45 protein-coding genes and 13 pseudogenes (2 of these 58 cut by a window edge) are annotated in these 57,671 nt (G+C 61.4%); 49 read left to right on the top strand and 9 right to left on the bottom strand.

Annotation, left to right across the window (positions count from 1 at the left end; all coding sequences use genetic code 11):
- From OMP40_RS32035 to OMP40_RS31955, 17 genes and pseudogenes are all read left to right on the top strand, one after another.
- Window positions 1–675 carry the 3' portion of a GTP-binding protein gene (locus tag OMP40_RS32035; protein WP_277537311.1) on the top strand. 528 nt of this gene lie to the left of the window's left edge, so only the last 675 of its 1,203 coding nucleotides appear in the window; the start codon falls outside the window, past its left edge; it ends in the stop codon at window positions 673–675.
- Between the two features lie 125 nt (window positions 676–800).
- A pseudogene (locus OMP40_RS32030) lies at window positions 801–1,707 on the top strand (LysR family transcriptional regulator).
- A gap of 173 nt (window positions 1,708–1,880) precedes the next feature.
- A complete protein-coding gene (metE, locus tag OMP40_RS32025; RefSeq protein WP_277537308.1) occupies window positions 1,881–4,172 on the top strand; it encodes a 5-methyltetrahydropteroyltriglutamate--homocysteine S-methyltransferase in 2,292 nt (763 codons plus the stop codon).
- A 547-nt stretch (window positions 4,173–4,719) separates the two neighbouring features.
- On the top strand, window positions 4,720–5,127 hold the full coding sequence (gene crcB, locus OMP40_RS32020) for a fluoride efflux transporter CrcB (protein ID WP_277537306.1): 408 nt from the start codon (window positions 4,720–4,722) through the stop codon (window positions 5,125–5,127).
- Between the two features lie 63 nt (window positions 5,128–5,190).
- Entirely contained in the window at window positions 5,191–5,487 is a 297-nt protein-coding gene (locus tag OMP40_RS32015) for a fluoride efflux transporter FluC (protein ID WP_338131344.1), read from the top strand.
- Window positions 5,488–5,676: 189 nt separating this feature from the next.
- Entirely contained in the window at window positions 5,677–6,990 is a 1,314-nt protein-coding gene (locus OMP40_RS32010; protein ID WP_277537305.1) for an aspartate aminotransferase family protein, read from the top strand.
- 18 nt (window positions 6,991–7,008) lie between these two features.
- Window positions 7,009–7,800 carry an IclR family transcriptional regulator gene (locus OMP40_RS32005; RefSeq protein ID WP_277537302.1) on the top strand — a complete coding sequence of 264 codons (792 nt, stop codon included), beginning with the start codon at window positions 7,009–7,011 and terminating at the stop codon, window positions 7,798–7,800.
- 33 nt (window positions 7,801–7,833) lie between these two features.
- On the top strand, window positions 7,834–8,376 hold the full coding sequence (locus OMP40_RS32000; RefSeq protein WP_277537301.1) for a RidA family protein: 543 nt from the start codon (window positions 7,834–7,836) through the stop codon (window positions 8,374–8,376).
- A gap of 16 nt (window positions 8,377–8,392) precedes the next feature.
- Window positions 8,393–8,725 (top strand): M81 family metallopeptidase, encoded by a 333-nt coding sequence (locus OMP40_RS31995; protein ID WP_277537299.1) that lies wholly within the window; start codon window positions 8,393–8,395, stop codon window positions 8,723–8,725.
- On the top strand, window positions 8,607–9,761 hold the full coding sequence (locus OMP40_RS31990; protein WP_338131343.1) for a M81 family metallopeptidase: 1,155 nt from the start codon (window positions 8,607–8,609) through the stop codon (window positions 9,759–9,761). Before OMP40_RS31995 ends, OMP40_RS31990 begins: the two co-directional genes overlap by 119 nt.
- 17 nt (window positions 9,762–9,778) lie before the next feature.
- A complete protein-coding gene (locus tag OMP40_RS31985) occupies window positions 9,779–10,669 on the top strand; it encodes a fumarylacetoacetate hydrolase family protein (protein WP_277537298.1) in 891 nt (296 codons plus the stop codon).
- Window positions 10,669–10,974, top strand: a pseudogene (locus OMP40_RS42600) (Gfo/Idh/MocA family protein); the annotation flags it as partial. The gene OMP40_RS31985 and the pseudogene OMP40_RS42600, both read left to right, overlap by 1 nt.
- A gap of 163 nt (window positions 10,975–11,137) precedes the next feature.
- Complete coding sequence (locus OMP40_RS31975) at window positions 11,138–11,803, top strand: Gfo/Idh/MocA family oxidoreductase (protein WP_277537294.1); 666 nt, start codon at window positions 11,138–11,140, stop codon at window positions 11,801–11,803.
- A 403-nt stretch (window positions 11,804–12,206) separates the two neighbouring features.
- Window positions 12,207–13,541, top strand: a complete 1,335-nt coding sequence (locus OMP40_RS31970; RefSeq protein WP_277537292.1) for an ABC transporter substrate-binding protein — start codon at window positions 12,207–12,209, stop codon at window positions 13,539–13,541.
- An 82-nt stretch (window positions 13,542–13,623) separates the two neighbouring features.
- Complete coding sequence (locus tag OMP40_RS31965) at window positions 13,624–14,496, top strand: carbohydrate ABC transporter permease (protein ID WP_277537290.1); 873 nt, start codon at window positions 13,624–13,626, stop codon at window positions 14,494–14,496.
- A gap of 392 nt (window positions 14,497–14,888) precedes the next feature.
- Window positions 14,889–15,329: a carbohydrate ABC transporter permease gene (locus OMP40_RS31960; protein ID WP_277537288.1), complete on the top strand. Its 441-nt coding sequence runs from the start codon at window positions 14,889–14,891 to the stop codon at window positions 15,327–15,329.
- Between the two features lie 31 nt (window positions 15,330–15,360).
- A pseudogene (locus OMP40_RS31955) lies at window positions 15,361–16,086 on the top strand (SDR family NAD(P)-dependent oxidoreductase); the annotation flags it as partial.
- Here OMP40_RS31955 and OMP40_RS31950 read toward each other — a convergent pair.
- The gene (locus OMP40_RS31950; protein WP_277537286.1) at window positions 16,083–16,808 is read right to left on the bottom strand and encodes a FadR/GntR family transcriptional regulator; all 726 of its coding nucleotides are present in this window, start codon (window positions 16,806–16,808) and stop codon (window positions 16,083–16,085) included. The pseudogene OMP40_RS31955 and the gene OMP40_RS31950 overlap by 4 nt on opposite strands.
- A gap of 223 nt (window positions 16,809–17,031) precedes the next feature.
- Between OMP40_RS31950 and OMP40_RS31945 the strand changes: the two genes are divergently transcribed.
- The 13 genes and pseudogenes from OMP40_RS31945 to OMP40_RS31880 all read left to right on the top strand — a co-directional run bounded on the left by OMP40_RS31945 (window position 17,032) and on the right by OMP40_RS31880 (window position 27,310).
- A complete protein-coding gene (locus tag OMP40_RS31945) occupies window positions 17,032–17,709 on the top strand; it encodes a FadR/GntR family transcriptional regulator (protein ID WP_277537285.1) in 678 nt (225 codons plus the stop codon).
- 27 nt (window positions 17,710–17,736) lie between these two features.
- A pseudogene (locus tag OMP40_RS31940) lies at window positions 17,737–18,195 on the top strand (aldo/keto reductase); the annotation flags it as partial.
- A gap of 91 nt (window positions 18,196–18,286) precedes the next feature.
- Window positions 18,287–18,772, top strand: coding sequence for an aldo/keto reductase (locus OMP40_RS31935; RefSeq protein ID WP_277537284.1), 486 nt, complete (start codon window positions 18,287–18,289; stop codon window positions 18,770–18,772).
- Window positions 18,773–18,815: 43 nt separating this feature from the next.
- A complete protein-coding gene (locus OMP40_RS31930) occupies window positions 18,816–20,021 on the top strand; it encodes a pyridoxal-phosphate dependent enzyme (RefSeq protein ID WP_277537283.1) in 1,206 nt (401 codons plus the stop codon).
- Between the two features lie 25 nt (window positions 20,022–20,046).
- Window positions 20,047–21,063: a Gfo/Idh/MocA family protein gene (locus OMP40_RS31925; protein ID WP_277537282.1), complete on the top strand. Its 1,017-nt coding sequence runs from the start codon at window positions 20,047–20,049 to the stop codon at window positions 21,061–21,063.
- Window positions 21,060–21,800, top strand: coding sequence for an MBL fold metallo-hydrolase (locus tag OMP40_RS31920; RefSeq protein ID WP_277537280.1), 741 nt, complete (start codon window positions 21,060–21,062; stop codon window positions 21,798–21,800). The genes OMP40_RS31925 and OMP40_RS31920 overlap by 4 nt, the downstream gene beginning before the upstream one ends.
- Before the next feature lie 187 nt (window positions 21,801–21,987).
- Window positions 21,988–22,698, top strand: coding sequence for a M14 family metallopeptidase (locus OMP40_RS42595; RefSeq protein ID WP_420872064.1), 711 nt, complete (start codon window positions 21,988–21,990; stop codon window positions 22,696–22,698).
- Window positions 22,699–22,856: 158 nt separating this feature from the next.
- Window positions 22,857–23,144: pseudogene (locus OMP40_RS42590) on the top strand (dihydrodipicolinate synthase family protein); the annotation flags it as partial.
- Window positions 23,145–23,259: 115 nt separating this feature from the next.
- Window positions 23,260–23,784 (top strand): dihydrodipicolinate synthase family protein, encoded by a 525-nt coding sequence (locus OMP40_RS31900; protein ID WP_420872063.1) that lies wholly within the window; start codon window positions 23,260–23,262, stop codon window positions 23,782–23,784.
- A gap of 37 nt (window positions 23,785–23,821) precedes the next feature.
- A complete protein-coding gene (locus tag OMP40_RS31895; RefSeq protein ID WP_277537273.1) occupies window positions 23,822–25,510 on the top strand; it encodes a DUF2341 domain-containing protein in 1,689 nt (562 codons plus the stop codon).
- Window positions 25,425–25,985: pseudogene (locus OMP40_RS31890) on the top strand (sialidase family protein); the annotation flags it as partial. The gene OMP40_RS31895 and the pseudogene OMP40_RS31890, both read left to right, overlap by 86 nt.
- A gap of 91 nt (window positions 25,986–26,076) precedes the next feature.
- On the top strand, window positions 26,077–26,799 hold the full coding sequence (locus OMP40_RS31885) for a LamG-like jellyroll fold domain-containing protein (RefSeq protein WP_277537271.1): 723 nt from the start codon (window positions 26,077–26,079) through the stop codon (window positions 26,797–26,799).
- 34 nt (window positions 26,800–26,833) lie between these two features.
- A complete protein-coding gene (locus OMP40_RS31880; RefSeq protein WP_277537269.1) occupies window positions 26,834–27,310 on the top strand; it encodes a YhcH/YjgK/YiaL family protein in 477 nt (158 codons plus the stop codon).
- Between the two features lie 175 nt (window positions 27,311–27,485).
- On the opposite strand, the gene OMP40_RS31875 is transcribed toward OMP40_RS31880, so the two are convergent.
- Complete coding sequence (locus OMP40_RS31875) at window positions 27,486–28,661, bottom strand: oxalate decarboxylase family bicupin (protein ID WP_277537267.1); 1,176 nt, start codon at window positions 28,659–28,661, stop codon at window positions 27,486–27,488.
- 216 nt (window positions 28,662–28,877) lie between these two features.
- Here OMP40_RS31875 and OMP40_RS31870 point away from each other — a divergent pair, with 216 nt between their 5' ends.
- The 11 genes and pseudogenes from OMP40_RS31870 (at window position 28,878) to OMP40_RS31820 (ending at window position 39,400) form a co-directional block, all read left to right on the top strand.
- Window positions 28,878–29,096: a hypothetical protein gene (locus tag OMP40_RS31870; RefSeq protein ID WP_277537265.1), complete on the top strand. Its 219-nt coding sequence runs from the start codon at window positions 28,878–28,880 to the stop codon at window positions 29,094–29,096.
- A gap of 274 nt (window positions 29,097–29,370) precedes the next feature.
- A pseudogene (locus OMP40_RS40760) lies at window positions 29,371–31,167 on the top strand (carbohydrate binding domain-containing protein); the annotation flags it as partial.
- Between the two features lie 190 nt (window positions 31,168–31,357).
- Entirely contained in the window at window positions 31,358–32,233 is an 876-nt protein-coding gene (locus OMP40_RS31860; protein WP_277537263.1) for a galactose-binding domain-containing protein, read from the top strand.
- A gap of 1,498 nt (window positions 32,234–33,731) precedes the next feature.
- Window positions 33,732–34,749, top strand: a pseudogene (gene glpX / locus OMP40_RS31855) (class II fructose-bisphosphatase).
- 116 nt (window positions 34,750–34,865) lie between these two features.
- Window positions 34,866–35,516 carry a helix-turn-helix transcriptional regulator gene (locus OMP40_RS31850; RefSeq protein WP_277538165.1) on the top strand — a complete coding sequence of 217 codons (651 nt, stop codon included), beginning with the start codon at window positions 34,866–34,868 and terminating at the stop codon, window positions 35,514–35,516.
- Between the two features lie 24 nt (window positions 35,517–35,540).
- Entirely contained in the window at window positions 35,541–36,347 is an 807-nt protein-coding gene (locus tag OMP40_RS31845) for a pyruvate, water dikinase regulatory protein (protein WP_277537261.1), read from the top strand.
- Window positions 36,348–36,362: 15 nt separating this feature from the next.
- A complete protein-coding gene (locus tag OMP40_RS43235; protein ID WP_459076928.1) occupies window positions 36,363–36,827 on the top strand; it encodes a hypothetical protein in 465 nt (154 codons plus the stop codon).
- 55 nt (window positions 36,828–36,882) lie between these two features.
- Window positions 36,883–37,329 carry a MarR family winged helix-turn-helix transcriptional regulator gene (locus OMP40_RS31835; protein ID WP_277537257.1) on the top strand — a complete coding sequence of 149 codons (447 nt, stop codon included), beginning with the start codon at window positions 36,883–36,885 and terminating at the stop codon, window positions 37,327–37,329.
- Between the two features lie 103 nt (window positions 37,330–37,432).
- Window positions 37,433–38,400, top strand: a pseudogene (locus OMP40_RS31830) (ring-cleaving dioxygenase).
- 44 nt (window positions 38,401–38,444) lie between these two features.
- Entirely contained in the window at window positions 38,445–39,053 is a 609-nt protein-coding gene (locus tag OMP40_RS31825; protein WP_277538163.1) for an alpha/beta hydrolase, read from the top strand.
- Window positions 39,050–39,400 (top strand): VOC family protein, encoded by a 351-nt coding sequence (locus tag OMP40_RS31820; protein WP_277538161.1) that lies wholly within the window; start codon window positions 39,050–39,052, stop codon window positions 39,398–39,400. The genes OMP40_RS31825 and OMP40_RS31820 overlap by 4 nt, the downstream gene beginning before the upstream one ends.
- Window positions 39,401–39,677: 277 nt before the next feature.
- On the opposite strand, the gene OMP40_RS31815 is transcribed toward OMP40_RS31820, so the two are convergent.
- Together OMP40_RS31815 and OMP40_RS31810 are read right to left on the bottom strand one after the other, a co-directional pair.
- A complete protein-coding gene (locus OMP40_RS31815; protein WP_277537256.1) occupies window positions 39,678–39,920 on the bottom strand; it encodes a hypothetical protein in 243 nt (80 codons plus the stop codon).
- Between the two features lie 83 nt (window positions 39,921–40,003).
- A complete protein-coding gene (locus OMP40_RS31810) occupies window positions 40,004–40,576 on the bottom strand; it encodes a xanthine phosphoribosyltransferase (protein WP_277538160.1) in 573 nt (190 codons plus the stop codon).
- Window positions 40,577–40,724: 148 nt separating this feature from the next.
- Between OMP40_RS31810 and OMP40_RS31805 the strand changes: the two are divergent.
- Window positions 40,725–41,540 (top strand): annotated as a pseudogene (locus OMP40_RS31805) (divergent polysaccharide deacetylase family protein); the annotation flags it as partial.
- A 17-nt stretch (window positions 41,541–41,557) separates the two neighbouring features.
- Here the strand turns inward: OMP40_RS31805 and OMP40_RS42585 are convergent.
- Window positions 41,558–42,200: pseudogene (locus tag OMP40_RS42585) on the bottom strand (N-acetylmuramoyl-L-alanine amidase family protein).
- On the opposite strand from OMP40_RS42585, the gene OMP40_RS31795 reads away from it, so the two are divergent.
- The gene (locus tag OMP40_RS31795) at window positions 42,156–42,329 is read left to right on the top strand and encodes a hypothetical protein (RefSeq protein WP_277537254.1); all 174 of its coding nucleotides are present in this window, start codon (window positions 42,156–42,158) and stop codon (window positions 42,327–42,329) included. The pseudogene OMP40_RS42585 and the gene OMP40_RS31795 overlap by 45 nt on opposite strands.
- A 141-nt stretch (window positions 42,330–42,470) precedes the next feature.
- On the opposite strand, the gene OMP40_RS31790 is transcribed toward OMP40_RS31795, so the two are convergent.
- Window positions 42,471–43,700, bottom strand: a complete 1,230-nt coding sequence (locus OMP40_RS31790) for a nitrate/nitrite transporter (protein WP_277537251.1) — start codon at window positions 43,698–43,700, stop codon at window positions 42,471–42,473.
- A 442-nt stretch (window positions 43,701–44,142) separates the two neighbouring features.
- Here OMP40_RS31790 and OMP40_RS31785 point away from each other — a divergent pair, with 442 nt between their 5' ends.
- Together OMP40_RS31785 and nasC are read left to right on the top strand one after the other, a co-directional pair.
- Window positions 44,143–46,218, top strand: a complete 2,076-nt coding sequence (locus tag OMP40_RS31785; protein ID WP_277537249.1) for an FAD-dependent oxidoreductase — start codon at window positions 44,143–44,145, stop codon at window positions 46,216–46,218.
- Window positions 46,219–46,232: 14 nt separating this feature from the next.
- A complete protein-coding gene (nasC, locus tag OMP40_RS31780; protein WP_420872062.1) occupies window positions 46,233–48,416 on the top strand; it encodes an assimilatory nitrate reductase catalytic subunit NasC in 2,184 nt (727 codons plus the stop codon).
- Here the strand turns inward: nasC and OMP40_RS43230 are convergent.
- Window positions 48,397–49,344: a hypothetical protein gene (locus OMP40_RS43230; RefSeq protein ID WP_459076927.1), complete on the bottom strand. Its 948-nt coding sequence runs from the start codon at window positions 49,342–49,344 to the stop codon at window positions 48,397–48,399. The genes nasC and OMP40_RS43230 overlap by 20 nt on opposite strands.
- A 50-nt stretch (window positions 49,345–49,394) precedes the next feature.
- On the opposite strand from OMP40_RS43230, the gene OMP40_RS43225 reads away from it, so the two are divergent.
- A complete protein-coding gene (locus OMP40_RS43225; protein WP_459076926.1) occupies window positions 49,395–49,748 on the top strand; it encodes a hypothetical protein in 354 nt (117 codons plus the stop codon).
- A 6-nt stretch (window positions 49,749–49,754) separates the two neighbouring features.
- Here the strand turns inward: OMP40_RS43225 and OMP40_RS31765 are convergent, their stop codons facing one another.
- Window positions 49,755–50,684 carry a YqhG family protein gene (locus OMP40_RS31765; protein WP_277537244.1) on the bottom strand — a complete coding sequence of 310 codons (930 nt, stop codon included), beginning with the start codon at window positions 50,682–50,684 and terminating at the stop codon, window positions 49,755–49,757.
- A gap of 3 nt (window positions 50,685–50,687) precedes the next feature.
- Window positions 50,688–52,372: pseudogene (locus OMP40_RS31760) on the bottom strand (DEAD/DEAH box helicase).
- A gap of 424 nt (window positions 52,373–52,796) precedes the next feature.
- On the opposite strand from OMP40_RS31760, the pseudogene OMP40_RS31755 reads away from it, so the two are divergent.
- The 3 genes and pseudogenes from OMP40_RS31755 to OMP40_RS31745 all read left to right on the top strand — a co-directional run.
- A pseudogene (locus OMP40_RS31755) lies at window positions 52,797–55,455 on the top strand (adenosylcobalamin-dependent ribonucleoside-diphosphate reductase).
- 726 nt (window positions 55,456–56,181) lie between these two features.
- Entirely contained in the window at window positions 56,182–56,796 is a 615-nt protein-coding gene (locus tag OMP40_RS31750) for a helix-turn-helix domain-containing protein (RefSeq protein ID WP_277537243.1), read from the top strand.
- Between the two features lie 135 nt (window positions 56,797–56,931).
- On the top strand, window positions 56,932–57,671 hold the 5' portion of the coding sequence (locus OMP40_RS31745; protein WP_277537242.1) for a DUF6923 family protein. It continues 118 nt past the right edge of the window; 740 of the gene's 858 nt are visible here — the first part of the coding sequence; its start codon is at window positions 56,932–56,934; its stop codon lies beyond the right edge, outside the window.

The following is a 57,671-nucleotide window of genomic DNA, read 5'->3' as shown; positions in this document are numbered from 1 at the left end:
ATCGAGTTTTGCGACGTGCTGCTGCTGAACAAATGCGACATGCTGGACGCGGACAGTCTGGACGCGCTGGAGCGGGTACTGCGGGCGCTGCAGCCGACGGCGCGGTTCATTCGCGCGACGAACGGCCAAGTCGATCCGACGGCGATCCTGAATACCGGATTGTTCGACTTCGAACGCGCCAGCGCGTCGGCGGGTTGGATCCGGGAGCTGGAAAAGCCGCATCATACGCCCGAGACGGAAGAATACGGCATCTCGTCGTTCGTTTACGAGCGCAGGCTTCCCTTTCACCCCGCCCGGCTCATGACTTGGATGTCCGAGTGGCCGGCGGAGATCGTCCGGGCGAAAGGGACGCTCTGGCTGGCCACCCGTCATGCCGTCGCCCAATCGTTCAGCCAGGCCGGCCCGTCCATTCAGATCGGACCCGCCGGCTGGTGGATCGCCGCGCTGCCGGACGGAGAGCGCGAGCAACTGCTCCGCGAGGAGCCGGAGCTGGCGCAAGGCTGGCATGCCGAATATGGCGATCGCGTCAACAGGCTGGTGCTGATCGGCATCGACATGGATCGCCGGTCGATCGAGGACGAGCTGGACGGATGCCTGCTGACGGACGCAGAGCTGGCAGCGGACTGGCGCTCGCTCGCCGATCCGTTCCCTCAAGCGCCGGGCGAGCTGGCCTAGCCGAACTGACGCGGACTAGGGGGCCTGCGCCATATGCCCCGGCTGACCGGGATGTGAAGTCATGGTATCATAAGGTCAAACCGGACCTGACCAGGACCGGACAGGACAGGAAGGATACCGATGCCATGACCCTACAGCAATTGCGCTATATTATCGAGGTCGCGAATCGCGGATCGATGAACGAAGCCGCCAAGCGCCTTTTCATATCGCAGCCCAGCCTCTCCAACGCGATCAAGGATCTGGAGGAGGAGCTTCGGATCACGATTTTCGAGCGCACGAACAAGGGGATCTCGCTCTCCAAGGCCGGCGCGGAGTTTCTCGGCTACGCGCGGCAGGTGATCGAGCAGGCCGAGCTGCTGGAGAACCGCTATCTGGGCGCGAAGCCCGCGCCGCAGCATTTTTCCGTATCGACGCAGCACTACGCGTTCGCGGTGAACGCGTTCGTCCAGCTCGTCCGCGAGCACGGGCAGGACGAGTACGAGCTCGCGCTTCGGGAGACGAAGACGCACGAGATTATTCAGGACGTCAAAAGCCAGCGCAGCGAGATCGGCATTTTGTATATCAACGACTTCAACGCCAAGGTCATCAAGCGGCTGCTCCGCGACGCGAACCTGAAGTTTACGAGCCTGTTCACCGCCAAGGCGCATATTTTCGTCAGCGTGAACAATCCGCTCGCGAAGCATCCGGTCGTGACGATCGACCAGCTCGACGATTATCCGTACCTGCACTTCGAGCAGGGCGAGTACAATTCGTTCCACTTTTCCGAGGAAATCCTGAGCACGTTGTCGCACAAAAAAAGCATCAAGGTGAACGATCGCGCGACGCTTTTTTAACCTGCTCATCGGCCTGAACGGGTACACGATCTCGACCGGCGTGCTGAGCGCGGATCTGAACGGCAACGAGATCATCCCGGTTCCGCTCGCGAGCGAAGAGACGCTGCATGTCGGCTGGATCAGCCATCAGAACGCGGCGCTCTCGAAACTCGCCGTCGCCTACGTCGAAGCGCTGGAGCAGGCGATCGCGGTCGAGTGAGTCCGTATCCGCTTCGCTATCCGGTATAGTTGCAGGCTATAGCCGGCCATAGTATTTTGAAGTTACGCTATACCCGGATGCCTGTGCTATCTTTCAATTAGCAGTCAAAGCGGGCGCCGCTCCAACCGGCGCGAGTCGCTTTGCTCCATATTGGAAGGCAGAGGAGAAGGCATATGAAAAGCGGCAATCTGGGGTATCCCCGCATCGGGCAAGACCGCGAATGGAAAAAGGCGCTGGAAGCTTACTGGGCCGGCAAATCGGACGAAGCGACGCTGCACGCGACGCTGAAGTCGATCCGGCTGGATAACCTGAAAAAGCAGCGCGACCAAGGCATCGACGTTATTCCGGTCGGCGACTTCACGTATTACGACCACATCCTGGACACGTCGGCCATGTTCGGCATCGTACCCGAGCGGTTCGGCTACGCGGGCGGCGAGGTCGATCTGCCGACCTACTACGCGGTCGCGCGGGGCAGCCGGGATTCGGCCGCGAGCGAGATGACCAAGTGGTTCAACACGAACTACCACTATATCGTGCCCGAGCTTGGCGCAGGCGCGAGCCCTCAACTGACGGTCAACCGCCCGCTCGAAGCTTACCGCGAAGCAAAGGCGGCGCTTGGCATCGAAGGCCGGCCGGTCATCGTCGGGCCGTACACGTACTTGAAGCTGTCCAAGGGCTATGCCGCGGCGGAGCTCGACGGCTGGATCGATCGACTGCTGCCGCTGTACGCGCAGGCGCTGCGCGAGCTCGAAGCCGAAGGCGTCGAATGGGTGCAGGTGGACGAGCCGATCCTGGCCACGAGCCTGACCGAGGACGACCTATCCCGCGTGCGGCGCATCTACGAAACGTTGACGAGCGAGGCGTCCGGCATCCGGATCATGCTGCAGACGTACTTCGAATCGGTCGACGCTTACGGCTTCGTCGTCTCGCTGCCGGTTCACGGCATCGGGCTCGACTTCGTCCATGACGGCGGCCGCAATCTCGCGGCCGTTCGCGAGCAGGGCTTCCCGGCCGACAAGACGCTCGGGGCGGGCCTGATCGACGGCCGCGGCATTTGGAAGGCCGACCTGCGCGGCAAATGGGCGACGCTCGCCGCGCTCCGCGGAGCCGTCTCGGCCGACCGCATACTGGTTCAGCCGTCGTCGAGCCTGCTGCACGTGCCGGTCAGCGCGGAGCGCGAGACGGCGCTGCCGGCCGAGCTGCGAGGCGCGCTCGCCTTCGCCGACGAGAAGCTCGCCGAGCTCGCGCTGCTCGCCAAGGCGGGACGCGAGGGCGTCGAAGCGATCGCCGCCGAACTTGAAGCGGCGGATCGCAGCCGCGACGCGCTGCAGCGTTCCGCCGCACGCACGAACGAGCGCGTCCGGGCGCGCATGGCCTCCCTCGCGTCGGAGCCGGCGGCGCGGTCGAACGTCTTCGAAGCCCGCCGCGCGGTGCAGGACGCCAAGTGGCAGCTGCCTCCGCTGCCGACGACGACGATCGGCAGCTTCCCGCAGACGCCGGAGGTGCGCGGCGCGCGCCAGAAATGGCGCAAAGGCGAGTGGTCGCCAGCGCAATACGAATCGTTCATTCAAGCGCAAATCCGCGAATGGATCGATATCCAGAACGAGATCGGCCTCGACGTGCTCGTGCACGGCGAATTCGAGCGCACCGACATGGTCGAGTTTTTCGGCGAGAAGCTTGCCGGCTTCGCCTTCACGGCGAAGGGCTGGGTCCAGTCCTACGGCTCGCGCTGCGTGAAGCCGCCGGTCATCTACGGCGACGTCGAATTGCCGGAGCCGATGACCGTCGCCGAGACCGTCTATGCGCAATCGCTGACTTCGAAGCCGGTAAAAGGCATGCTGACCGGTCCCATCACGATTCTCAACTGGTCGTTCGTACGCGACGACAAGACGCGCGAGGAAGTCGCCTATCAGATCGCGCTGGCGCTCCGGGACGAGGTCGAGGCGCTCGAGGCCGCAGGCATCGGCATGATCCAGGTCGACGAACCGGCGCTGCGCGAAGGCCTGCCGCTGAAGCGGGACCAATGGGCGCATTACCTGGATTGGGCGGTGCGCGCCTTCCGCTTGTCCACCTCGACGGTCAAGGACGAGACGCAGATTCACACGCATATGTGCTACAGCGAGTTCCACGATATCATCGAATCGATCAGCGCGCTGGACGCGGACGTCATCTCGATCGAGACGTCGCGCAGCCACGGCGAGTTGATCGGCATTTTCGAGGAACACACGTACGACAAAGGCATCGGACTCGGCGTCTACGACATTCATAGCCCCCGCGTGCCTTCGGCGGACGAGATGACGCAGATGATCGACCGCGCGCTGCGCGTGCTCGACCCGGGCCTGTTCTGGATCAACCCGGACTGCGGCCTTAAGACGCGCGGACGCGCGGAAACGGTCGAGTCGCTGCGCCATATGGTAGAGGCGACCGAGGCGGCTCGTTCAAGGTATGCGGTCAAGCAGGCTTAAGATTTAGCACGAACCTGTATATTTAGCACGAACCTGTATATTAGGAAGAAACTGCGAGAGAGCGCTGACGGCGCTCTCTTTTTCGATCGGAGTAACCGACGGCAAGCCGAGCGAAGATACCGGACTCAGATGGACTCAGATGACGCTATTTCGTACAAAACGGTGCAATTGCGATCCTTTCGGACTGGAGAGCCGTTATTCACCCGGATCCAGGCCAAAAAAAGGTCTCCAATCCCGCGATAGAGACTCCTGGGTCCGCGAACAGGCCGCAAAGCGCGATAAGAACAAAAATAAGGGCGCCTAGGTCCATACGCTGCGCGCCATACGCTGCGCGCCATACGCTGCGCGCCATACGCTGCGCGCCATACGCTGCGCGCCATACGCTGCGCGCCATACGCTGCGCGCCATACGCTGCGCGCCATGCGCGCCATTGCGCAAACAATGGCCGCAGGCGGTTTTTCTAATACGGGGCGGCCGTATCGCGCATTGACGGAACGCCCTTCGAATGACTAAGATGATTTTATTCGATCGAAGACGGAGGTAGGTCATGAAATACGGATTGGCCGTCGGCTTGGCCGGCAGCGTCGGCGCTTTGCTTCGCTACGAGGCGGGGCTGTGGACGCATGCCTGGTGGCATTCTGCGTTTCCGCTCGCGACGCTCGCGATCAATCTGACGGGCTGTCTTGCGCTCGGCTGGTTCACGGCTTGGGCCGCGATGCGACCGGGACTGCCGGAATCGCTTCGGCTCGGGATCGGCACCGGCCTGATCGGCGCGTATACGACTTTTTCGACGTTCAGCGTAGAGACGCTGGCGCTGCTTCGCGACGGACGAGCCGGCCACGCGGCGCTCTATGTCGGCGCGAGCCTGATCGGCGGGCTGTTGTTCGCATGGGGCGGCTTCAGGCTTGGCGAGAGACGCAAGAGCGTTAAAAAGCGCGAGGTGGCAGGACCATGACGCCCGGTCACGAAGGGCTGGTCGCGCTCGGCGGATTTTTTTGGCGCTTGCGCGAGATACGGCATCGGCATATGGGGAAAAAAGAAATTCCGGACCAGGCTGCCCGTATCTACGATGATCATCAATCTATCGGGCTCGTTTTTGCTCGGCATCGTCGCCTCCGCGGGCGGCAGCGAGGTTTCGCTGCTCGCAGGGACGGGCTTCATGGGCGCCTATACGACGTTTTCCACCTTTAACGCGGAAAACGTGCAGCTATGGCGCAGCCGGGCCTGGCGCACGCTGTCGGTATACGTGGCAGGCAGCTACATATTCGGCGTCTTGCTTGCGTGGGCAGGCTATGCGCTCGGCAGCCGCTTATAGCTTTCGCGTTTTGACGCATCGTCTCGCAGCCGTTTTCCCGGCAGCCCCGTTCGCCCTAGCGGCGACCGGGGCATTTTGTTTTTTTTCGCCGCGCGAGCCTATACAAGGCGATATTTCGATGCTATATTAAAAATGAAACATTGGTTTTAATAAGTGAAACTATATGGGCTGGGAGTGAACAACAGAGGGATGCGCACATACGAATTATCCAAAAACGGCTACGATCGATCCAAGCGCTATTTGGCCGGGGGCGTAGCCAGCTCGCTGCGGGCGGCGATGAAGCCGGTGCCGCTGTTCGCGGAATCCGCGCAAGGCGCGGTCGTCCGCGACGTCGACGGCAACGCGTACATCGATTACCTGCTCGGCTACGGTCCGCTCATTCTGGGACACGCCTACGGGCCGGTGAACGAGAAGGTGTACGCGGCGATGCAGCGCGGCATTACGTACGGTCTCCAGCATCAGGGCGAGATCGAGCTTGCCAAGCTTTTGACCGAAGTGCTGCCGTGCGCCGACAAGGTGGCGCTGAGCGGTTCGGGTACCGAAGCGGTCATGCTGGCGCTGCGTCTGGCCCGCGCGTATACGGGCAGGTCGAAAATTATCCGGTTCCACGGCCATTACCACGGCTGGTCGGATTCGATCTATACGTCGTTCCCGAGCGCCGACATGCCGAGCGCGTCGGCGTCCGCGACGGCTTCTGGCGCCGTGCCTCCGGGCACTGCCGGGCAGAGCGAGCTCAGCCTGCGCGACGTCGTTCTGCTTCCCTGGAACGATCAAGCCGCGCTCGAGGCCGCGCTGGCCGAGCATGAGGGCGAGATCGCCGCGGTCATCTCCGAGCCGGTCATGTGCAATTCGGGCTGCATTGTGCCGCGTCCGGGCTATCTGGAATTCATGCGCGAGGCCACGGCTAAACGCGGCATCGTGCTGATTTTGGATGAAGTCATTACCGGCTTCCGCCTCGGCCTCGGCGGCGCGCACGGCCGCTTCGGCATCAAGCCCGATCTCGTCACGGTCGGCAAGGCGATGGGCGGTGGTTTCGCGGTGAGCGGGGTTGCCGGGAGAGCCGAGCTGATGGCGCTGATCGACGACGGGACGGTGAGCCATCTCGGCACGCTTAACGGCAATTGCGTCGCGACGGCGGCCGCGCTGGCGACGATCGGGGAGCTGGCGAAGGACGACGGGGCCGCTTATGATAAAATGGAGAAAAACGCAAGCAAGCTCACGGCCGGCCTTCGGACGCTGCTGGGCAAGCACGGCATTCGAGGCGTCATCAACGAGATCGGGCCCGTATTCCACTTCATTTTCACCGAACAGACCGTCGTCGAGGACTTTGCGTCGTTCAACCTTCGCGATTCGGCCAAGTACGCGCTGTTCGCGGAGCGGATGCTGGAAGCCGGCGTGCTCGTCCGCCCGAACGGCCTGTGGTATGTGTCCGCAGCTCACGAGGACGCCGATATCGATGCGACGCTCGAGGCGGCCGATCGGGTATTGGGCGGCTTGCGTTAACGAAACGGAGAGAACGAGATGGACAAGGACCTGGCCGACAAGCCGGATAGATACACGATCCAGTCGATCGACAAGGCGCTGACGCTGATCGAACTGTTGGCGGAGCGGGGGTCGCTCAGCCTGATCGAGCTGACCGAGCTGCTCGAGCAGCCCAAATCGTCGACCTACCGGATCATTCTGACGCTGCAGAACAGGGGCTTCATCGACCGGGACGACGAGGACGGCAAGTATTGCCTCGGCTACAAGCAGCTGATGCTGACCCGGAGCATGCTGGAGCGGAGCAGCCTGAGGTCGGCGGCGCTCGCGGAGATGAAGAAGCTGTCGGAGCGGTACGGAGATACGGTGAACCTGGGCGTGCTGGTGGACGGGGAGGTCCTGTACATCGAAATTCTCGAGAGCCTGCACCCGCTGCGAATGACCGACACGGTAGGCTCGCGATCGCCGTTCCACGCGACGGGCATCGGCAAGGCGATCGCCTCGCAGCTTACGGAAGAAGAAGCGCGCGCGCTTGCGGAGCGCTGCGGACTCGAGCGCTTGACCGCGAACACGATCGGCGAGTGGGACCGGCTGCGCGCCGAGCTGGAGGCGGTTCGCGCGCGAGGCTATGCGCTGGACGATCAAGAGATCGTCGAAGGCGCTCGCTGCGTCGCCGCGCCGGTGTTCAATCTGCACGGCAAAGTGGAAGGCGCGATCAGCCTTTCCGGGGCGATGCATCGCTTCGCGGCCGACAAGCTGGACGACATCGCGGCGCAGGTCGTGCTGGCCGCGAACGCCGTCTCTCGCAAAATGGGCTATCGACAGATCAAATAAACGAATCTAATAGAAGAAAGAAGGAATTCAGAGATGTCCGAATGCATCCAAGCCGGCCAAGCGCCGCAATTTCCGTTGCCGTTCTCTCATGCGGTCAGATCCGGCGATCACGTCTACGTTTCCGGTCAGGTCGGCGTAGACCCGGCGACGCTCGTCAAGGACGGGGATACGATCGAGAGCCAGACGGTTCGGGCGTTTCGCAATATCGAACTCATACTTAACGCGGCCGGCCTGACATTGGATCACGTCGTTAAAGTCAATGCGATATTGTCCAAGGGAGAGGATTCCCCCGGGCTACAACAAAGCTTACGCCGGCATCATGAAGGCGCCATATCCGGCGAGAACGACGGTCCATGCCGGCATCGGCGACTACCTGGTCGAGATCGACGTGATCGCCAGCGCGACTTCCGTTCGGGGAGAAGCAAGGTGAGTTCCGAGTCCGGACGAAGCGCGCGGTTGTTCGCCGTGGCCGGTCTCTTGCATGAGACGAACACGTTCGCCCCGTTCGCGACGGAGATCGAAGCCTTCTCGAAGGAGTGGATTCGGGGGGGCGGAAGCTTTTGTAGGACGCTATGAGGGAACCCGGACCTCGATGGGAGGCGCGATCGCCGCGGCGAAAAAGCTTGGCGTCGGGCTGAAGCCGGGCTTTTATGCGGCCGCGACGCCAAGCGGAACGTTAGGGGACGCGACGGCGGAGAAGCTGATGGAAGAGGTCGTCGCATCGGTCTCTCCCGATTCGGACGGTCTGCTGCTTATCGTGCACGGCGCCATGGTAGCGGCTTCCTATCCGGATCTGGAGGGGGGAACTGCTGCGCCGGCTTCGCGCGAAGCTCGGCCCGGGCTTCCCGATTGCCGCGACGATCGACCTTCACGGCAACGTCAGCGCCGATATGGCGGAACTGGCAGACGTCATCGTCGGCTATGACACGTATCCGCACGTCGATATGTTCGAGCGCGCGGCGGAGGCGTTCGAGCTGCTCGCCGGCTGCGCGGAAGGGCGGATTCGCCCGGCAAGAGCGCTCGCCCATTCGAACATGCTCGTCGTTCCGCAAGGCATGATGACGGAGCAGGGGGCGATGAAGGCGCTGATGGAGCGGGCGTTCGAGATGGAACGGACCGCGGGCGTGCTGAACGTGACCGTCGCCGGCGGATTTCCCTATAGCGACGTCGCCGATGCGGGCATGAGCTTCATCGTGACGACGGACGGGGACGAAGCGCTCGCCTCCCGGCTTGCGCAGGAGCTGTGCCTCATGGCGATCGGCTTTAAGGAAAGGTTCGGCGTGTCGGCCTTGCCGCCTCAAGAGGCGGTCGCGGCAGCGCTCGCCGCTCCGGAAGGTCCGATCGTCCTCGTCGAGGGCTCGGACAACGTGGGAGGCGGCGCTCCGGCAGACGCCACCCATACGCTGGCGCGACTGACGAATCTTCCGAAGCGCGCGCTGGCCGTCATTTGCGACGAAGCGGCCGTCAAGGCCGCCGTGCTTGCCGGTGTCGGCGGCAGCTTCCGGGGGCCGGTGGGCGGCCGGCACGACGAGCTTCACGGGCTGCCGGTTGAATTGGAGGGCAAGGTCCGTCTGGTGTCCGACGGCGAATACCGCCATGTCGGCCCCTATATGACGGGGCAGTTGGCGTTCATGGGCCTGACGGCTGTCGTACAATGCGGCAATCTGACGCTGGTTCTGACCGAGAAGCGGGTACCGCCGTGGGATCTCGGTCACGTACGGTCGTTGGGACTATGGCCGGCGGATTACCATATCATTCTGGCCAAGTCGGCGATCGCCTGGCAGACCGCCTTCGGTCCCTTTGCCAAAGGCATCGTGCACGTGGATTCTCCGGGCTGCTGCAGCGCGAATCTCGCGCATTTCCGATACGGTTCCGTCACGCGCCCGGTCTATCCGCTGGACGAGGGAGAACCGCGTTTGCGCCTGTCCGTTTTTTCTTCGCCTACCCAACTTGATCGCTGAGAAAGGAGCACTGATCGATGAAATTGCTTCATTTTATCCGGGACGGCGCGAGCCGCCTCGGCATTCGGGTCGCTGAGGGCGCCGTGCTGGACGTGGCGGAGGCGCGCGGCGCGTTGGCGGGCGACGCGGACTCCGCCGTGCCCGCTAGCGTGGGCGAGGCGATCGAAGGCGGTCCGGAGGCGCTCGCCGCGCTGCGGGCGCTCGCCGAGCGCGCTGGAAGCGCTATTACGCTCCGCGAGGAGGAGCTTGTCTTCGCGCCCTGCGTGCCGAAGCCGGGCAAGATCGTCTGCGTCGGCCTGAACTATCGCAAGCACGCCGAAGAGACGAATGCGCCGATTCCGCAGTCTCCGATTTTGTTCAGCAAATACGGCAACGCCCTTGCCGCGCACCGGGAGGACATTCCGCTGCCGTCGGCCGTGTCGGACCAGGTCGATTACGAAGCGGAGCTGGCCATCGTCATCGGGCGCAGGGCCAAGGACGTCTCCCGCGAGGAGGCGCTGAACTATGTGTTCGGCTACTGCAACGCCAACGATCTGTCGGCAAGGGATCTGCAGCTGCGCACTTCCCAATGGCTGCTGGGCAAAACCTGCGACAAATTCGCGCCGATCGGACCCTGGCTGGTGACGGCGGACGAGGTCGGCGATCCGAACGCGCTCGCCATCTCCTGCTCGGTGAACGGGGAGATCCGGCAATCGTCGAATACGGCGGACATGATTTTCCATTGCGACGAGATCGTCAGCTACCTGTCCCGGCACATGACGCTTGAGCCGGGAGACCTTATTCTCACAGGAACCCCGGAGGGCGTCGTATTGGGCTATCCGGCAGATCGGCAAGTTTATCTGCAGTCCGGTGACATCGTCACGGTCGAGATCGAGAAGCTCGGCCGCCTGACGAACAAGATGGTCTGATGAAAAGCATCGGCATCGGGGTCATCGGCTGCGGGTATTTCGGCGCGGCGTTCGCGCGCATTCTCGCCGCGATGGACGGCGTACGCTTGGCAGCCGTCTGCGGCGGCGGGAATCGCGATCTCAGCGGCATTGCCCGCGAGCTCCGGTGCGATGCGGAGTCTGGCGCGGACGCGCTTCTCCGCCGCGCGGACGTGGATGCCGTTGTCGTGGCCAGCCCGAATCATCTGCACAAGGCGTCCGTTATCGCGGCAGCCTCGCAGGGCAAGCACGTCTTCTGCGAGAAGCCCGCCGCCCTGTCGCTGAGCGATTGCCGGGAGATGGTGAACGCTTGCCGCGAGAACGGCGTTCGGCTCATGCTGGGCCATATTTTGCATTTCCTCCCCGGCATCCGGCAAGTGAAAGCCTGGGTGGCGGCAGGAGAGCTTGGGCGGCTCACGACCGTTCATGCGGCGCGAACGGGCTGGGAGGATGCGCGCCCCCCTAGCGGCTTGGAAAGGAATTCGCGCCCAATCTGGCGGACAGCTGTTTCACCATATTCACGAGTTGGATTTGCTGCTGTCGCTCATGGGGCCGGTCGAGCGTCTTTTCATGCTGGGGGATCGGGTCGCCCATCGCGAGACGCGCGGCTTCTCCGACGAAGACGACGCGCTGCTATTGAACCTTCGATTCGAGAGCGGGGCGCTCGGCACGCTTCATTACGGATCGAGTTATCGCCGCGGCGAGCATTACTTGAAGCTAAACGGAACGAACGGCTCCGTCTGGGTCGACTGGCATCAATCCGCGATCGAGCTCAGGAGAGTAGGAGAGCCGCCTGTCCGCATCGGGATAAACGGGGACGTGCAGGAGGACGAGCAACGTGCGGCTTGGTTTCGCGGCGAGCGAGGCGGCGGAGTCGTATTCGGAAGCCCCGAGGAACATCCTCCCGATTTCCTGCGCGCGCCGATGAAGCGGGAAATGCATGCATTTCTCGCTGCCGTCGGCGGCCAACCGGCCGAGTCCGAATTTCAAGCGCTGATAGACGGAACGGCTGCGCTTCGTTCGGTAGCGGTGGCAGAGGCGGCGATGAGATCCGGATCGGAAGGAATCGCGCTGGATCTTACATCCGACATCCATGATTGCGATTACAATGGATAATGATGTCATGTAACCTTACGCGCATCGCAAAAATTGCATTCAAACGATTGACAGTCATGAAGCTACAGTGTAAGCTTTATCTATCATCTGGTCATACCATAATCTCCATTTTCAAAGGCTAAGAGACGACGATCCGACGCTTGTAGGAAGATCCGAAGGAGCCATTGTGATAAGGAAAGCGGAGAGAGGCTTTTGTTTATGCCGAGTGGTAAGACCATAATATGAATTCGGGGGTGTCTTTCAAAGCTTCGGGTTTGGTTGAAGAGGGGAACTGGCAAGGTTGCGCAGCAGGAGAGCTTGAGCATCGAAGAGACGAAAGCTTAACGATTTAGGCGGGTTCCGATTCGAGAGGATGAAGAACCGGCAGGCGGCAATCGAACTTCAAACCTTGGGGGGGATACGCATGAGAAAAGTGAACGGGATAGCGGGCGCACTGGTCTTATCGATCGGATTCATCGCAGGCTGCGGCAACGGCGGCAATAACGAACAACCGGCCAAAGGGAGTTCCCCGGCAAGCGCGAGCGCTTCCGGACAGAAGGTGGAGCTGACCTGGTGGGTCGATGCGCGGGAGGACTTGCAAAGCGCCTATGAATCGATCAAAAGCGATTACGAGGCCGCTCATCCCGGTACGACGATCAAGCTTGTCAAGACGCCGGACGACAAGATCGCGGAAAGAATCAGCATCGCGATCAACACCGCGGAGCTCCCGGACGTTCAGCAGGGCGCGATCGGCTGGCCGCTCACCTACGCGAAAAAAGGGCTTCTCGTTCCGTTGGAGGAAGCGATCGACAAGGATGATTTCGAAGCGGGCGTTCTCGATTCGCTGTCGGTCGACGGGCATCTGTATATCATTCCGAACAGCATTACGGCGCCGGGCATGATGGTGAATCGGGATCTGTTCGAAGCCAAGGGAGCGACCGATCTGCTGCCGAAGAACATGGCGACCTGGACGTACGATCAATTCAAGGAAGCGGCGAAGGCCGTCAACGACCCGGCCAACGGCATTTACGGTTTCGGCACGTACGCGGGCGATACGGGCGGCGATCAGAGCCACCACCTGTTCCTGTGGGGATTCGGCGCCAGCACCTGGTCGGACGACAAGACGAAGGCCGTCCTTAATTCTCCGGAAGGGGTCGAAGGACTCGAGTATCTGACAAGCCTGATCGACGAAGGGTTGACGCCGCCCGGCGTGCCGGGGCTGAAGGCGGGCGCGGTCATCAACGAGATGTTCCTGCAAGGCAAGATCGGCATGACCTTCGGCAGCCTGGCGAACTTCGGCGCGTTCGACAAGGCGTTCGCGGAAGGCTCGGCCAAGAAGTTCAATTACGATATCGTCCCCTACCCGAGCAAGGACGGCAAAAGCTCGAATTCGCTTCTTCTCGGCTATGGCACCTGGGTCTGGAAATCGAAGGACGAAGCGAAGATGAGCGCCGCCAAAGACTTCGCGACGTTCGCCAACAGCAAAGAAAGCATGGCCAAGATGGCGGAAGCCGCCAGCGTCATCGCGACGCGCAAGTCGATGGCGTCGGGCTACGCGGAGGATTCCCCGCAAGGCAAGACGATCAAGCTGTCCGCGTACGCGAAAGATATCGGACTGTCGATTCCGGGCTACGCCGAGACCCGCAACGCATTCTTCCCGGAGCTTCAGGCCGCATTCACGAAGCATAAGACGGCGAAGCAGGCGCTCGACGACTGGGTCGCCAAGGCGAACGAGATCATCGCATCGAACGCCAAGTAGATTGCAGGAGCCAGGCCGGAGGTTTCATCCGTGAGGAACGAACGCCTCCGGTCAAGTTCATGGAGAGAGTTGGGATAGGAACATGGCATCTAGAGCTTACCGGGAGTTTTGGGGTTTCTTCTTCATTTTGCCGTTTCTCCTCGTATTCGCCGCTTTCGAGATTTATCCGTTTGTTGACGCGATTTACCTGAGCTTGTTCGATTACGGCATTGGCCGCAAGGAATGGGTCGGCTTTGGCAACTACACGCATCTGCTCGGAGACGACGTATTCCTCAAGTCGATCCGCAATACCTTCCTGCTCGTCCTGGGCGTCGTGCCTTTATCCGTAGGCTTCTCGCTCGCGACGGCCAGCATCGTCATTCACAAGTCGGCGGCCGTCGCTTCGTTTTTCCGGGCGAGCTTCTATCTGCCGATCGTCACTTCGCAGGTCATTTTATCGATCGCCTGGCTGTGGATTTATAATCCGATGACAGGGGTGGCGAATTATGGACTCTCCCTGCTTGGGATCGAGCCCGTCATGTGGCTTTCGGATTCTTCGGTGACGCTGATCGCGGTCATCCTGGTGGTGATTACGTGGTGCGTCGGACAGCCGTTTATTCTTTATATGGCAGGTCTGGGGGGCATTCCGGCCTCCTATGGCGAAGCGGCGTCGATCGACGGCGCATCGCCATGGCGGAAGTTCTGGAGCATTACGCTGCCTCTGCTGAAGCCTACAACGCTGTATGTCGTCGTGACGACGACCATCGGAGCGTTCCAGACGTTCGTCGTTATACAACTGCTGACCGGCGGCGGACCTAATTATTCGACGACGACGATCATGTACTTGCTGTACGAGACGGCCTTCAAGTACGGCAATCTGGGACTTGCCTCTGCGATGGGGGTTTTGCTTGCCATATTGATCTCGATTTTTTCCCTGATTCAATTCAAATTCTTCCGTTCCGATGTCGAGTATTAAGGAGGCGCCGCCGATGACCAAACCATTGAAATGGGCTGTCGACCTTGTCCTCTATCTATGCGCGCTATTCTTTCTGTTCCCGATCTATTGGATGATCACCGGTTCGTTCAAGAGCCAGTCGATGGCCATTCGAATTCCGCCTGAGCTGTTCCCTTCTTCTCCGACGACGGCCAACTATACGAAGCTGTTCGCGGAGAGCGAGGTGGTTCGCTGGCTGCTCAACAGCGTGCTGATCGCCGGAGGCGCGACCTTGCTTACCTGCGCCGTGGCGACGATGGCCGGCTATGCGTTCACCAAGCATCGATTCACCGGGCAGGCCGTTCTGTTCGGGCTGGTCATAGTGACGATGATGATCCCCCCGCCAGCTGGGGCTGGTTCCGCTGTTCACCCTCATGCGGAATCTGCATCTGGTCAACAACGGCTGGAGCGTCATTCTTCCGGTCCTGGCTTTGCCGTTCGCCGCCTTCCTTATGAAGCAGTTCAGCCAGACGGTGCCGAACGAACTTCTCGAGGCGGGCAAGATCGACGGCTGCAGCGAGCTCGCTTTGTTCGCGAGGCTGTTTGTGCCGGTCGTCAAGCCGGGAATCGGCGCGCTCGCCATTTTCGTATTCTCGTTCACATGGAACGACTACCTGTGGCAGCTGATTATGCTCAGCGACGAGACGAAGATGACGATCAACGTCGGCATCTCGACCCTGGTCAGCGAATTTTCGGCCAATTACGGCGCGCAGATGGCGGCGGCCACGATGGGCTTCATTCCGATATTTGTCGTCTTTATCGCGTTTCAGCGTTATTTTGTCAAGGGAATAACGGTAGGCAGCGTGAAAGGGTAACCATCATGGGAGAAAAAAGGAGGGCGCGGCGATGAACGTGATGGAGCTGTTCCGCCTCGATTCCAAGGTGGCGGTCGTGACGGGAGGCTCGGGCCTGTACGGCGCGCATATCTCGACTGCGCTCGCGCAGGCGGGCGCTACCGTCGTGATCGCCTCGCGAGGCGTGGCCGAATGCGAATCCCTCGCGGCCAAGCTTCGCGACGAAGGCGCGGACGCCGCCGCGCTTCCGCTCGATCTCGGCGACGAAGCCGCCATTCGAACGTTCGCCGCACAGACGCTGGAGCGATACGGACGCATCGATATTTTGGTCAACAATGCCGTCTCCCGGGTCGGACTGGCCGATCTGGAAAAGACGGAGGCGGCAGGCTGGAGCGCGGCCGAGCAGGTGAACGGGCTCGGCACGATGCTGCTGACGAAGGCTGTCGTTCCCGCGATGAGGAAAAGGATGGAAGGGAATATCATTAACATCTCTTCGATACAAGGCATATTGGGCCCGCATTTTCCCGTATACGGCAACACCGGCAGAACGAGCGGAATCGAATATACGTACAACAAGTGGGGATTGATCGGCATGACCAAGTGGCTTGCCAATTACTACGGGCCTTACAACATCCGGGTCAACAGCATAAGCCCCGGCGGGTACAACCCGACCGGCACCCTGGAGGACGCCGACGATGAATTCATGCAAAAGTACAAAGAAAGAACGCCGCTCGGCAGAATGGCCGACGACGACGATATCAAAGGCGCTGTCGTCTATCTCGCCTCCCGCGCTTCATCGTACATAACGGGACACAACCTCGTTATGGACGGGGGGGTGGAGCAGTTGGTAGTCAGGTGCTGCTCGAGAAGCGTCTTTGCGAGCTCCAGATTGCCTTCGCGGATGGCGTTCAGATAGAGATCATGCTCGCGTGCGTGCGCGCGATGCGCCTCGTCGGAGTCGTCGAAGCGGTCATTCAGCCGCAGAAACGCTTCGGCCATCTCCTCCAGCGTCTTGTTGTCTAAGGAACGAATGAGCGCCAGGTGGAAGCGGGCGTCCAGCTCGCTGCGCGAAGCGACGTCCAACCCGGCGGATTGCGCGAAGCGTTCGGCAAGCTCGACGCGTTCGTCCCAAGCCCGGGCGTCGAGCCTGGAGGCGGATTCGATGGCGGAAGCTTCTATTAAATAGCGGATGCCCTGGAGGTCGCGCTGCCGATTCGGCGCCATGCGCTGGATGAAGTGGAGCTGTTCGTACAGCGGATTAAAAAAATGAACGGCGACGTAGCTGCCCTCGCCATGGCGGATCTGCAGCAAGCCGGCGCTCTCGAGGGAACGCAGCGCTTCGCGCAGGACGGCGCGGCTGACGCCCAGCGTCTGGCACAGCTCGCGTTCGGCCGGAAGCTTATCGCCGGGCTTCATCTCGCGATCGAGGATATAGGTCTTCAGGTTGCGAACGATCAGCTCGGTCAGCGTATATCGCTCGGTCTTGTCAATCGGCTTCATGGACGTTAGGCTCCTTCTGCGTCAACGATGCGGCTGGCTTCGCTAATGGTCAGACCACTTAATCAAGGGTACTCCGCATTGCGCGTGCTGTCAAATGGAGAAGCAGCCGGAGCTGCGATTGACAGCGAACCAGGCGACGAGTAGCGTTGAAGGTACATGATATGGAAAAAATGGCGATCTTCTATCTTTACGATCAGAAAGCCGGATTGCCGGAGGTGAGCGCATGTTGAATTCGTCGGAGAAAGTGAACTTGTCCCACATCGTAAGCGACCGAATCAAAGAATACATCCTAGAGAAAGACATGCGGGAAGGGGATAAGCTGCCCTCCGAGAAGCAGCTCATCGATGCGCTGGGCGTAAGCCGAACGGTCGTACGCGAAGCGTTGAAGTCGATGGAGATGCTTGGCATCGTCAAAATCAAGACAGGCGACGGCATCTATGTCGGAGGACCGTCGTTAAAGCCGATCCTGGAGCAGGTTTCGTTTCGCTGGCAGCAGGACGAACGCAAGATGACCGAGCTGGTGAAGACCCGTCGGATTCTGGAGCTGGGCGCCGTGGAGATGGCGATCGAACACTACGATGTCGCCTGCCTGGATCAGATGGACGAATGGAATCGCCGGATGGCGGAAAAGGTCGATCGGGGTCTTCCGCCGATCGAGGAGGATCTGGCGTTCCATGAGACGCTTTTTCGGGCAACCGGGAACGAGACTTATCTGGAGCTGAGCGGTCTGATCAGCGACTTCTTCCTCAAAATTCGAACGCAGCACTTCGATTCCGTCGAGAGCTCTAGAAAATCGGTCGACGAGCACCAGAACGTGACCGATGCGATTCGGGCGAAGGACGTGGCAAGAGCGAAGCGGGAGATGGAGATACACCTGGCTCCGCTTCAGAAGTTTATTTAGTCGGGTTCGACAGGAGAGCGCGAATGGATGCGGCATTCCGGCATCGATTCGTCCCCTCTCCGCTTTCTGATAACTGGTCATACCATCATATCGGAGGTTGAAAGGGTGAATAAGGACAGTCGAACTGGAGCTGGCGCCGCGCCGATCTCGAAGCTGACGCTCGGAACGGCGCAGCTCGGGTTAAAGGGCTACGGCATTGCGAATGCGGCGGAGGAGGTGGATGCCGACCGGATGCTGGCGGCATGCGAAGAAGCGGGCGTTCGCGCTTTCGACACGGCTCCGGAATACGGGGATTCGGAGCGGCGGCTCGGCGATTACTTCGGGAAGCGCGAAGCGCCGGCGGAGCGAACGGTCATGTCCAAGGTCAAGCTGCCTGCCGGATCGGTCATGAGCGACCGAGAGATCGAAGCTTTTATGTACGAGAGCGTGAGCGCCAGTCTGGAGCGGCTTCGCTTGCCGCGATTGTCCGTGCTCAAGCTGCACGATCCGGACGCGCTCGATCGTTACGGAAGCGCGGTGACAAGGACGATGCGGCGGATGAGGGGGGGAAGGCCTGATCGGCGCGGGCGGAATATCTTTGACCGGGCATACGGCCGCGCAATACGTCGCGCTGGCGGATCGGATCCGGGACGACGTCTATTCGGTCGTCCAGATTCCGTTCAATGTTTTCGATCATCGCCTTCCGCGGATCGGCGCGATTGAACGAATGCGCGAAGCGGGCAAGACGATCGTCGCAAGAAGCGTGTTCCTCCAAGGCTTGTTCGCCCTGGAGCCGTCCTCGCTGCCGAACGGGCTGGCCGCTGCCGGGCCGCTGCTGACGTCGCTTCGCGCGTTGGCGGAAGAAGAAGGGATTTCCGTTCTTCAACTCGCCTTTTCATTTGTTCGGGATTATCCAGGCATCGACAGCCTGATCGTCGGCATGGAACGACAAGAGCAGCTGAAAGCCAACATCCGCCTGTTGAACGGACCGCCACTCTCCGAACGAACGGCGTCGGCGATCGGCAAGCTGTACGGCGAAGTGCCCGAGGCGCTGCTGATTCCCGGCCGATGGAGGCAAGGGTGACGGGAAGAGACGGCGGCACGCCATACTTTGAGGAGAGAACGCCATGAACGCGATTTGCAGTGCCTGCGGCAGCGCAGCTCCGTCCGGAACGCCGTATTCCTGCGCTTTGTGCGGAGGCGCATTGCTGCTTCAATACGCGCGTCCGGACGGGCGTTGGAACAAAGGAACCGGCCAAGGGATCTGGAAGTACGCGGCCTTGCTGCCGGACGTTCCCGTCTCCAGCCGAATCGAACTGGGCGAAGGGGGAACGCCGCTCGTGCGGAGCGTGTCGTTGGCCGGACGTCTAGGCCTCGACGCCCTGTATTTTAAGTACGAAGGCGGCAATCCGACCGGCTCTTACAAGGATCGGATCGCCGCGATGGGCGTCTCCTGGGCGCTCGCGCAAGGGAAAGAAGCCTGCATCGGCACGTCGTCCGGCAATGCCGGCGCTGCGGCGGCCGCTTACGCGGCGCGCGCGAAGCTCCCCTATCATCTCTACGTGCTGGAGAACATGGCAGAAGCGAAGCTGGCGCAGGTGCTGGCCTATCGCGCGTCTGTTCGCAAGGTGGTCGGCTTCGGCTACAGTCCGGAAGTGGGCGAGGAGGTGTTCGAACGCGTCGTCGCGGCTTCGAAGGCGCGAAACTGGGAGATGATGGTCACCGCCTTCCGCTTCAATCCCTATGCCATGGAAGGCGTCAAGACAATCGCCTACGAGATCGCGGAGCAATTGGGCGAAGCGGCTGCCGCGAGGGTCTACGCGCCGGCGGGCGGCGGCGGATTGTACGTCGGCATCTGGAAGGGCTTCGACGAGCTGTGCCGCTTCGGACTGGCCGAGGGGAAGCCCCATATGGTCGCGGTACAGCCGGACGGCTGCGCCAACATCGCCGTCGCTTACCGGCATGGCGACAAGCATCCGGCGCCCGGGCCGTCGACCTCGAGAATTTCCGGACTGCAGGTGCCGAATCCGCCGGACGGCGATGCGGCGCTTGCCTTAATGGCGGCGGGAGACGGCTCTTGCCTATCCGTCGCGGACGACGATATTTATGCGGCCCAACGAATGCTGGCAGAGGAGGAAGGCATCTTCTGCGAACCGGCGGGCGCAGCCGCGCTGGCAGGCTTGATCCGCGAACGGGAGAACGGCGGGACGTTCGATCGCGGACCGGTCGTCTGCATCGTCAGCGGCGTCGGCTTCAAAGACGGCGCCAGCGTGGCCGAGATGGTGAAAGATCGGGACGTTCCTCTGCTGGAAGTGTCCGCGCTGACGATTTAATTCATTTGCGACGAGGAGGTATGGCATGAAGGAGCTGAAGCTGGGAATGATCGGGCTCGGCAGGTTTGCGGAGCTTCATGCCGGCATCTGGAGCAAGATGCCCGGGGTGAAGGTGACCGCGATCTGCGATCGGGACGCCGCGAGATTCCCGCGGTTCAAGGCTTGGTTCCCGGACGCCGCGTGTTATACGGACTGGCGGGAGCTGCTGGATCGCCAAGCCTTCGACGCCGTCGACGTACTGACGCCCGAGCATTTGCACGACGAGCCGGCGATCGCCGCGCTTCGGGCGGGCGTCCATGTATTCGCGGAAAAGCCGATCGCCCATCGGCCGGAGGCGGCGGAGCGGATGATCGAAGCGGCCGAGAGCGGCGGCAAGGTGCTCATGATCGGGCATGTGCTGCGCTTCGATCCGAGGTATGCCGCGGTCAAGGACAGGCTTGCCGCCAACCCGTTCGGACGGATCCGCACGATCTATGCCAAGCGAAACAACGGCAGCGTTTTTTTTCCTATTTACAATCGGGTGCATCCGGCCTATATCCTCGGCATTCACGATATCGACCTGATGCACTGGTACATGGACGACGAGGTCGAAGAGGTGTACGCCCTTCGCTCCTCGGCGGAACCGGGCGGTCCGCCGGACGCCAGTTGGGCGATGCTCACCTTCCGAAAGGGCGGCATCGGCATTTTGGAGAACAATTGGCTTCTGCCCGGAGGAGCGCCGGCTCCGGCCGACGTTCGGATGGAGATCTCCGCGGAAAGAGGAGCGGTCATGATCGTCGATCCCGAACCGGGCGTCTATTATTCGGACGACAGCAGGACCGACGTGCATGGCTATTTCAACGATCATGTGCTTCACGGCGCGAGAGGCGGCTCGCTTGCCGCCGAGCTGGGCCACTTCGCCGAATGCGCGAGAGCGGGCGCGCCGTCGGAGATTCTGAAGCCGCGCGACGCGCTTCGCGCGCTGCGGGTCGCCGCCTGCGTCGAGCGGTCTGCCGCGGAAGGAAGAGTCGTGCGCTTAAGCGAGCGGGCTGAGGCGCAATGAAGCTGACGGAGCATGTGCACGCGGTTGGCGGAGGGGCGCTCGGTCCGCTTGTCAGCGACGCCCTCGATTGCAACGTTTACGCGTTGAAGTGCGGCGGCGATTACACGCTCATCGATGCGGGAGCGGGACGCGGGACGGAGGCGATCTTGTCCAACCTGCTGGCGGACGGCATTGATCCGGAGCGCGTACGGTGCCTGATCCTCACCCACTCCCACGCGGATCATTCCGGCGGCGCCTTCGGCTTGCGCACGCGTCTGAAGCGGCTGAGCGTGGCTGCTGGCGCCGCGACCGCCGATATCGTCGGACGCGGCGACGAAGCGCGGATGAGCCTGATCGAAGCGCGGGCGGCGGGCGTGTATCCGCCGGAATACAGGTTCGAGGCTTGTCCCGTCGATCGTATTTTGTCTCCTGGCGAGGAGCTGAAGCTCGGGGGCGGACTGACGCTCCGCGTGCTGCCCGCCCCCGGTCACAGCGACGACATGATCGCGCTTTACTGCCCGGAGCTTCGCGCGTTATTCGCAGCCGATGCCGTATTTCCGGGCGGGAGACTGGCGGTGCAGACAACGCGGGATTACAGCCTGGAGAAGTATCGGAAGACGATCGCGCGGCTCTCGAAGCTGGAGGTGGAGCAGCTGTACGCCGGGCACGATCGGCCCTTGACGGCGGGCGGCGGCGCAAGCGTCGCGGCGGCGAACGCCCGGTTCGAAGCGGGGCTGCCTCCGCGGAGCATCGTGTGACCGAAGATAGCGGCGAAGGCCGACTTCAACGAAGGAAGGGATGGACCATCGATGAAAAAAAGCAGTCTCCTTAAGCTGGAAAACGGCGGGGAATCGGTGTCGGTGCCGCTGCTCGCGATCGAGGGCCGGGCATCCGGACCGCGGATGCTCGTATTCGCCGCCGTTCACGGGGGACGAGTACGAAGGCGTGGAGACGATTCTTCGACTCTACGAGCGACTTGCGCCGGAGGAGCTGGCCGGCAGTCTCGTCATGCTGCCGATCGCGAATCCGTATGCGTACCGCGCGGGAACCCGCATCAGTCCCGACGACGACATGAATCTTGCGCGCGTCTTCCCGGGCAAGCCGGACGGCACCGTGACGGAGCGGCTTGCCTGCACGCTCCACGATCTGATCGCCGGGAGCGACTTCTTTCTCGATCTTCACAGCGGCGGGACGCACTATGCCGTCGCCGCGTTGGCGGGCTATTATCACGATCCGGACTCCGCGTTCGGCCGCCGCTGCCGCGCTGCCGCCGAAGCGTTCGGCAGCCCCCCTGCTATGGGGGCACGAGCGGATCGCGCCGGGCAGAAGCGTATCGTCGGCCCAGTCGCTCGAGGTTCCTTGGCTGTATACCGAAGCGTACGGCGGGCGCAGAATCCGGCCGGAGGACGCGGATCTGTTTTACAGGGGGACCTTGCGTCTCATGAACCATCTCGGGATGCTCGTCCGTCCGAATCCTTCCGAGCTTGGGCCGGCGCCGGCGACGATACGCACGATCCATGGCGACGGCAACTTCGACGAATCGGTCGCCGCCGCCGCGGACGGTTTTTTTATACCGGACGTTACGCTGCTGACGGAGCTCCGGACCGGCGATCGCATCGGCACGATCCGTTCCTATGGCGGCGAAGTGCTAGATGAGGTTCGCGCTTCCTCGGAAGGCGTTCTGGTCATGCTGCTGGGCACCCCGATCGTTCGCAAGGGGGGATTCGATCTATTTGATCGCGCCTATGCGCGGATGATGTTTTGGGTCTTATTTTTGCTAACTAACAGGCTTTAATTACGGGAGGATAACTTGTATGACAGCGCAATGGTCCGAGAAATTCAAAGGCGTCATCGTCGCCATGAATTCATGCTATGACGCGGAAGGCCGGGTCAGCCCCGCCGCCGTGCAGAAGCTGACGCGGTTTCTGATCGGCAAAGGCGTCGACGGATTGTATGTCGGAGGAAGCACCGGCGAAGGATTGTTGCAGAACGTCGAGGAGCGCAAGCTCGTCCTGGAGGCCGCGATCGAAGCGAGCGCGGGAGAGGTGCCGATCATCGCTCACGTCGGTGCGCTCGCCACGCAGGACAGCGTCGAGCTGGCCGTGCATGCCGAGAAGGCGGGAGCCGCCGCATTGTCGGCGGTAGCGCCTTTTTTACTACGGCTATTCCGAGGAAGCCGTCGGCCGTCATTGGACGGCGATCGCGGACAGCGCGGACTTGCCGTTTATCATCTATCATATCCCGGCGACGACCGGCTTCAGCTTGACGAAGGGGCTGCTCGCGCAGCTGCTCGACAATCCGAAGTTCATCGGCATCAAAACGACGGCGGCCAGCACGTACGAGCTCCAGCAATTCAAAGCGATGGGCGGAGAGCGCTTCCTGATGTTCAACGGACCGGACGAACAATACCTCGCCGGACGGATCATGGGCGCAGACGCGGGGATCGGGGGCACGTACGGCATCATGCCGGAGCTGTTCGTTCGGCTCGAGAAGGAATATGCCGCAGGAAGGATCGAGGCCGCCCGCGAGGTGCAGTTCTGCATCAACGACATTATCGCCGACCTGCTGGCCTTGCCCGTATACGCGGCATTAAAGGCGCTCGTTCGCCGCAGGGGAGTCGACTGCGGGGAAGTCAGGGCGCCGTTGCCGAAGCTGTCGTCGGGCCATGCGGAGCGGATCGATGCGCTGCATGCGAAGATCGAGCTCGCCGTTCGTAAGTTCGCGTCCGTAAGCTTGCTTTGAAACGAACCGAATACCCAATGAGAGAGGTGCTCGATTCATGATCAAACGCTCCAAGCTCTATCTGCTGCTTGCCGCGCTCGCGGCGGTTCCGTTCGTTCCCGCGCCATGGCCGGGAGAGACGCAGGCGGCTTATGCCGAGCGATTGCCCGGCAGCGTCGGCTACCTGAACGACGACAGCTCGCCGACCGGCGGCTCGCTCGGCAACTTCGGCTATTCTTCGTCCGCGGCCTTCGATTACAACGGGCGGAGCGTCGGCATCGATTTTCAGACGGCTCGATCGTTCAACGAGCTCCGGCTCATCGACGACGACAGGACGAACCGGATCAACCGCAGCTCGGATCTGGCCGTCTATACGAGCAACGACAACGTGACTTATGCGCCGCTGACCGGCTGGAGCTTCCACAAGTCGGGGAATTCCGTCGTGCTGCGGGATTTCTCCGCCTCCGCGAGATACGTCAAAGTGCACGCCAACTTCTCAGACGCGGGAAATGCGAGCGTGTGGTTAAAGCAAGCGAACCTGCAAAACCTGCTGGAGGCGCTCGATACCCAGCCCGAGCCGGGAACGCTAAGCGGGACGGTCGGTTATGTGAACGACGACCGCAATCCGGCAGCCGGCGCGGTCGGGAATTGGGGCCAGTCGGTTTCCGCCGCGCTCGATTACGCCTACCGCAGCGTGGGCATCGACCTGGGCGCGCCGGTCTCGTTCAACACGGTGGAGCTGAAGGAAGCGTCGGGACCTTCGCGGATCGAGAAGTCCGACCTGTCCCTCTATGTCAGCGACGACAATACGACGTTCGCCAAAGTGACGGACTTCGATTTCCTCAAGCTTAACAATCGAATCATCCTTTACAATTTCTCCGCCACGGCCCGGTATGTCAAAGTTCACAATCATTTTGACGATACGTCGTTTACGTTCTCGAACCCGAATTTGCAGCAGATGCTCGCCGTGGCGAATCGGCCGGCCGGCCGGTGGACGGCAGGGGGCGGGGGCGTATGGGCGTACAAGAAGGCGATCTCCGTGTCGAACGGCGGAGCGCAGCTCCAGGAGGACCGCGCCGTTTACGTGACGAAGACGTCGCTCGGCGCAAGCGCGCTGCAGGCGGCGGGCAAGCTCGGCTACGATTATGCGGACTTACGCTTTGCGGACGCAAGCGGTCGGGAGCTGGCCTTCGAGATGGACGACGGCGGCTTCTTCGTTCGGATCCCGAGCCTCGCGGCAGGCGCAAGCGGAACGATCTGGCTCTATTACGGCAATCCGTCCGCTTCGTTCACGGGGGGCGGTCAGGAAGCGCTGCAGGTGGAGTACGGGAACAAGACGCTGGAGGATCATACGACGACGCCGTTCAAGGATAACGTCAAGCCGGTACTGCTCGCGAACGGCAGCCTGATGATGGTGGCCAACCGGGTTCAGTCGACGACCAGCGGCATTTACGCGAAGTATTCGTCGGACGGAGGGCGGACGTGGACGACGCCGGTCGAGATCGCGAATCTGAACAATGCGGGCCGGGACGAGCCTGCGGGAATGTTCGTCGATCCGGACAACGGCGACGTGCTGCTGTTTTTCTACTCTTACTACGGGTATACCACGACGGACTGCCTGAACGCATGCCGCAACGATCTTTACATGACCAGATCGACCGATAACGGCCAGACGTTCACGACCCCCCTGGCAGATCGACACGGGCACGCTCGTTTACGACGGCGTCACCTATCCGGTCAAGTATAACGTCACCTACGCGAACCCGATCCAGATCGCGAACGGAGATTGGATTTTCCCGTTCTCGTTCGTGAAGGACCCCGAAGGCGGCTTGGCCGTCAGCGTCGTCTACTCGACGGACAAGGGCGCGACCTGGCAACGCAGCGCCAGCCAACTGTCCGTTGCCGCAAGCGGCGGCGAGGGAGGTCTGTCCGAGCCCTCCATCCTTCAATTGACGGACGGCTCGCTTAAAATGTACATGAGGCAGCAGGTCTCGACCAAGGTCCGGCTGGCGGAGAGCGTCTCGACCGACAACGGGCGAACGTGGTCGACGCCGGTCGACGCGAACATGTTCTCGTCCAATACGATGTCCGTATTGACGCGCCATTCGAACGGCGATGTCCTGCTGCTGTGGCCGGGCAACAATGCGTTCGGAGGGACGAGCTATGTCCGCAATCCGCTCACGCTGGCGTACAGCAAAGACGAGACGGCGTCCTGGAACGCGATGCGCGATCTGCTCGGACGCACCCGGCTGTCCGGTCCCGGGGTGAACGCCGATACGATCAGCCGTCCCGCGACGCAAGCCGTCCACCGTTATGATCAATCCCGACACCTATCTTTTCGGCTGGTGGGGGACGAATCTGTCGACCGCGCAGACGCTGCTGATCGAGGATTTTCAGCGTTATCTGTACAAATCGCACGGCGTGTCCGACGGCTTCGAATACGAGGAGCTGAAAAACGATTACTGGTGGCAGCTCGGCTCGACGATCGCGGTCAGCCATAACCAGGCTCGGAGCGGAGCGGGATCGCTTCGTCTGCTGGACGACAACACGGCAAACCTGACCGCTGGCAGCCGCCTCTTCCCCGGAATGAGGCAGGGCATCGTCAAATTCAGCCTGTATGCGCACAGCCTTGCAGACTCGTTTTCCTTCTCCCTAAGGGAGCCTTATTCGTACATGCACGCGGCAGAAGGAACGATGTTCCAATTTTTCGTCGAGTCCGACGGTTCGCTGAAGGTGTACAACTCGGCGGGCGGCCGGATCGAGCTGCCGGTGACGACGGATCTGACGCTGGACGCGTGGCACGACATCGAACTGCGCTTCGACGCGACGGCCGGCACGATCGGCGTTTACGTCGACGGCGCCTTCAAGGGCACGGCCGGCACCTACAAGAGCGGCAATCTCGTTACGCATTTCAACATCGCCTCCGCGAGCACGGGCGCGACGGGCACCGATGTTTATATCGACGACCTGACGATCCGGAATACGGAGGCGGGTCTGCCGGCGGCCGGTACGGTCGGGACGGAACAGCCGGCCTGAGGCGCTTTGACAGTACAGGAGGATTGACTGCAACATGATGGCAGGTTGGTTGGAAAATTGGGCCGGGCAATGGGCGGCTGCGCCCGCGGGGCTGAGCCGCGCGATGGCCTTCCTGCGGGAGACGGACTTCGGGTCGATGCCGGCCGGCAGGATCGAGCTGGAAGGGGAGCGGATGTATGCGCTCTTGTCGGAGTCGGTGACGCGCTCGCCCGAGGCGGCTCTCGGGGAGGCGCACGGCGTCTACGCCGACGTTCATTATGTGCTCGACGGGGCGGAGCGTATCGGGTTCGCGCCGGCAGCGGACGGGACGAAGGTCAAACAGGATTTGCTGAAGACGGAGGATGTCGTCTTGTACGATCGACTGGTGCAGGAGAGCTGCCTTTATCTGCGCAAAGGGATGTACGCCGTCTTCCTGCCCGGCGAGATTCATCGTCCGGGCATGCATATAGATGCCCCGGCTTCGATTCGCAAGGTCGTGGTGAAGATTCGCCTGGATCGTCTGAATGCTTGAAAAGAGAACCCGTTCGCCTTGACGACGGGATGCAGGCTCGTGTTAGACCGCCGCCGGATTCGCGCCGGCGGTTTTTTTTTGCCGTTTGCCGCATCGCGCCGGCTTCAGTCGCCGGCTCGGCATGGAAGTCACGGTCGTGCCCCTGCTTGGCGAGCTGACGGAGCGCCAGCCGTCCTTAAGGATATTTGACGACCGGCCACTTCACCTTGCGCAGCGCGTTCAGCAGCTCGGGCGTCGCGTTCAGGTTCGCCTGGACCAGGTCTCTCGGCGTGAGCGCCATCCACTGGTTCAACGAGACGTCGGCGAACCGGTCGCTGCGGAACATCTCGAGAAACCAGAGCGTCTCGCTGCCCGTGTTTTGCACATAATGTCCGAAGGCGAAGGGAACATAGCCCACGTCCCCCGCCCTGACGTCGAAGGTCCGGGCGACGCCGTTGCCGCCGAATACGGTCATGCGGCCCTGCCCGCTTAGATAATACTGCCATTCGTCGTTATTCGGATGCCAATGCAGCTCCCGCATCGCGCCGGGCTCGATCTCGACGAGCGCGGCGGCGATCGTCTTCGAGACCGGGAAATTCGAGGAATCGACGATCCGCACGCTGCCGCCCGGCGTCCGAAGCGGCTCCTGCGCGAGCAGTTTGTGCTTGAAGGAGAGCGGAATGGGGCCGTACGGAGATTCTACGGCTTCGGAGGCGATCGGTCCGGGCACGCGATCCATGAAAATGTAAAGCTGACTGTCCGGCCGGCCGTCGAAGGCGGATTCGGGCACGCCGAAGTTCGCCGCCAGCACGTCCTTCGGCGTGTGCGCGAACCAGTCCGAGATCGACAGCGTGTTGAGGTCGGAGAAACTGCCGTCGTCGAAGACGAGCAGGAACTCGCAGCCTTCCGCAAGCGCCTGGATCGAATGCGGCAGTCCGGCAGGGAAGAACCATAGATCTCCCTTCTCGACGTCGGCGATGAAATTGCGTCCGTGCGCGTCGACCGACGTGATGCGGGCGCGGCCCCAGATCATATAGGCCCATTCGGACTGCTGATGCCAATGAAGCTCGCGCACGCCGCCCGGCACAAGGCTCATGTTGACGCCGGCGAGCGTCGTCGCGATCGGCAGATCCCGCACCGTGATCTCCCGGGACCATCCGCCTTGGTTCAGCTGCATGTGCGTATCGGAAAACGAAAATTTCATGTTGGGCAGCAAGCCCGCATCCGTGGCGGGAGGAACGAGCATATCCGGGTTCTCGAGATCTCTCAGCACGTCGCGGGGACCGAAGTCGGGACCGCCTGCGCCGTCCTTACGCACGGGCTGCGGCACCTTGATTGGGCTGGCCGGCATGCGTTTCCTGTGATCTTCCATCGGTCGGTGCGCTCCTTTCGGCTGACTTCCTTATCGCTCATATGTATGTATACCGGCTTGGATCGTATGTGCGGCCGAATATCCGATCGCGTCATTCAAATTTAGCATTCCGAATCGTGGAATCCGTAGAGGAAAGTGCAGATCTTGCACTTTCCTTTCTTCGTTTTCCTGCTATGTTCTGGGTGTAACGAAAATTCAATCCTAAGAGGAGGCAGTATGATGTCGGTTCGTTCCATTTGGATTCGCACGGTCAGCATGGCAAGCGTGTTGGCGCTCGCGGTCGGGCTCTTGCCCCCGCCCGGCGCAAGCGCGGCGACGACGTACCACGTATCGGCTACGGGAGGAAGCCTGACGGGCAACGGCACGTCTACGCCGTTCAAGACGATCAGCCAGTGCGCGGCGGTCATGACGGGGGGGCGATACGTGTATCATTGAATCCGGCACGTACCGGGAGACGGTAACGCCGACGAGCACGGGCACCTCGGGCGCGCCGATCCGGTTCGAAGCGGCTCCCGGCGCGACGGTCGTCGTCAGCGGCACCGAGCCGATCGGCGGCTGGAGCGTGCACAGCGGCAATATTTACGTTGCGGATTTTACAGGGACGCTCCCGGCCAATGAAAATCAGCTGTTCATTAAAAACGGCTCGACCGTCACCCCGCTCTGGGAGGCGCGGTGGCCGAATATCAGCGCCTATACCTTGCCCGGACTGATGAATGGCGTAGCCGTGGCCGACAACGGCGGACTGAACACGATTACCGATGCCGATCTGACCTCGACCGGCGTAAACTGGAACGGCGCCAAGATCTGGGTGCGCGGCGGCAATGCGTATCAAGGCATGACCAGTCAGGTCAATAGCTATAACAGTTCGACCGGCGTGCTCACTTACGCATCGATAACCGGAGACTATGCTGCGCTCTATCCGAAGCCGGGCAGCACTTACTTCCTCAGCGGCATCCTCGACGCGCTGGACGCGCCTAACGAATGGTACATCGACTCGGCCGCCCATAAGGTTTATTTATGGGCGCCGGGCGGCGGCGCTCCGGCCAACGTTGAAGTGAAAATGCGCAAGACGGCCTTCAACCTGAACGGTAAAAACTACATCCAGCTTGCGGGCATTCAGACGTTCGCCGCCAACATTACGATGGACGGCTCGAACAACAACCTGCTCGACGGCGTGAAGGCCGAGTACGTGTATTTCTCGAACTATTCCCAGAATACGACGAACCCCGACCAGTTGAACGGCGGCATCGCCATCGTCGGCAACGACAACGAGATCAAGAACAGCACGATCGCTTTTTCGTCCGGCACGCTGATCAACATCAACGGCAGCGGCAACCGGATCGTCAACAACTACGTCCACGACGGCAGCTATATGGCCTCCTACGATCCGCTGCTCAAGCTGGGGAGCGGAACGAACAATCTCATCAGCGGCAACAAGCTGGAAAATTCGGGACGATACATCATCTATTGGAACAACGGCGTCGCCGAGATTTCCTACAACGATATCTCGAACGGCATGTGGCTGTCCCGTGACGGCGCCCTGATCTACGCATGGGGGACGGATCTTGGCAACAGCAACATCCACCACAATCTGATCCATGACAGCGTGCACGGCAGTACCGCGAACGACATGCGCGTCGGCCTTTATTTTGACAACTATACCGAAAATGTCGTCGCGCACCACAATGTCATCTACAACAACGACGTGGGCATCCAGATGAACACGCCCGGCAACTACAAGCTGATCTACAACAATACGGTCGTGAACAACCCGACGGCAAGCATCGGCTACGGCGGCGATTCTTCCAGCCCTTACAAGAACGAGTTATACGGTACGCGCGTGTTCAACAATATTTTCACCGATCCGGTATCCCTAACGGCGGACGTGGTCCGAGGCTTCAATACGATCACGGGAGACGGTCTCAATTTCGCGAATGCCGCAAGCAACAATTACAGGCTTAATATCAACTCGACGGCCGTTAACATGGGGGCGATCATCCCCGGTATTACGGACGGTTATGTCGACGCCGCGCCGGACGCCGGCGCTTACGAGTACGGCGGAACGGACTGGACGGCCGGCACGTCCGCGACGGCGCCGACTTCCTACAATCCGGTCGCGACGCCTTACATGAACCTGATCTACAACAGCGGCTTCGAAAAGCTTTTGGAAGGCTGGACGCCATGGACGACGTCGCCGTCGACGGCTACCGCGACGGACGGCAACATCGAGGGCGCGTACGCCAACTCCGACTTTCGCAAGCGCGGCGTCCGCACGCGATTGAAGCTTGGCGCCGGCGGCGGCGTCGAGCAGCTGATCACGGGCCTTTCGCCGAATACGAAGTACAAATTCGTCGCTTGGGTATATACCGACACGGCCGGCCAAGCCATCAACGTAGGCGTGCTTAACTATGGCGGGGCCGCGATCGACGTATCCCAAAGCACGGCCAACCAGTATGTACGCAAGGAAGTCGAGTTTACGACGGGCGCGACCGACACCTCCGCCAGAGTACGCATCTGGAGAGCGGCCGGCGCGACGGGCAACGCGTATGCGGACGATACCGGATTGTTCCCGATGACGGATTACGATCCCGGCGTCTATAAGAACCAGGCGCTCGGCAAAACGTCGATTACGGCGAGCGGCGCGCTTGGCTTCCCCCGAACGCCTGACCGACGGCTCGACGGCGGCGTACTCCAACATGGACGATACCGGACCGCAATGGGTCAAGATCGATCTGGGCCGCAGCTACGAGCTGGACAAGATCAACTTGCTGCATTACTACACGGCAACGGATATCCGCACCTATCACGACGTCATCGTGCAGCTGTCCAACGATTCGACCTTCGCGACCAAGACGACCGTCTTTAACAACGACGCCGACAATTCCGCTGGCCAAGGGACGGGGACGGACGCCGAGTATGCGGAGACGGCGGCAGGCAAAGACATCGCGTTCGCGAAAACGAATGCGCGGTACATCCGGCTCTGGTCGAACGGCAATACCAAGTACGACACGCAGCACTACACCGAGGTCCAGGCATGGGGCGTTCCGGCCGTCACGCCGACTTCGCCGCTGCAGGGTCGAAAAAACGTGGCGCCTCTGGCTAAAGACAGCCGTATTACGTTTAGCTCGGCTTTAGGGAATCCGAATCGGGTTACCGACGGCAGGATGGACAACGGCTTCGCCAATCAAGACGGCCCTTCGGGCGGGCCTGCAAGCCCGCAGTGGATTCAACTCGATCTGGGGCAGAAATTCAGGCTCGATCAGATCAAGGTGTGGCATTTTATAACCTTTGACCGCATCTATTACGACGTCATTATTCAGTTGTCCAACGATCCGACGTTCCCTTCATCGGGAACGACGACCGTCTTCAACAACGATGACAACAATACGGCCGGACAAGGCGCGGGCACGGACGCCCTGTATGCGGACAATGCGGCCGGAAAAACGGTTAACTTCCCGTTGACGACAGCCAGGTACGTGCGCTTGTGGGCGAACGGAAATCAGAACAACAACTCGCAGCATTACGTGGAAGTCGAGGTGTACGGATCGCCGGATTACGGCTTGGGAACTTGAATCATTATCGGATTCGAAGAAAAGCGCACATGGCTGCGCTTTTCTTTTTAACATATCAGAAGGTATAACATTCGGGGTGAAGCTCAGACTTCACCCTTTTCTTAATTATATGGGACTGCCGAGACGCAGCGACGCTTAGAGCGAGGGGATTTGTTCCTACATGGGACTGCCGAGACGCAGCGACGCTTGGAGCGAGGGGATTTGTTCCTAAATAGGACTGCCGAGAAGCAGCGACGCTTGGAGCGAGCGGATTTGTTCCTACGTGGGACTGCCGAGACACAGCGACGCTTGGAGCGAGCGGATTTGTTCCTACATGGGACTACCGAGACGCAGTTGCGCTTGGAGCGAGCGGATTTGTTCCTATATGGGACTACCGAGACGCAGCGATGCTCGGAGCGAGCGGATTGGTTCCTACATGGGACTGCCGAGACGCAGCGACGCTTGAGCGAGCGGATTTGTTCCTACATGGGACTGCCGAGACGTAGCGACGCTTGGAGCGAGCGGATTTGTTCCTAAATGGGACTGCCGAGAAGCAGCGACGCTTGGAGCGAGCGGATTGGTTCCTACATGGGACTACTGTGAAGCAGCGACGCTTGGAGCGAGCGGATTTGTTCCTACATGGGACTACCGTGAAGCAGCGATGCTTGGAGCGAGCGGATTTGTTCCTATATGGGACTGCCGAGACGCAGCGACGCTTGGAGCGAGCGGATTTGTTCCTACATGGGACTGCCGAGACGCAGCGACGCTTGGAGCGAGGGGGATTGTTCCTAGATGGGACTGCCGAGACATAGCGACGCTTGGAGCGAGCGGATTTGTTCCTACGAGGGACTGCCGAGACGCAGCGACGCTTGGAGCGAGGGGATTTGTTCCTAGATGGGACTACCGTGAAGCAGCGACGCTTGGAGCGAGCGGATTTGTTCCTACGTGGGACTGCCAAGACGCAGCGATGCTTGGAGCGAGGGGATTGTTCCTAGATGGGACTGCCGAGAAGCAGCGATGCTTGGAGCTTGGAGCGAGCGGATTTGTTCACGATTCAGCAAGCTATAAAATCGACATATAAAGCCTTTCGGCGCTCTTCAGCTTGGAATACGCCGCAGTCCCGACCAGCAACGCTGCACAGCCCCTCGTCTCGCCAGGCACCGCTGCAAATGAGAACTGCGGGAATAACGGAAGGCAAACCGAGCGAAGATACCGGACTCAGATGGACTCAGATGACGCTATTTCGCAAGAAACTTTGCAATCGCGTTCTTTACGGACTGGAAAGTCGTTATTCGCCCGGATTCAGGCTAAAAAGGTCTCCAATCCCGCAATAGGGGTTCCTGGGTCCGCATGCGGGTCGCAAAGCGCGATAGGAAATGAAATAAGGGACACTCAGTCCGTCTCCATGCCGCTTACGCGCGCGAACAATAGGCCAGCATCATTTATGTTGCACTATTTATTTATTAGGGTGTATTATATATAAAAAATACACACTATTTATAATTCGGAGGCTGGAGACATGGAGAGAGAGCTGGCGCTTGAGATCGTACGGGTAACGGAGCTGGCCGCGCTGGCGTCCGCGCCATGGATGGGCAGAGGGGACAAGCATCATGCCGACGGCGCGGCCACTTCGGCCATGCGCGCGATGTTCGACTCGGTATCGGTAAGGGGGGACGGTCGTGATCGGCGAAGGAGAGATGGACGAGGCGCCGATGCTGTATATCGGCGAAGCTGTCGGCAGCGCGCAGGGGCCCGAGGTCGACGTCGCGGTCGACCCGCTTGAGGGCACCGAGATCGTCGCCCGCGGGCTGAACAACGCGATGTCGGTCATCGCCGTGGCCGGCAAAGGGAGTCTGCTGCACGCGCCCGATATGTATATGGAGAAGCTGGCCGTGGGGCCCGAACTCGCGGGCAAGGTCAGCCTGTCCGATCCGCTGGAGAAGACGCTCCAGACGGCGGCGGAGCAGCTCGGCAAGCCCGTGCGGGAGTTGACGGTCATGCTGCTGGACCGGGATCGGCACGCGCATATCGTACGGACGCTGCGCGACGTCGGCGTACGTATCAAGTTTCTCTCCGACGGTGATGTCGCCGGCGCTTTGGCGCCTTCTTTTCCCGAAGCCGGCATCGACCTGTACGTCGGATCAGGCGGCGCGCCCGAGGGCGTGCTGGCCGCAGCCGCGCTGCGCTGCCTGGGCGGCGAGATTCAGGGCCGTCTCATGCCGGCGGACCGGCGCGAGTACGAACGCTGCCTCGAGATGGGGCTGGCCGACCCGGAGAAGGTGTTGACGATGGACGATATGGTCGGCACCGGGGACGTCATCTTCGCCGCGACCGGCGTCACGCCGGGCGAATTCATGGGCGGCGTGCGGTACTTGCCCGGCGACCGGGCGGAGACGCATTCGATCGTCATGCGGGCGAAGACGCGGACGATCCGGCATATCCGCTCGCTCCATCATCTGCCGAGCAAGCCGCTCCTGCTCGACTTGGCCTCGCGTACCGCGACGGCGACGACTTCGCCCAATATTGCGGCTTATTAATCAATCCTGTACACTATTCATAGCTTCGCTCCATATTCGGCCCTGACGGAAGCCGGCAGGGCCGAGACCAATCGAGAAGCGATCGGAATAGTTCGGACAGCCGGGAGGGAGCACCAATCGAACTGACGCCAAGACAGCTTGCCATCGTCGAGCGCGTGCGGAGCCATGCTCCGATCACGGGAGATCAGATCGCCGAATCGCTCGGTATCAGCCGTCCGACCATCCGGTCGGACTTATCCGTGCTGGTCATGCTCGGGCTGATCGACGCCAAGCCGAAGGTCGGCTATTTTCCCGGACGCCAGCTGTCGCCCGACGGACGGGCCAGGGACCGGCTTGTCGCGCTGAAGGTGAAGGATATGATGAGCAGGCCCGTCGTCATTCAGGAGACGGCCAGCGTGAACGATGCGGTCATCTCGCTGTTCGTAGAAAATACCGGCATTCTGTCGGTGACGGACGGCGAAGGCTATCTCGCCGGGCTTGTCACCATCAAGGATCTGCTCAAGGTGACGCTGGGCAATCCGAGTGCGGCCTCGATCCCTGTGAGCATGGTCATGACCCGCTTCCCGAGGATCGTCACGGTGACGCCCGAGGACACGCTTTGGGACGCCGCGAAGAAGCTGCTGCATCACCAGATCGGCGGAATGCCGGTGGTGCGGCCGGCCGGCGGCGGCGGCGGCTCCGGCCGGCGGTCGCCTCTCGAGGTGGTGGGCAGGGTGTCCAAGACGACGATGACGCAAGCGCTGGTCGATCTGACGGAGATTACATAAGAAGGCTAGGATGGAGGAGACGAAATGTCTGACCATGCGGAGCATACGATATTCGTGTGCTCGGATGCACTCGGGGATACGGCCGAAGCGGTGGCGCGGGCGACGCTCCGCCAATTCGCGACGGATAAGGCGGTCATTCGGCGCTTTGGACATATCAAGACCGAGGACGAAGTGAAGGCCATATTAAAGGAAGCGGTCGGCGGTCGCGTGCTCATCGCCTATACGCTCGTTCAGCCCGAACTCCGCGACACGATGCGCGAGGAGGCGCTCAGGCTCGGCGTCCGCGCCGTCGACGTGATGGGTCCCATGATGCAGGCGTTTATCGACACGTTTAACGACGCGCCGAAGTATCAGCCCGGCTTGCTGCACGAGATGGACGAATCCTATTTTCGCAAGATCGAAGCGATCGAATTCGCCGTCAAATACGACGACGGCAAGGATCCCCGCGGCCTGCTCAAGGCGCAAGTGGTGCTCGTGGGCGTATCGCGTACGTCGAAGACGCCGCTTAGCATTTATCTGGCGCACAAAGGCATCCGAACGGCCAACTATCCGCTCACGATCGAAGTCAAGCCGCCGGAGGAGCTGTTCATGAAAGGGAAGGATCGGCTCCTGATCGGATTGACGATGGATCCCGAGCGGCTCACGCGCATCCGATCGGAACGGCTCAAGGCGCTCGGTCTGCCCAGCCAGGCCCATTATGCGTCTCCGGACCGTATTCGGCAGGAGATCGAATTCGCGGGAAGGATCATGGACCGGCTGCAGTGCCCGGTCATCGACGTGACGGAGCGGGCGATCGAAGAGACGGCAGGGCTTATTCTGGAGATGCTGTGAGCGATTCGACCGGCAATGATAATTAAGCTTGATAATCATTATCAGCCCTGTTATAATTCAAAAAGAAAAGAAGGAACCGGTGAAGTTCCTTCTCCTCAAAAGGCAATGATCGGTTTATTTTACTTCGAATGTCCCGCAGTCCGTCTCTTCGGACTTGGAAGGCTCCTTGCGGCTGTGCATCGTGACGAAGATGCTTTCTGCTTTGCAATGATTTTCTTCCGCCCAGAAGCGGCAGGAATTGACTTCGCAGCGAACGTCCTTTGCCATGTTGTTCACCTCGCTCTCTCGGGCCGAGCTTCGAATACCGAGGTCGTCAAGTTGGCGCTTGATGCGGCCTTCGCCTCTTCCCGAACGGGAAGGGGTTATTCGATTTTCGGCGGTATTTATTCTTTTATATACTACCAGATATGCTTGTCTGAATCAATGTATGCCGCTTTTGTGGAAGCGCTGCGAGAGGTTGACAATGTTCGTTCGCCATGATATCTTTAATTTAAGATAAATGATATTGAGATAAAGGGAATCGGAGTGATCGAGAATGTCGGACCTCAACGCCTCGGATCAAAATATATCGTTGAAGCTGTTCGTCGTGCTGTCGAAGGCCTATCGGAGCCTGATGGACCGGGCGGTGCGGGATATGCGCGAGCAAGGGCTCAGCCCCTCCGAGTTCGGCATCATGGAGGTGCTTTACGCCAAAGGAAGGACGCCGATTCAGCAGATCGCGGGCAAGATGCTGCTGACAAGCGGCACGATGACCTACAACATCGACAAGCTGGAGGACAAGGAGCTGATTCGCCGGGTGCTCAGCCGGGAGGACCGCCGGGTGGTGTTCGCGGAGCTGACGGAAAAAGGGACGGCGCTGTTCGACGATATTTTTCCCAAGCACGCGAGCAAAATTCAGGGCATGATGGACGTCCTGAGCGGCGAAGAACAGCAGGAAGCGATTCGGCTGCTGAAGCTGATCGGCAAAGGCGGGGCGGACTAGCGGCGCTCGGCTATCGGCAAGAGGGCTTGGCGCTAACCGGTTTGTCTGCGTCCAAGGGATGAGACTGCTTCCGAACTGAATGAATTAAAAGGGGTTGATGAAGATGACGCTCAAGCTTAAAGGCATTCATCACGTATCGGCGATCACGGGCACGGCCGTGGGCAACGTCGACTTTTATACGAAGACGCTCGGGATGCGGCTGGTCAAAAAGACGGTGAACCAGGACGATACGTCCGTTTATCATTTGTTCTACGGGGACGAGCGGGGGGAACCCGGGCACTGAGCTGACGTTTTTCGAATTTCCGACAGCGTGGCGAAGCCGGCCGGGCACCAGCAGCATCTCTGCGGTCTCGCTGCGCGTGCCGAGCGACGAGGCGCTGACGTATTGGCAGCATCGCTTCGTACAGTTCGAGGTCGATCACGACGGGATCGAAAGCCGCGGCGGGCGGCTGACCCTGGCATTCCGCGACCCTGAAGGCCAGCGACTGATCCTCGTTTCCGACGAGCGGGACACGGGCGTCGCCGGCGGCAAGCCTTGGAGCAAGAGCGAGGTGCCTGCCGAATTCGGCATCGTCGGACTCGGTCCGGTTCAGCTCACGGTCCTCCGCTCGGCGCCGACCGAGCGGGTGTTGACGGAGCTGATGGGCTACAGAAGGATCGGGCAATACGCGTCCCCCCGTCGCCGGCCAGCCCGACATCGCCGTATTCGAGACAGGGGAGGGCGGCAGCGGCTCGGAGATCCATCTGGAGGAACGCGACGATCTGAAGCAGGAACGCCAGGGCATCGGCGCGGTGCATCACGTAGCCTTTCGCGTGGAGGACGAGGCGGAGCTGCGCGCGTGGATCGGGAAGATCTCGTCGGCCGGTCTCGTCAACTCGGGTTTTGTCGACCGCTTCTATTTCAAATCGCTATACTTCAGGGAACCGAACGGAATTCTGTTCGAATTGGCGACGGACGGTCCGGGCTTCGACACCGACGAGCCGCTGGACCGGCTTGGCGAGCGGCTCGCGCTGCCGCCGTTTCTGGAACCGCATCGCGAGCGGATCGAGGCGGACCTGAAGCCGATCTGACCGCGTTGAGCTCAAATACCGAATTGGAGGAGATATCGATGTCCATGATCCATATTTACGAACCCGGCAAGAGCCCGAACGCGCCGACGCTGCTGCTGCTCCACGGTACCGGCGGCTCGGAGCGCGACCTGCTCGGCGTCGGCCGCATGCTGAACCCCGAAGCCGCGCTGCTTGGCGTCAGAGGCAACGTATCCGAGCGAGGCATGGCCCGCTTCTTCAGGAGAATCGCCGAAGGCGTGTTCGACGAAGCGGACCTGATCGTGCGGACGGCCGAATTGAATGCCTTTGTCGACGAGTGCGCGGACAAGTACGGCTTCGACAGGCGCAACGTCGTGGGCGTCGGCTATTCGAACGGCGCCAATATCGCGGCCAGCCTGCTGTATCACCACCAGGATGCGCTCAAAGGGGCCGTGCTGTTCCATCCGATGGTGCCGCGCAGAGGGGTGGCGCTGCCCGATCTGTCCGGCGTGCCCGTATTCATCGCGGCGGGCCGCAACGATCCGCTCTGCACGATGGCCGAGAGCGAGGAGCTGGCGGCTGCGCTGGGCGCCGCCGGCGCTGCGGTCGAGACGCACTGGGAGAACGGCGGGCATCAGCTGTCGAGAACCGAGGTCGAAGCGGCCGCGGCATGGCTGCGCGGAAGCGGACGATGAAGGTCAAACGAATCGTAGCGAACGTGGCTGCGGCCGATCTGTCGGCGGCCAAGCGATTTTATGGAGAAGTGCTTGGCCTCGACGTTCTGATGGATCACGGCTGGATCGCCACGTACGGGACGGATGCAGACATGCGGACGCAGATCGGCATCGCGACGGAGGGGGGCTCCGGCACGCCCGTGCCGGACTTGTCCATTGAAGTCGACGATATCGACGAGGCGCTCGCGCGTATGCGGCAGGCCGGATTTTCCGTCGAATACGGGCCGGCGGACGAGCCTTGGGGCGTACGGCGCTTCTACGTGCGGGATCCGTTCGGCAAACTCGTGAACATTTTGGCCCATCTTTGACGCCGCTGCTTTGTTGCCGCTTTTCCGACCGTAGCTGGGCTTGCTTTAGTAAAGGCAAAAGTTACTCTATAGCTAGGTTTGATATACGGTCTGCGCGGTGCTATAAAAGCAAAATGTTACTCTACAGGTTCGCGAACAAGTGTGAATGGGGCTGCAGGGACGATGTCGCGTTCGGCAGCAGTTACACGGATTTTCCGCATAATTCCGTTCTGCGCACGACAAAAAAAGAGGGACGAAGCAGATCACGCTGCTTCGCCCCTCTTTTTTGCGTTCCGGATCAGCGGCGGCGCTGGGCGCCGGCGGAGCGGGCTGCGCCGCGGTAGCCGCCTTCGAAGTCGTCGGAGTATACGTCCTTCGTCGTGCATACGGTGACATGATGGTAGACGGGCACGCAGTGGTGGCGCCGGACGACCTCGACGGTCTGCACGACCTCGACGTGCTGGGGATGGTAGTAGTCCTCGTATACCGTTTGCGGCGGATCGTATACGGTCTTGCTAACGCATTTTGGGCAATCCGACATATCTGCCAACTCCTTCGCTTGGGATGTCGTACAGTATACGGGTCGGACGCCCTGTTGGACTGTTCATCCGCCTAGCGGGCGATTTATTCCTCGAATTCGATGCTATCTTCGGACAGTCGCGCGATGCGGGCCAGCGATTCGACGCGGTACCCCGCTTCTGTAAGCAGCCTTCTTCCCGGCTGAAACGACTTCTCGATGACGATGCCGATGCCTGCCACGGAAGCGCCGGCTTTGCGCACGATGCCCGCCATCGCCTGGGCGGCTTGTCCGTTCGCGAGGAAGTCGTCGACGATCAGCACGACGTCCGCAGGAGAAAGAAACTGCTTGGAGACGGACACCTCGCTCTCTTCCTGCTTCGTGAAGGAAAAGGATCGTTCGGTCCACAGATCGTCCTTGAGCGTGAGCGATTTGCGTTTTTTGGCGAAGACGAGCGGCACCCGGAGACCTAAAGCGGTCATCAGCGCGGGCGCGATGCCGGAGGATTCGAGCGTGAGCACCTTGGTGACGCCGGCGTCTTTGAACAAGGAGACGAACGTCTCGCCGATATCGGCCATCAGGACCGGATCGACCTGGTGATTCAGGAAGGCGTCGACCTTGAGTACGTCGGGGCCGAGCACGCGGCCTTCCGTGCGGATTTTTGCTTTTAGCTTTTCGATGACTGGCAGCCCCTTTTGTGCGGATGATCCCCATTATAAAGGATGCGGCCCGACTTTTCTTAACTCTTCGCGCATAATGGCTGTAATTTCCACGCAAAATGAGACAGCCGAGCGAACGATTGGAACGAAGAAGGGCAGGGGATGCGAAATGAAAAAAGGATGGCGATGGAAAAAGCGCCTGCTGAAAAGGGGCGGCATTCGGCTGGCGTCCGTTGCCGCGGCGGTCATTGTGGCGTTAAATGCGTTGCCTGCGCCGTCGTCGGCGAGCGCGGGCGTGCCGGCCGGGCAGGACGCGCCGAAGGAACATACGGTCGCGGTCGTGATCGACGACTTCGGCAACCGGATGAAGGGGACGGCCGAAATGCTGCGATTGCCGATTCCGATCACCGCGGCGGTCATGCCGTTCCTGCCGACCTCGCAGGCGGACGCCGAAGCGGCGCATGCGGCAGGAAAAGAGGTGATCGTGCATTTGCCGATGGAGCCGGTAAGGGGCAAAGCGAGCTGGCTGGGTCCGCGGGCGATCTTGACCGCCTTGTCCGACGAGGAGATTCGTCTTCGTACCGAGGCGGCGATCGCGGATGTGCCGCATGCGGTCGGCATGAACAATCATATGGGCTCGCGCGCGACGGCGGACGAACGCGTCATGCGCATCGTGCTGCAGGTATGCAAGGAGCGCGGCTTGTTTTTCCTGGACAGCCGTACGTCCTACAAATCCGTCGTGCCGAAGCTGGCCCGCGAGATGGGCGTGCCTCTGCTGCAAAATGATTTGTTTCTAGACGATGTCTATACGGACAGGCACGTCGGAGGCCAACTATTGCTGCTGAAGTCGCGCGCGCAAAAGCACGACCGCACGGTCGTCATCGGTCATGTGGGCCCGCCGGGGTTGATCACTTCCGGTCAGCTTGCGGCCGCCATTCCTGCCCTGCGCCAGGCGCCAGTCCGGTTTGTCAGGCTGAGCGAGCTTCTCCCGCCAACCGCGCCTTATCCGCTGCCGGGAGCGGAGCTTCCGGGCTCGGCGTCTAAAGATTCGGATCCGGAATCGAAGCTGCGGGAAGACAGTCCGACGAGCCGATAGGCCGCGATGCCGTCGGCGATCGCCGTAGCGATCGCGGTCTGGCCAGCCGAGTTCGTGAGCATGTTCAGATCGCCAGGGTTGCTGATAAAGCCGGTCTCGACGATGACGCTCGGGGGACCGGCTTTTTTTGAGCACGTAAAACTGATCGCCCGCGAGCGGCGGGACGTTCGTGCGCTGCTGCTTGTTAAGCCGTTCCTGGATGAGCGAGGCAAGCAGCGCGCTTCCCGCGTCGAGGCGGTGGAGTACGACCGGTCCGCGAACCGATTTTCGCTTGGACCAGTTGACGTGAACGCTGACGAACACGCCGGCGCCGATGTCGCGGGCCAGTCCTTTGCGCTGCGACAGGTCGCGCTGATGGCGGGAGGAGCGGAGCCAACGGTTGTCGTCGCTCAGCGCATAGTCGCCGGTTCGGTTAAGCACGGCATGCATGCCGCGGCTCCTCAGGATGAGATATAGCTTGCGCGAGATGGCAAGATTGATGTCCTTCTCCAGGATGTTCCCGACATGCGTGCCGCCGTCGATGCCGCCGTGTCCCGCGTCGATCAGCACGTCGGCGGCCGGCAGCGTATGCCTCGCGACGGGACTGCCTGCGATCGGCGGCGCAAGGCCCGCGTCCGCAGCCTCGGCATTGACGGAGGGAAGCGGGAGCGGGCCATGAGCTGCCATGAGGCATACTAACGCTGCGCAAAAGCGTCTTGTGTAGTTGGATAACATGCGATCGTCCGTCTCCTTCCGGCCCGGGGCGAAGATTCTGCCGTTAGCGTGGCTCGGGACGGACGATCTCATTCATCGGAAAGGAGCGAAGCGTAAAGCGGAGATTCAAGCTTCGGCTTCAAGCTTCGCCCTGCCGTCCGGGCTCAGCCAGGTGCGCTTCCAGACGCCCTGCACGATCGAGAGCGTGACGAGCGCGGCGAGCGCGATGCAGGCCATCGTGACAAAACCGGGCGTATAGGAGCCGGTCTTGCCGTACAGGCTGCCGAGCAGCAGCGGCAGCAGGTAGCCGCCGAAGCCGCCGGCCGCGCCTACGATGCCGGTCAACAGGCCGATGTCCGCGCCGAAGCGCTGCGGGATCAGTTGGAACACGGCGCCGTTGCCCGTGCCAAGACTCATCATCGCAAGGAACAGGAGCGGGATGACGACGGCCAGCGGCGGCAGCGACGAGATGGTGAGGAACAGAAGGCCGCCGGCGGCATACAGAACGATCAGCATGCGAATGCCGCCGATTTTGTCGGACAAGTATCCGCCCACGGGGCGGAAGAAGCTGCCGGCGATGACGCAGATCGTCGTGAAATCGGCGGCGCGGACGGCGGACAGGCCGTATTGGGCGTTAAAGAAAATGGTCAGGTAGTTGGTCAGGCCGACGAAGCCGCCGAACGTGACGCCGTACATCAGGCAGAACAGCCAGGTATCCCGTTTTTTTAGCACGGCCGCGTATTGGGACAGCTTTTTCGGCGCGGGCTGCGTCGGGCTTTCTTTGGCGAATACGGTGAAAACGATGAACACGAGCCCGATCGGAATGAGCGCGAGCCCGAAAACGGTCTCCCAGCCGCCGAAATGCGTGGCCAGCCGGTTGGCGAACAGCGTGGAGAATACCGTGCCGCTGTTGCCCGCTCCCGCGATGCCCATTGCGAGGCCTTGATATTGAGGCGGATACCAGCGGCTTGCGAGCGGCAGCGCGGCGGCGAACGAGGCGCCGGCGAAGCCGAGCAGCAGCGCTACGATATAGAGATGATTCAGCGAATCCACGAATTGCCATCCCCATATCAGCGGCACCATCGTCGCGAGCAGGCCGAACTGTCCCGTACGCTTGGGGCCGATATAGTCGGTCAAAAATCCGAATACGAGCCGCAGCAAGGAGCCCCCGAGGACGGGCAGCGCCACCAGGTTCGCTTTTTGAATCGGCGTCATCGGATAATCGTTCATCATAATGACCGCGAGCGGTCCGATCAATACCCAAACCATGAAGCTCATGTCGAAGTACAAAAACGCGCTGAATAAGGAAGGCTTGTGCCCGCTCTTCCAAAATCCTTTGTCTTTTACGATTTCCATTCGAATCCGCCTCCCATGATATACAAGGTCACATATGGCTTGGGCCTTGTCACGCGCCATGGCGGGGTCCAAAATACGAAAAGACGCACCTTGACCATGGCGAAAGTGACACCCCAGTGCGCGGTACGTCATTGTACCGGGCGATCGGATGCTTTCGGTCACGTCATTGTGAGCCAATTTGGATTATACAGGGGCTGTGAAATGCGTGTCAATATATATAACATAATAATTAAAACCGCCGTGATACATGTATCGTTTAGAGAATATTAATAAGATTGAGTGATAATTATTGACATCAATTCGCTCAGCGCCTATGCTAATGAGAGAATCCGCGGCACAATGACGTGCCCGAACCCGGCGACGAAGCCCGCCCCTTATGGAGGGGACGGGTTTTTTACGTTCTTTTTCGGGCATTTGCCGCGGCGCAGGAAGGAGAGTATCCATGGCGAAGCCCAAACTCGTGCTGGTCGGCAACGGCATGGCCGGCATTCGATGCCTCGAAGAGATCCTAGCTTTGGCCCCGAACGCCTTCGAGGTCACCGTGATCGGCAAGGAACCGGCGCCGAACTACAATCGCATCCAGCTGTCCAAGGTGCTGCAGGGGGGCGCGTCGCTTCAGGACATTATCCTGAACGATTGGTCGTGGTATGCGGAACGAGGCATCCGGGTGCTCTCGGGACAATCGGTCGTTCGCGTGCGCGCTGACGAACGCAGCGTCGAGACCGATTCGGGGCACCGTCTCCAATACGACAAACTGATTCTTGCGACCGGCTCGTCCGCCTTCGTGCCGCCGCTCCCCGGCGCAGGCAAGCCGGGCGTGCTGGCGTTTCGGACGATCGAGGACTGCCGCCGGATCATGGAGGCCGCCGCACAATACCGAAAGGCCGCGGTGCTTGGAGGCGGACTGCTCGGACTAGAGGCTGCACGGGGACTCCTGAATTTGGGCATGGAGGTGGAGGTCGTCCACAACTCGCCCTTCCTGATGAATCGTCAGCTCGACCGCATGTCGGCCGAACTGCTTCGTACGGCGCTGGAAGAGCAGGGCATGCGATTCAAGCTGGGCAAGACGACGACGCGGATCATCGGGCGCAAGCGCGCGGAAGGGCTCTTGTTCGCGGACGGCTCGAAGCTCGAGGCGGACCTGATCGTTCTGTCGGTGGGCATCAGCCCGAACGTCGCGTTCGCGAAGGCGAGCGGCATCGAGACCAATCGGGCCGTGATCGTGAACGATTATATGGAAACGAACGTGCCGGACGTCTTTGCGGTCGGCGAATGCGCCGAGCACAGAGGCATCGCCTACGGGCTCGTGGCGCCGCTTTACGAGCAGGGCAAGGTGCTGGCGCGCGTCGTCTGCGGCCTGGATACGGAGCCGTATGCGGGGAGCATGCCCTATGCGCAATTAAAAGTATCGGGCATTAACGTTTTTTCGGCCGGCGTCGTGCGGGACGGCGAGGCGAACACGGTGCTGCAGGCTTACGACGGCTTGCGCGGCACGTACAAACGGGTTACGGCGGAAAACGGGCGTATCGCGGGCGTGGTCCTGTACGGCGACACGGACGAAGGGCAGACGCTGCTCGGCCATCTGAAGCGGCGCGCCAAGGTCGAAGCGCTGGCGCGTACGCAGACTGGCGAGGCTCCCGCCGGCGGCGCAAGCGACGCGGCCGCGGCGTCGATGGCGGATGCGGATACGGTATGCGGCTGCAACGGGGTATGCAAGGGCGCGATCGTCCGCTCGGTCGCCGAGGACGGCTCGGACACGATCGAGCGCGTCCGGGAGCGGACGAAAGCATCGAGCTCCTGCGGCGGCTGCAGCGGCATGGTCGCGGCGATTCTGCGCTTGGCGCTGGCCGGCGCGGCATCGGCCGCGCCGCCGGATCCCGCGCTGTGCGACTGTACGCCGCTCGGGCATCGCGCGCTTCGGCTCGCGCTGGCCGAGAAGCGCCTGCGCACGCCTGCCGAAGCGATGGCTGCCCTGGAATGGCGGAGCGCCGACGGCTGCGCCGTATGCAGGAGCGCGCTGCGCTACTATACCGGAACGTACGGCTCGACAGCGGACGAGGGGCGGTTGGTCGTGCAGGTCGGGGCGGCCGGAAGCGGCGCCGAATTCAAAGCGGGAGCTTCCGCGGACATGGCCGAGTCGCTGCGTCGAAGATTCGCGAACGCCGAGCTGCCGTGCCGGGTCCAGGCTGCCGTCGCAGGCTGGGCCGGCGAGCCGGTCGGCCTGCTCGTCCGGGATCTCGGACTCGCCCGCGCGCCGGCAGGCTGGGAGCTGTACGCCGGCGGTCATGCGGAGCGCCCGGTCAAGCAGGCGCAGCTCATCGCCGTCGAGCCGTCGGCGGATACGGCGCTCGAGATGGCCGAGGCGCTGCTGAGATGGTACCGTGCGGAGGCGGACTACGGCGAGCCGGTCTGGCGCTGGCTCGAGCGCACGGGACTGTCCGCCGCGCGCGAGCGCCTGCTTGACGCCGACGCCCGCGAAGCGATGGTCGCGGAGGGCATCGCCGCAGCGGCCAACTGATCCGCGATAGCAGCATGACGAAGACGATCGGCAGGCGATCGCGCCGGCCGCGCCACAAGGAGGAGTCGACCATGCAGGCCATGCAGGCAAGCTTCGATACGCAATGCCCGTTCTGCAGCGTTCAGTGCAAGATGCGGGTCATCGAAGAGAAACAGACGGATCGGCGTCCGACGTACAGGATCGAAGGGCTGCCCAATGCCGCGTCCGAAGGACGGCTATGCGTCAAGGGTATCAACGCGTATCAGCACGCGCTGAGCCGCGAACGGCTGCTGAAGCCGCTGCTCAAGACCGACGGCGCCTTTCGCGAGATTTCCTGGGATGAGGCGCTGAACGTGATGGCGGACCGTTTTTCCGTCATCCGGACGGAGAGCGGTCCGGACGCCGTCGGCCTTTACGGCGGCGGCTCGCTGACCAACGAGTCGGCTTATGTCTTGGGCAAGTTCGCCCGCGTGGCGCTCGGAACGAGGTACATCGATTATAACGGCCGGTTTTGCATGTCGGCGGCCGCGTCAGCCGGCGTCAAGACGTTCGGTCTGGACCGGGGGTTGACCAATCCGCTGACCGAGGTGACGCAGACCGAATGCATCGTGCTGGCCGGGACGAACATCGCGGAATGCCAGCCGACGCTGATGCCGTACTTCACGAAGGCCAAGGAGAACGGCGCGCGCATCATCGTCATCGATCCTCGGACGACGAAGACGGCCGAGATGGCCGATATCCATCTGAAGGTGAAGCCCGGCACGGACCTGGCGCTCGCGAACGGCCTTCTCAAAGTCGTCATTGAAGAAAAGCTGACGAACCCTTCGTTCATCGCGACGCGCACGAGCGGCTTCGAGAACGTGCTGTCGTACGTGTCGTCGCTGGAGCTGGCCGAGGTCGCTGCGCTTACCGGCGTCGACGAGGACGATATCCGACGGGCGGCCCGCGCGTTCGGGAAGGCGGCAACCGGCATGATTTTCACCGCGCGGGGCGTCGAGCAGCACCGCGACGGGCACATGGCGGTCCGGGCGTTCCTGAACCTTGTCCTTGCCACCGGCAAGATCGGCAAGCCCGGCTGCGGATACGGCGCCGTGACCGGGCAGGGCAACGGGCAGGGCGGCAGGGAGCACGGCCAGAAAGCCGATCAGCTCCCCGGCTATCGGCTCATCGAAAACCCGGCAGACCGCGCCTACGTCGCGAGCGTATGGGGCGTCGACCCGGCCGAGCTGCCGGGCAAGGGCGTCTCCGCCTATGAAATGATGGAGCTCGTGCACAAACGGGACATCCGCGCGCTGCTCGTGATGTCGTCGAATCCCGTCGTTTCGAATCCGAACGCGGACTTCGTGGCAGAAGGCTTGCGCCGTCTCGATTTTCTCGTCGTGGCGGATATGTTCCTCTCGGAAACGGCGCTTATGGCCGACCTCGTGCTGCCCGCGACCGCGTTTTTGGAAAACGAGGGCACGCTGACGAATCTAGAAGGCCGCGTGCTGCTGCGGGGCGGCGACCGTCCGGCGCCGGGGGAAGCGCGCCACGATTGGCGCATGCTTGCCGAACTCGCCGCGCGGCTGGGCAAAGGGGCGTATTTCCCTTACTCGACGGCGGAGCAAATCTTCGAGGAGCTACGGCTTGCGAGCAAGGGCGGAGCCGCGGACTATTACGGCATCACCTACGAACGGATCAGAAACGAGGGCGGCGTTTACTGGCCATGTCCCGATCCGGAAGGTCCCGGCACCGCGCGGATGTTCGAACGGAAGTTCGCGCACCCGGACGGCAAAGCCGCGTTCGCCAAGGCGGTTCACGGCGCGCCGGGGGAAGCGGAGGACGAGGCATATCCGCTTGTCATGACCAACGGCAGAATGCTGTCCCACTATTTGACCGGAGTCCAGACGCGCCGCAGCCCCACGCTGCTCGCCAAAGAGCTGGAGAACGTCATGGAGATCCACCCGCGCACGGCCGAACGCTACCGCATCGGAGACGGCGAGCTCGTGCGGGTCGCTTCCCGCAGAGGCAGCATGATCGTGCGCAGCCGGCTAACGACGGACATCCGGGAAGATACCGTGTTCGTCCCGATGCACTGGGGCGGCGTGCAAAACGTCAACAACGCGACCAATCCGCTGCTCGATCCCTTTTGCAAAATGCCGGACTTCAAAACGTCCGCCGTCCGAATCCGGACGCTGAACGCCGCCGATCTGGCGGCGCTTAGCGAGGCGGAAGGATAAAAGCGCACGCAGGCGGGCAAACTGACCTCATCAACCATCGCGAGGGAGGCAAGCCCAATGAGCGATACGACGGACTATTTGAAGTATGTCGCAGAACGTTCGGCCGCCTATCTGAACCTGCCCGCGGACGAACGCCGCGAGCGGCGCAAGAAAAAGCGGGAGCCCTGGCAAGTCCGCTGGTTCGGCCAGTTGCTGCCGCTCGGCATCCGCATCTGGTGGACCGGCCGCAAAAAAGAAGAGGAGCCAGCAGCCCGGTTTTGACGACCGCCGGCGCCGCAGGCTCTTCTTTGCGTTGCGATCGGATTAACGATAAAAAAAGTCCTTGGTTAACATTCACGAGCGCATCGAGCGGAATAAAACGCGGGCCGTTCATGTCGAGCGCGAGATCGAGCCGGCCGCTTTGCCAGCGCTGATAGCCGACCGCGGATTGCGCATACAGCATTTTGTCGCCGAGCGGCTCGGTCACGTAGACGAGCCGCTCCTTTGCCTTGACGCGGGCGATGAGCCGTTCCGGCTGCGGGGCGAAGGGCTTGTCGCCGAGCAGCCAGGACAATCGCCCGTAAGGATCGAACGTCTCGTCGTCGCCAAACAGGAGCAGCTCTCCCGGCTTGTCCGGGGCCGCGCTCTCGGGCGTATAAGGATCGGCTGCGGCGGCCGCCCGCCACTGCGGCTCGTCCGCGACGGGCAGCAGCTCCGCCGACTTCGCGTCCAGCCAGAGCGTCTCCTTCGCGAGCTTCACCTCCCAGGCAGCCGCGAAGGGATGAATGTAATGCTTGATCGCGCGAAACGCGTTCGAGCTCGCCGCAGGAATGTAGCCGCCCGCGGCCAGCGCCAACCGGAGCGTCGTCGTATCGAACAGCGGCTTGGGTCCGAGGCCATACTCCCCCCAGCCTGCAGGTGCCGTCTTCGGCGGCATAAACGACGGCATAGCCGAGCGGCGCGCCCTTCGGGCCGACGACGGTCGCGAGCCAGCCGTGCGTGCCGGGACCGAGCGCCTCGATGCGCGGCACGCCCTTCTTCCAGGCGGCAAAGCCGGGCTGGGCGGACAGCTGCGCCACGATAGCGGCGGCGCATCGGGCCGGATCGGCGGAACCCTGGACCGGCGCGGCGGCGGACGGGGCTGCCGCCATGACGGCAAGGAAGGAGAGCAGAAGGACGAGCAGCAGCGTTCTGCCGGCGGCGGACCGATTGGCTTTTCGCATCGTATCACCTTTGGTCGTTGGATTGATCGGGCTTGTCCGTTCATTGTACCGGAGCCGCGCCGCCGATGGTGGCGGATGCTGTCCGGCGGCACGGCGGGAAAGGCTTCTATTTTTGTCGCAAGGGGGCTAAAGGAGGCTAATGGATGCCCGGCAGGTGGAAGAGGCCGCAGTTCATGACGGATAACGTCACTCTCGGCCGGTACTGCCAGTCGATCTCCGATTCCCGCTGGGCGAGCCGCTGCGCGAGCGTCTCCTTTTCCACGTCGGTCGTCGCCCGCCCGACCATCGGATCGTAGTAGGCGCGGATGCGCCGCAGCTCGTCCTGACGCCGCTCCTCGGCTTCGGCCGCCCAGACGAAATCGCCCGATTTGAGCTTGCGCTCGAGCGCCTGCTCAAGCTGGCTCATCGCCTTCTTAAGCGACAGCCCGTTCGGAAGCAGGTGCACGTTGGACGGAAGCTTCGGAGTAAGCTTCCGCCCGCGCAGCCCGTCGAGGAACCGCTCGTCGATGTAGCCGGTCGCCAGCGAGATGCCCCAGCCGTACATTTCCTCGCGCTTCATGTCGCATTCGTAGTCCACCTTGAAGTTGACGCCGAGCCAAGCCGTGTACGGGTTCGAGCCGAGCCGGTCGGCCCGGCCGCGCGGCGGTTCCTCGAACAGGGCGACGCAGCGCCCCCCGTCCCGTACCGCGCCGAAGATCTGGGCGAGCCGCCCCGATCCGAAGTACAGATCTTCGCGCAGCACGCGCACGGGGGCGACGTTAAAACCCAGGGGAGAGAGTCCGGAAGCGGTGGAGGCGGCCGACCCTTGCCGTTCGCTAGCGCCGGCCGTCTCGTCGTCGTCCGCGGCATCTTCTTCGTCTCTTCCGAACTGCCAGGCGAACGTCAGCGTTTCCGGGGGCGTGCCCGTGCGTTCCACGAAGCCCCAATAGTAGGGACGGTTCGTCAGCTTCTTGTCCGCCTCGGGCGACAGTCTGACCGTCACGCTCCCTTTCGACTTTTCGATAATGTCGCAGCCCGTCGCCTCGAGATAGGACATCACGAATTTTTCCACTTGTCTGGCGTTCATGCGCTAAACCTCCTTCTCTACCTGCGCCTTGGTCCGAAGCAGCGATTCGCCCAGACCGTCGATGCGGCTGCGCAGCTCGCCTTCGTCTTTGGCGTCCAGAAGCATCTTGGCGAGCCGCTTCTCGAGCGATTCCTCGCGCTCCATGCGCTCCACGATCTCGTCGAGCTCGCCGATGACCGACTCGAACATGTTGATTTTCTCGTGCAGAAGGTGCACGATATGCTCCTCGATCGTCCCGTAGGTGCACAGGTTGTAAATCTTCACGTCCTCCGTCTGCCCGAGACGGTGCACCCGGCCGATCCGCTGCTCGACGCGCATCGGGTTCCACGGCAGGTCGAAGTTGATGATATGGTGGCAGAACTGCAGGTTGATGCCTTCGCCGCCGGCCTCGGTCGCCACCATCACCTGCGCGCGCCTGCGGAACAGGTCCATCATCCAGTCTTTTTTTGCCCCGGTTCATCCCGCCGCGGTAAGGGACGGCGATCAGCCCGTGCTCCTGAAAAAAGCGGAGGAGATATTCCTGCGTCTGGCGGTACTCGGTAAATACGATGACTTTGTCGCCGATCTCCTCGATCAGCTTCATCGTCGCTTCGGCTTTCGTGTTCGCCTTGACGTTGCGGATGAACTCGACGAGCTCCCAGATTTTCGGCCGGCGCGGCGAGTCTTCGGGCGTTTTTTTGAAAAGGTTGACGAGCGTCAGGAACACCGCGTCCCGGCTGGAGCAGACTTCGCGCTGCAGCGTGACGAGCGACAGCATGCTGGACATGTCTACGCCTTCGACGTTCGCATTCTCCCGGACGTAGCGGGTGACGGCTTCGTACAGCGCCTGTTCCTCCGGCGACAGCCGCAGCGGGACGTTGGCGACGAAGCGCTTGGTGAACTCGACGCCGCCGTCGGTGCGGCGGTTGCGGATCATGACCTGGCCGAGCGCCTCCTGAAGCTTGTCTTCGTTCTTGGCGACGCGCTTGCCGGCGACGTAGTTCGCGGAAAAGTCGCCTTCCCCGCCGAGCTGTCCGGGCTTAAGCAACGTGATAAGGTTGTATAGCTCGTTCATGTCGTTCTGCACGGGCGTCGCCGTCAGCAGCAGGCAGTATTTCTTTCGGATATCGCTGACGAACTGGTAGTTGCCGGTCTTCTTGTTCTTGAGCTTGTGCGCCTCGTCGATGACGAGCATGTCGTACTCGGTATCGAGCAGGAGCTCGCGGTGCGGGTCGCGCTTGGCCGTGTCGATCGAGGCGACGACGATCTCGTTGTTCCAGTGGTATGCCTTCTTCTGCGCGATGGCGGGAATGCCGAACTTGGCGTTAAGCTCGCGCACCCACTGCAGCACGAGCGAAGCCGGCACGAGGATAAGCGCCCGCTTAACGAGTCCGCGGACGATGTATTCCTTCAGAATCAGCCCGGCTTCGATCGTCTTGCCCAGACCGACCTCGTCGGCGAGAATCGCCCGGCCCCGCATCTCGTGAAGGACGCGCCGCGCCGTATCCTCCTGATGGGGGGAGGGGGGTGACGCCTGGCAGCACGCGCATGCATTGCAGTTCATGGAAGTCCGTGACGAGCTGCGCTTCCTCGGCTTCCCAGGTCATTTTGTACAGCGACCAGTCGTCCCACGGCCCGCCGCGGTCGGATCTGCGCTCGAGCTCCTCGAACGCGGCCCGGTCGACATGCAGGTCGACGAGCGGATGCAGCTTGCGGACGTTGCGCGCCGCGTCTTCCGGCGCAGCGGCCGCGTGGGTCGCCCGGCCGCCGTTCGGAAGAACGATCGGCTGTATGACGGACGGAGTCGGGCCTTCTGCCGTCGCGAGGGAAGGGGCGATGCTGACGGCTGTCTTGAGTTCGGCCTCGGAGCCGTGCGGATGATGGAATGGGGAACGCAGACGCTTCTCCTCCTCTTGGGTCTATTCTTCTAGTATGAGCAAGCGCGCGATTTTCATAACCGGCGGACGTCACGAATCGGGCGCATAAGGCGGATAAAGCCGGCTGCCCGAAATTTATGGGACAATTGTCGCAATTGAAGGGGTATCCTCTCGAATATCTATATTTCGTAGCGTATAATGGGTAAAGTCGCAATATATTGTGTCCTATGAGGAGAGTGGCGAAGTGAGCGTCCAATTGAACAATGGCGGGGCGAATAAGGCCGCGGGCCGTCGTCTCGAAGGCTTGAGCGAGAAAATCTTCCTCGACCGGTACGCATGGAAAAACGCGGATACGAACGCGGTCAAGGTCGGCGATACGGTGCTGGCGCTGACGAAGGACGATCCGAAGTTCCCGGCCAAGGAAGTCGGCGAAGTCGTGGCGCGCGACGGCAGACGGGTGACCGTCCGCACGCGCGCCGGCGATCTCGTCGAGACGTCGCCGGAGAAGCTGACGCTGACGATCGAGCAGACGCCGGAGGAAATGTGGGACCGGCTGGCGGGCGCGATGGCTTCGGTCGAGGCGCCGGAACGGCAGGAGACGTGGCGGGAGCGATTCCGCTGGCTGCTCGACGACTGGAAGCTCGTGCCGGGCGGCCGCATCGCGGCGGGCGCGGGCGCCAGCGACGAGCTGACGCTGTTCAACTGCTACGTCATTCCGTCGCCGAAGGACAGCCGCGGCGGCATCATGGAGACGCTGACCGAGATGACCGAGATCATGTCGCGCGGCGGCGGCGTCGGCATCAATCTGTCTTCGCTGCGTCCGCGCCGTTCGATCGTGCGCGGCGTCAACGGCTCGTCGAGCGGCGCCGTGTCTTGGGGCGGCCTGTTCAGCTACACGACCGGACTGATCGAGCAGGGCGGCAGCCGGCGCGGCGCGCTCATGCTGATGATGAACGACTGGCATCCCGACGTGGCCGACTTCATAACCGTCAAGCAGACGATGGGCCAGGTTACGAACGCGAATCTGTCCGTCTGCGTGAGCAACGGCTTCATGAAGGCGGTCAAAGAGGACCTGGACTGGGAGCTCGTGTTCCCCGATACGTCCGACGCCGAGTACGACGCGTTGTGGGACGGCGATCTGGACAAGTGGAAGTCGCTGGGCAAGGCGGTCATTCCCTACCGCACCGTCCGCGCGCGCGAGGTATGGCGCACGATCATCGAGTCCGCCTGGAAGTCGGCCGAGCCGGGCGTCGTGTTCATGGAATATTACAATCAAATGTCGAACAGTTGGTACTTTAATCCTATAATATGTACTAATCCGTGCGGAGAACAGGGACTTCCGGCATGGGGCGTTTGTAACTTGTCGGCCGTCAATCTGTCCCGCTTCTACGACGAAGCGAAGCACGACGTCGCCTGGGAAGAGCTCGGCCGGGTCGTCTGGTATTCGACGCGCTTCCTGGACAACGTCATCGACAAGACGCCGTATCACTTCCCGGAAAACGAGGCGAACCAGAAGCTCGAACGCCGCGTCGGTCTCGGCACGATGGGGCTCGCGGAGCTGATGATCCGGCTCGAGATCCGTTACGGCAGCCCGGAGAGCCTGGATTTCCTCGACAAGATTTACGGCTTCATGGCAAAGGAGGCGTACTTGGCCTCCACGGAGATCGCGGCGGAGAAAGGCTCGTTCCCGGCGTTCGACGCGGAGCCGTTCTTGCAAAGCGGCTTCATGAAAAACATGACCGAGACGTATCCGGAGGTCGGCGCGGCGATTCGCGAGCGCGGCATGCGCAACGTCACCGTGCTGACGCAGGCGCCGACCGGGTCGACCGGCACGATGGTCGGGACGTCGACGGGCATCGAGCCGTACTTCGCGTTCGAGTTCTACCGGCAGAGCCGGCTGGGTTACGACAAGCAGCTCGTGCCGATCGCGCAGGAGTGGCAGGACGCGCATCCGGGGCAGCAAGCTGCCGGCGTGGTTCGTGACCGCGATGGACCTGTCGGCGAAGGATCATATCCGCGCGCAGGCCGCGATCCAGCGCTGGGTGGACAGCTCGATCTCCAAGACGGCGAACTGCCCGTCCGACTTCACGGTCGAGGAGACGGCGGAGCTGTACGAGCTCGCGTTCGAGCTGGGCTGCAAAGGCGTCACGATCTACCGCGACGGCAGCCGCGACGTGCAGGTGCTTAGCACGACGAAGGAAGAGAAGAAGGACGACAAGGCGGAAGCGAACAAGGACGAGACCGCTCCGATCGCCGAGGCGGTAGCTGCGGTGCAAGCCGTATTGCCGGCGTCCGCGGCTCAAGCGGCGCCTGTCGCGCCGGCTGTGCCGGCCGTATCCGCCGCGCCGGCCGATAAAGCCTACAAGAGCCGCCCGAAAATCCTGCGGGGCGCGACGTACAAGTTCAATACGCCGTTCGGCATGGCGTATATTACGGTCAATGACCTTGACGGTACGCCTGGCGAGATCTTCCTGAACGTGGGCAAAGCCGGCTCCGACGTATTCGCGATGGCCGAAGCGCTAGGCCGCGTCTGCTCGCTGTTCCTCCGGTACGGCGACCACGGCGACAAGGTGCAGCTGCTCGTCAAGCACCTCAAGGGCATCGGCGGCTCCGGCGCCGTCGGCTTCGGCCCGAACCGCGTCGAGTCGATCGCGGATGCCGTCGCCAAGGCGCTCGAGCTGCACGCGGGCATGCTGGCCGAGGAAGCGGCCGCGTCCGAGGCGTCGGATGCGTATGCGGGCGGCAGCGCCGCGGGTTCGATCGCCGCAACGGCCATCCCCGGACCGCAGGCTTACGGCTACGGCAAGTCCGGTCACACCTCGACGGACCTGTGTCCGTCCTGCGGCTCGGCTTCGCTGATCAACGTCGAAGGGTGCAAGACGTGTACGAATTGCGGATACAGCAAGTGCAGCTGACCATCTGACCGACGACTGGCGATGACGACTGGCGATACGGATTAGAAACAAAGATGTTAGCGGCCTGGACCCTTGAGGGTTCAGGCTTTTTTTGACGATTCACATGCTAACCCTACGATGAAGTCAGGCGGCAAGGTATGAGTGAGGTGCAATGGGAACTGCTGAACGGCCGAATGCAAGCCGGGCAGGGATGCCGGACTCAGATGACGCTATTTCGTACAAAGCGATGCAATTGCGATCCTTTCGGACTGGAAAGTCGTTATTCACCCAAATGCAGGCTAAAAAAAGGTCTCCAATCCCGCAATAAAGGCTCCTGGGTCCGCGGGCAGGCTGCAAAGCGCGATAGGAACAAAAATAAGGGCTCCTCAGTCCGTACGCTGCATGCCATTGCGCCCGCTTTGCTTTTCCCGCGTAAGACTTACCCTTTACTTAAAGCTAATCTCCAGCTAATAAATGATTGGTAATTTTAGAGAGACTTAGTAAAGGAGGGGACCAGGATGCAGCAGATTAAAGGCGCGTACGAGCTTCCTATTATTTCTAGTGAAGCCCTGGGTTGGGAGCATTTGAAAGTGACGAGGTGGCCGACGCCCGAGCGCGCGGCCGTTCATTCTTCCAAAGCGCGTCATCTCATCGGCATCCACTGCTCCGCTTATTATGAGAATTACTATACGATTCATATCATCCCGGCCGGCGAGCCCATGTTGGTTACGTGGGGGGAGCGCGTCCTTGTATTTTCTGCAGATCGAGATTCCGCCTTCCTTCTTGGAGCGACTGGCGCGAGACGCGGGCATGCTGACGGAAGGATACGTCCGGATGGAGCGGCTTCATTACGTCAAGGATCCCAAGTTGCTGCAGCTTGGCCTCTGGATGCTCGAGGAGCTGCAGAACGAAGGCAGGCAGGGGAAAATTTATTGCGATTCGTTGTCCAATATGTTGACCATGCATCTGTTGAGTCACTATGCGAAGGTAAGCCGCGGCCCCGTTCAAGCGAGGCTTGCGGTCAATCCGGACATTCTATACTCCATTGACTACATGAAAGAGCATCTGAACGAAGAGCTTGCCCTCCAGGAGCTGGCCAATCTCGCCAACGTCAGCTTGTCCCACTTTATGAAGCTGTTTAAGCAGCAGACCGGACAAACCCCACATCACTATTTGATCCGTTTGCGAATCGAACGCGCCAAGACGCTGATCTGCACGGGCGAATACAGCTTAAGAGAGATCGCCGACCAGGCCGGCTTTGCGGATCAGGGGCATTTCTCCCGCATGTTTAAGCGGCAGACAGGCATGACGCCCAAGAAGTATATGCACGAGGTAACGGCCAATCCGCTGCCGGCAAAATAATCGTTTTGTCCAATAGAATCGCCGTTTTGTACAAGAGGCCTCCTTCCCGATCGAGCTAGAATGAGCTTGTAGCCGGGACAAGCTCGGTCCGGGCTGCGAAAAAGCCGGATAGAGCATACAAAGGAGGCATTTCAAATGGGATGGAGAAAAACGACTGGTTTGGTTTGCGCAGGGGTATTGCTGGGCAGCTCGCTTGCCGCTTCGGCATGGGCGGCTCCGGCCGCAAACGGTTCGGTTGCGGCATTCAGCGTTCAAGCTGCGGAGGCGTGGCATGAATCGTCCAAGCAGACGTTTTGGCTGACCGACGCGCTGGAGCGCGGGCAAGGCGTTACTTCGGACGGCAGCTCTTGGATTTTTAATTCGAACTACGGATTATTAAAGACTTCCCTGGACGGAACGACCGTCATCAAGCGCAATACGTTCGCGATTCCGGCCGCCATCTCGCTGCAGGGCGGGGACCATATCGGCGATATTTCCTACTACAACGGCCTGATCTATGCGCCTATCGAAGATAGCGACAGCTACAGCCATCCTTATATCGCCCTCTACAACGCCAGCACGCTCGAATACACGGGTATCTCCTACCAGCTTCCGCTCTCGCTTCATCCCGGCGGCGTGCCTTGGGTAGCCGTCGATGCCGCGCGAGGACAGGTTTACACGGCGCAATGGAGCCAGGCTCCCGTGCTTAACGTCTTCCGCCTTAGTGACATGTCCCTGCTCAAGACGGTTCCGCTCAGCCAGCCGATCGACCGGGTCCAGGGCGCCGAAGTGTACAACGGCTATCTGTACGCCTCCTCCGACAATACCGCCAAAAACGTCTATCGCATCGATCCGGATACCGGCGAAGTTACCGTAGCGATGGACCGCAGCAATCT

This window comes from Cohnella rhizosphaerae, from assembly GCF_029525575.1.
Classification (GTDB): domain Bacteria; phylum Bacillota; class Bacilli; order Paenibacillales; family Paenibacillaceae; genus Cohnella; species Cohnella rhizosphaerae.
The sequence above is the reverse complement of the archived record's forward strand: the minus strand, read 5'-3'. Positions and strand labels throughout refer to the sequence as shown.

What these genes read in the sequence shown, in the direction of transcription:
- metE (WP_277537308.1), top strand. Translation starts at nt 1,881, where the DNA reads ATGAAAAGCGGCAATCTGGGGTATCCCCGCATCGGGCAAGACCGCGAA.
- crcB (WP_277537306.1), top strand. Translation starts at nt 4,720, where the DNA reads ATGAAATACGGATTGGCCGTCGGCTTGGCCGGCAGCGTCGGCGCTTTG.
- OMP40_RS32010 (WP_277537305.1), top strand. Translation starts at nt 5,677, where the DNA reads ATGCGCACATACGAATTATCCAAAAACGGCTACGATCGATCCAAGCGC.
- OMP40_RS32005 (WP_277537302.1), top strand. Translation starts at nt 7,009, where the DNA reads ATGGACAAGGACCTGGCCGACAAGCCGGATAGATACACGATCCAGTCG.
- OMP40_RS32000 (WP_277537301.1), top strand. Translation starts at nt 7,834, where the DNA reads ATGTCCGAATGCATCCAAGCCGGCCAAGCGCCGCAATTTCCGTTGCCG.
- OMP40_RS31995 (WP_277537299.1), top strand. Translation starts at nt 8,393, where the DNA reads ATGGGAGGCGCGATCGCCGCGGCGAAAAAGCTTGGCGTCGGGCTGAAG.
- OMP40_RS31985 (WP_277537298.1), top strand. Translation starts at nt 9,779, where the DNA reads ATGAAATTGCTTCATTTTATCCGGGACGGCGCGAGCCGCCTCGGCATT.
- OMP40_RS31975 (WP_277537294.1), top strand. Translation starts at nt 11,138, where the DNA reads ATGCGCGCCCCCCTAGCGGCTTGGAAAGGAATTCGCGCCCAATCTGGC.
- OMP40_RS31970 (WP_277537292.1), top strand. Translation starts at nt 12,207, where the DNA reads ATGAGAAAAGTGAACGGGATAGCGGGCGCACTGGTCTTATCGATCGGA.
- OMP40_RS31965 (WP_277537290.1), top strand. Translation starts at nt 13,624, where the DNA reads ATGGCATCTAGAGCTTACCGGGAGTTTTGGGGTTTCTTCTTCATTTTG.
- OMP40_RS31960 (WP_277537288.1), top strand. Translation starts at nt 14,889, where the DNA reads ATGCGGAATCTGCATCTGGTCAACAACGGCTGGAGCGTCATTCTTCCG.
- OMP40_RS31950 (WP_277537286.1), bottom strand. Translation starts at nt 16,808, where the DNA reads ATGAAGCCGATTGACAAGACCGAGCGATATACGCTGACCGAGCTGATC.
- OMP40_RS31945 (WP_277537285.1), top strand. Translation starts at nt 17,032, where the DNA reads ATGTTGAATTCGTCGGAGAAAGTGAACTTGTCCCACATCGTAAGCGAC.
- OMP40_RS31930 (WP_277537283.1), top strand. Translation starts at nt 18,816, where the DNA reads ATGAACGCGATTTGCAGTGCCTGCGGCAGCGCAGCTCCGTCCGGAACG.
- OMP40_RS31925 (WP_277537282.1), top strand. Translation starts at nt 20,047, where the DNA reads ATGAAGGAGCTGAAGCTGGGAATGATCGGGCTCGGCAGGTTTGCGGAG.
- OMP40_RS31920 (WP_277537280.1), top strand. Translation starts at nt 21,060, where the DNA reads ATGAAGCTGACGGAGCATGTGCACGCGGTTGGCGGAGGGGCGCTCGGT.
- OMP40_RS31895 (WP_277537273.1), top strand. Translation starts at nt 23,822, where the DNA reads ATGATCAAACGCTCCAAGCTCTATCTGCTGCTTGCCGCGCTCGCGGCG.
- OMP40_RS31885 (WP_277537271.1), top strand. Translation starts at nt 26,077, where the DNA reads ATGATCAATCCCGACACCTATCTTTTCGGCTGGTGGGGGACGAATCTG.
- OMP40_RS31880 (WP_277537269.1), top strand. Translation starts at nt 26,834, where the DNA reads ATGATGGCAGGTTGGTTGGAAAATTGGGCCGGGCAATGGGCGGCTGCG.
- OMP40_RS31875 (WP_277537267.1), bottom strand. Translation starts at nt 28,661, where the DNA reads ATGGAAGATCACAGGAAACGCATGCCGGCCAGCCCAATCAAGGTGCCG.
- OMP40_RS31870 (WP_277537265.1), top strand. Translation starts at nt 28,878, where the DNA reads ATGATGTCGGTTCGTTCCATTTGGATTCGCACGGTCAGCATGGCAAGC.
- OMP40_RS31860 (WP_277537263.1), top strand. Translation starts at nt 31,358, where the DNA reads ATGGACGATACCGGACCGCAATGGGTCAAGATCGATCTGGGCCGCAGC.
- OMP40_RS31845 (WP_277537261.1), top strand. Translation starts at nt 35,541, where the DNA reads ATGTCTGACCATGCGGAGCATACGATATTCGTGTGCTCGGATGCACTC.
- OMP40_RS43235 (WP_459076928.1), top strand. Translation starts at nt 36,363, where the DNA reads ATGATAATTAAGCTTGATAATCATTATCAGCCCTGTTATAATTCAAAA.
- OMP40_RS31835 (WP_277537257.1), top strand. Translation starts at nt 36,883, where the DNA reads ATGTCGGACCTCAACGCCTCGGATCAAAATATATCGTTGAAGCTGTTC.
- OMP40_RS31825 (WP_277538163.1), top strand. Translation starts at nt 38,445, where the DNA reads ATGATCCATATTTACGAACCCGGCAAGAGCCCGAACGCGCCGACGCTG.
- OMP40_RS31820 (WP_277538161.1), top strand. Translation starts at nt 39,050, where the DNA reads ATGAAGGTCAAACGAATCGTAGCGAACGTGGCTGCGGCCGATCTGTCG.
- OMP40_RS31815 (WP_277537256.1), bottom strand. Translation starts at nt 39,920, where the DNA reads ATGTCGGATTGCCCAAAATGCGTTAGCAAGACCGTATACGATCCGCCG.
- OMP40_RS31795 (WP_277537254.1), top strand. Translation starts at nt 42,156, where the DNA reads ATGCGTGCCGCCGTCGATGCCGCCGTGTCCCGCGTCGATCAGCACGTC.
- OMP40_RS31790 (WP_277537251.1), bottom strand. Translation starts at nt 43,700, where the DNA reads ATGGAAATCGTAAAAGACAAAGGATTTTGGAAGAGCGGGCACAAGCCT.
- OMP40_RS31785 (WP_277537249.1), top strand. Translation starts at nt 44,143, where the DNA reads ATGGCGAAGCCCAAACTCGTGCTGGTCGGCAACGGCATGGCCGGCATT.
- nasC (WP_420872062.1), top strand. Translation starts at nt 46,233, where the DNA reads ATGACGAAGACGATCGGCAGGCGATCGCGCCGGCCGCGCCACAAGGAG.
- OMP40_RS43230 (WP_459076927.1), bottom strand. Translation starts at nt 49,344, where the DNA reads ATGCCGTCGTTTATGCCGCCGAAGACGGCACCTGCAGGCTGGGGGGAG.
- OMP40_RS31765 (WP_277537244.1), bottom strand. Translation starts at nt 50,684, where the DNA reads ATGAACGCCAGACAAGTGGAAAAATTCGTGATGTCCTATCTCGAGGCG.